The sequence below is a fragment of the Dietzia sp. NPDC055343 genome, from assembly GCF_053645265.1.
The window spans coordinates 56,612-111,641 of the sequence record NZ_JBSHMJ010000009.1; the positions used below are offsets into that span (position 1 = coordinate 56,612).

A 55,030-nucleotide genomic window follows, 5' to 3' on the forward strand; every position below is an offset into this window, starting at 1 on the left:
CAGCGCGCGGTCACGGTGTCGACGGTCGGCGTGGTTCCGGCCATCCACCGGCTCGCCGAGGAAGGCCTGCAGGTCACCCTCGCCGTGTCGCTGCATACTCCGGACGACGAGCTGCGCGACACGCTGGTGCCGGTCAACAACCGGTGGCCGGTCTCGGAGGTCATGGACGCCGCCCGCCACTACGCGGATGCGACCGGTCGTCGCGTATCGATCGAGTACGCGCTGATCCGTGACGTGAACGACCAGACATGGCGGGGCGAGATGCTCGGCCGTCTCCTCGCGCAGCGCCTGGGCGCGATGGCGCACGTGAACCTCATTCCCCTGAACCCGACCCCGGGGAGTGAGTGGGACGCCAGCCCCAGGCATCAGCAGGATGCGTTCGTCGAGGCGGTTCGTGCAGCGGGCGTGTCCTGCACCGTCCGTGACACACGGGGGCAGGAGATCGCGGCCGCCTGCGGCCAGCTCGCCGCAGAGGAGTGACACGCCGCCGCCTCAGCGACCAGAACAAGGGCCGCCCCGCTTCGAGCGGGGCGGCCCTCGTCAGCCGGGTGTGGTTCCGGAATCAGTTGGTGCCGGAGGCGGCGATGGCGCCGGTGGCCACACCGCCGGCCACGGCGTAGTGGTCCGAGGGGACCGAGAAGACCTTGTGCGACTTGGCGTAGGTGTCCTTCTTGGGGCGCAGCGAGAGGATCATCCAGATCAGCAGGAACGCGGCGATCGCGACCAGCCAGATGTTCTCGACGTTGCCGATGTGGTTGCCGAAGAGCATGCCGAGCAGGAACAGGACGAAGAAGCCTCCCACCGCCCAGCCGACCTTCGCGCTGTGCTTGTGCCAGCCCCACTCGACCGACGGCTCGTCGAGCGAGCTGACCCCGTCCACGACGACCTCTGCACTGGTGTGTCCGTCCGCGCTCATGCTCCCCGGTTCTCCTCACGGCTCGCTGGCAGCCCCGCGGGCCGCCGACATCGGACCCAGTTTGTCACACCGGGTCGGGCGGCCGACGGGTAACCCGCCCGTGTCGCCCCACACACCTGGTGCCGCGATGCGGCACCAGGCACCGATGATGTGGACAATGGCAGGGTGACCACGCGTGTTCTCGTCCTCGGCAGTACCGGATCGATCGGTACCCAGGCCCTCGAGGTGACCTCTGAGTCCGGCCCCGACCGCTTCCTGGTGGTGGGTCTTGCCGCGGGCGGTGGCCGCGTGGACCTGCTCTCCGACCAGATCCGCAGTACCGGGGCCGAGGCCGTCGCGGTGTCGGATCCGATCGCCGCGGAGAAGGTCCGGGCACAGTTCCCCGAGGTCAGGGTGCTCGACGGCCCGGAGGCCGCCACAAGGCTCGTCCGTGAGGTCGAGGCCGATGTCGTCCTCAACGGGATCGACGGGTCGATCGGTCTCGGGCCGACCCTCGCCGCACTGGACACCGGCGCCCGGCTGGCGCTCGCGAACAAGGAGTCGCTCGTCGCCGGCGGGGCGCTCGTGACGGGCAGGGCCGCGCCCGGGCAGCTCGTCCCGGTCGATTCGGAGCACTCGGCGATGGCCCAGTGCCTACGTGCCGGCACATCCGACGAGGTGGCTTCGCTCGTGCTCACCGCATCGGGTGGCCCGTTCCGTGGCCGGAGTCGTGCGGAACTAGCGGACGTGACAGCGGCGCAGGCCCTCCGGCACCCCACCTGGGAGATGGGCCGGATGATCACGCTGAACTCAGCGACCCTGGTCAACAAGTCCCTCGAACTGATCGAGGCGCACCTGCTGTTCGGGGTGCCGTATGACCGGATCGACGTGACGGTCCATCCCCAGTCGGTGGTGCATTCGGCGGTGACCTTCGTCGACGGCGCGACAGTGGCCAAAGCATCGCCGCCGTCGATGAAATTGCCTATCGCGTTGGCGTTGGGCTGGCCGACGCGGATCGCGGGGGTGTCGACGCCCCTGGACTTCTCGCGGTCGCACACCTGGACGTTCGAGCCCGTCGACGAGGTGACGTTCCCGGCGATCTCCGTGGCGCGTGCCGCAGGGGCGGCGGGCGGGTTGCGCACGGCTGTCTTCAACGCCGCCAACGAGGAGGCCGCGCCGGCCTTCCTCGACGGGCGTATCCGTTTCACCGAGATCGTCGACGTGGTCGCAGCGACGGTCGAGGCGGCGGACGAGTGGTCCGCCGACCCCCGGGATCTGGACGATGTCGTGGCTGCTGAATCGTGGGCGCGCCGTCACGCGGCCGCGCTCGTGACCGGGCTGGAGGGCTGAGTCGTGTTGGTCGTGGGGATCATCCTGTTCGCCTTCGGGATCATGTTGTCGATCGTGCTGCACGAGTTCGGCCATATGAAGGTCGCGCAGTGGTCGGGGATGAAGGTCCGCAGGTTCTTCGTCGGTTTCGGCCCGACCGTCTGGTCGACCAACCGTGGTGGGATCGAGTACGGGCTCAAGGCCGTCCCGCTCGGCGGGTTCTGCGACATCGCGGGAATGACGGCGTACGACGAGTTGTCTCCCGAGGACGAGCCCCGGGCGATGTGGCGGCAGGCGTGGTGGAAGCGCGTGGCGGTGTTGTTGGCCGGGCCGGCCATGAACATCCTCCTGGCGGTCGCGCTGTTCTACGGCGTGGCCCTCGGGTGGGGTCTGGTGAACCGGGATGTGCAGCCGATCCCGACCGATCGGGTGGCGGCGGTCGTGGGGGACACCTGCGCGGCCGGGCAGGCGGGGGAGCCTGCGTGTGGACCGGGGCTGGGCCCCGCCGGCGCGGCGGGGATCCTCCCCGGCGACCGGATCATCGCGGTCGACGGTGTGCCGGTATCGAGTTGGGCCGATCTGTCGGAGGAGATCGCGGGGCTACCCGGCGAGACCGTGCCGGTGGTCGTGGCCAGGGGCGGTGAGGAGACGACGACGACGGCGACGTTGACCTCGTCCACCGTCGACGGGCAGGAGCGCGGTGCGCTCGGTGTGCGGCTCTCGGATGAGGGGATCCCGCAGGAGATCCTGGACGATCCCGCCTATCAGACGGTCAACACCTATGACGTGTGGAGCGCGGTCCCGGCGACGATCGCGTTCACCGGGGACATGGTCGACGCGACCGTGCAGGGGCTCATCTCGTTCCCGTCCAAGATCCCGGCTGTGGCGGCGTCGATCTTCGGGGCCGAGCGGGCCGAGGATTCGCCGGTCTCGGTCGTCGGCGCGAGCCATATCGGCGGGCAGGCGGCCGAGCAGGGCGCGTGGTGGCTGTTCGTGCTGTTCCTGGCCGGGCTCAACCTGTTCCTCGGCGCCTTCAACCTGGTCCCGCTCACCCCGTTCGACGGCGGCCACGTCGCGGTCGTGTTCTACGAGAAGATCCGGGATGCCCTGCGCCGCCTCCGCGGCCTGGCCCCGGGCGGGCCGGCCGACTACGAGAAGCTGGCCCCGGTCACCATGACCGTGTTCGTGCTGTTGATCGGCGTGTCCGCGATCGTCATCACCGCTGATTTCGTCAACCCCATCCTGCTGACCGGGTGATCCCGGCGACTCCTGCTCGCACGCGGTGGCCCCGACCCGGATAATGGCGGGCGGGACTCATCAGCATCCGGCTGCCAAGCCCCTAAGGAAGGCCCTTCACGTGAACGACTCGTCCTCCATCCCCGTCGGTCTGGGAATGCCCGACGCGCCGCTGCCCGCCCTGGCGCCGCGTCGGAAGACCCGTCAGCTGTTCGTGGGACAGGTGGGTGTGGGCAGCGACCACCCGATCTCGGTCCAGTCCATGACCACCACCAAGACCCACGACGTGAACTCGACGCTCCAGCAGATCGCCGAGCTCACGGCGTCGGGCTGCGACATCGTCCGGGTGGCGTGTCCTCGGCAGGAGGACGCGGACGCGCTGGCGACCATCGCCCGCAAGTCCCCGATCCCGGTGATCGCGGATATCCACTTCCAGCCGAAGTACATCTTCGCGGCGATCGATGCCGGGTGTGCGGCCGTGCGCGTCAACCCGGGCAACATCAAGGAGTTCGACGGGCGGGTCAAGGAGGTCGCCAAGGCGGCCGGGGACGCCGGGATCCCCATCCGGATCGGCGTTAACGCCGGTTCTCTTGATCCGCGTCTGCTGGCCAAGTACGGCAAGGCCACCCCCGAGGCACTGGTCGAGTCCGCGGTCTGGGAGGCCTCACTGTTCGAGGAGCACGGGTTCGGTGACATCAAGATCTCGGTCAAGCACAACGACCCGGTGATCATGGTGGAGGCCTACCGTCAGCTCGCGGCCCGGACCGACTACCCACTGCACCTGGGCGTGACCGAGGCCGGCCCGGCGTTCCAGGGCACCATCAAGTCGTCCGTGGCGTTCGGGGCACTGCTCTCCGAGGGCATCGGCGATACCATCCGTGTCTCCCTCTCCGCACCTCCGGCCGAAGAGATCAAGGTCGGCACGCAGATTCTTCAGTCGCTCAACCTGCGACCCCGCAAGCTCGAGATCGTCTCCTGCCCGTCGTGTGGGCGCGCGCAGGTGGACGTCTACAAGCTCGCCGATGAGGTCACGGCCGGCCTCGAGGGCATGAGCGTCCCGCTGCGCGTCGCCGTGATGGGCTGCGTCGTCAACGGCCCGGGCGAGGCCCGTGAGGCGGATCTCGGCGTGGCATCCGGAAACGGCAAGGGGCAGATCTTCGTCAAGGGTGAGGTCATCAAGACCGTCCCCGAGGCGATGATCGTCGAGACGTTGATCGAGGAGGCCATGCGGATCGCCGAGGAGATGGGCGAGCCCGTCGGAGAGGCCGCGGAGGGCCAGGGCCCCCAGGTCAAGGTCACGCGATAGGCCGTGACCGACACGGTTGCCCCACCTTCCGGGGTCGGTGACTGCCGGGAGGTCGGACCCGGAGAGTCCGCCGCGGTCTCGCGCGTACTCGCCGCCGATCCCTACGTGTCTGCTCCGGCCGCCGAGAAGTTCATGCTCTCGCGCGTCGCCGGGGGAGCGGACGGTCGCTTCCTCACCCGTGGCGGGCCGGAACGATCGCTGGTGTTCGTGGGCAACTCTGTTCTCCCGATCACCGGGGCCGCCGAAGATCACGCGGCGCTCGGCCGCGCCGTGGTCGACATGGGTTTCGGACCGATGTCGGTACACGGCCGTCGGGACCAGGTCGCGCTCCTGTGGCCGTCGCTGCGATGTGGCTGGGGCCCCGCCCGAGAGCACCGGACGGCGCAGTTCCTGATGAGGCTGGGGTCACCGGTCGATCCGGCCCTGGTCCTGGACGGGATCCGACCCGCCACGTTGCAGGAGTTCGACCCGGTACTCGCGGCCGCCGCGGACATGTATCGGGAGGAGTTGCTGGCCGACCCGTTCGCCGTGGGCGCCGGCGCTCCTTTCCGGCGGCGCGTGGCGCGGTCAGTGGCGCGCGGCAGAACCTGGGTCGGTGTCGACCGGGGCCGGGTGTACTTCAAGGCCGACGTCGCCGCGGTCTCCCCGCGCGTGGCGCAGATCCAGGGAGTGTGGGTCGAGCCGGCGCTCCGGGCAACAGGGCTCGGCGCCGGTGGCACGGCCGCCGTCTGTAGCGCCCTCCAGTCCCGCGGGCTGACCCCGTCGCTGGTGGTCAACGGCTCCAACGCGCCCGCGCGAGCGGCGTACCGTCGGGTCGGGATGGTCGACGTGGTCGACTACGCGACGATCCTCCTGTGAGGGGTGGGCCGCACGATCCGGGCCTTCGGCGGTCCCGGGGTGTTGTGGGACAATCGAGTCGAACCGTCAACCCGTCGACGCCGAGTGGTCTTCGAGCAGTGATCACGCAGCCCCGGATGTCGACATCGAAAGGTGCCACCGCCGATGACCGCGCCCGAGACCGATCGCGCCACTCCGGAACACGACGCGGGGGCAGCTGCCGGTGACCCGCGATTCCGGTCGGATGCCGCAGCGGACCGGGTGATGCGGCGCCTGCTGCGCGTCGACGGACTCGATTCGTCCGCCAGCACGGGCGCCCACCGTGCGTTCCGGACGTCGGTGCTCGTCTCCGCCGTGAGGTGTCTGATCACCTACCTGTTGATCCCGATCCTCGTCCCGCTGCTCAGCCTCTCCGGTTGGGTCGCGGCGCCGATCGGGATCGTGTTGTGCGTGATCGCGGTCGTCAACGGCGTCGTGAGTGTGCGCCGCTTCTGGATGGCGGACCACCCTCGCCGCTGGGTGTACACGGGCTTCATGGCCGTCGTGTTCGTCATCCTCGGGGTGGCGATGGTCTCCGAGCTCCACCGGATGGGGGTGATGTGATGGAGTCGCACGAGAACCCGGACACCGAGGTCGAGCCCCGGAGCGGGCAGCAGCCGGCGGGTAGCTCGCGGGGCGAGGTGATCTCGATGGTCCTGTTCGGACTGATGGTGATCATCGCCTCGGTGTGCTTCGTGATCTGGTGACCCCACTCGCGTCCGGCCGTGTCCGTCCGGTCACGACCGGATGCCGCTGGTTCCGGGTCTCGTCGCAGGAGGGCGTGCGGCCGGGTCCCGGGAACGCGCCTATCCTTGGGGCATGACCGCCTCGACCCGTCCGCCCCTCGTCCCCGGCACGCCGACCCCGATTCGCACCGTGCCCGAGTCCATCCCGCGCCCGGAGTACGCGTGGCGAGACCGGGTCGACGAGGCGAACGGCGAGGCGTGGGTGCAGCCGCCCGAGGTGATCGAGGCCATGCGGGTGGCCAGCAGGCTCGCCGCGGACGCGCTGGTGCTCGCCGGCGAGGCCGTCGCCCCCGGGACCACCACCGACGAGGTCGATCGCGTGGTGCACGAGTTCCTGTGCGACAACGGTGCCTACCCGTCGACTCTCGGTTACAAGGCGTTCCCCAAGTCGTCCTGCGTCTCGCTCAACGAGGTGATCTGTCACGGTATCCCGGACAGCACGGTCATCGAGGACGGCGACATCGTGAACGTCGACGTCACCGCCTTCATCCACGGCGTGCACGGCGACACCAACGCCACGTTCTTCGCCGGTGAGCCCCGCGAGGAGATCCGACTCCTCGTGGAGCGGACCCGCGAGGCGATGAACCGGGGGATCAAGGCCATCCGGCCGGGCCGTGAGGTCAACGTGATCGGTCGCGTCATCGAGTCGTACGCCCGGCGATTCGATTACACGGTCGTGCGGGAGTTCACCGGCCACGGGGTCGGCCCCACCTTCCATAACGGTCTCGTCGTTCTCCACTACGACGACCCGAGTCGGACCGAGGTCCTCGAGCCGGGGATGACATTGACCGTGGAGCCGATGATCTCGCTCGGTGGTCCGGGCTTCGACGTCTGGGACGATGACTGGACCGTGACGACCGCGGACAAGGCCTGGACCGCGCAGTTCGAGCACACCGTCGTGGTGACCGAGGACGGGTACGAGATCCTGACGCTGCCCTCCGCACGCTGAGGTCCCGCTCGTCGCACGGCCCTCGAGGAGGCCCGAAATTCGATTTGGACGTATGTCCCACTAAGTCCTCCCGCCAGTGGACAACAGGGTGCATACTGTCCACCATGATCGACACCCCCAGCGGACCCGTGGACCAGATCGACCTCCTCGTCCTGGGAGCCGGCTTCGGCGGCATCGCGATGGCTGACAGGCTGCTCGGCGACGGCCGTGGCCGGGACTTCCTCGTGCTGGAAAGGGCCGAGGAGGTCGGCGGAACCTGGCGCGACAACACGTACCCCGGCTGTGCCTGCGACGTGCCCACGGCCTTGTACTCGTTGTCCCGCCACGCCCATCCGGGCTGGTCGCACTCATTCGGGCGGCAGCCGGAGATCTTCGCGTACCTGAAGTCCGTGGCGGACCGGATCGGACTGCGGGACCGCCTCGTGACCTCGTGTGAGGTGGAATCGGCGAAATGGGATGCCGAGAGTTCCCAGTGGGTCGTAGACACGAGCAGGGGGCGGATCCGTGCACGCCATCTCATCGCGGCCACCGGAGCGCTCTCCGCACCCTCCGTTCCGAATCTCCCCGGGCTCGAGGACTTCGAGGGAGAGGTCTTCCACTCCGCGCAGTGGCGCCATGACCTCCCGCTCGAGGGCAAACGAGTGGCGGTGGTGGGCACGGGGGCATCCGCGGTCCAGTTCGTCCCGGAGATCGCACCGACCACCAGACACCTGACCGTGTTCCAACGGACGCCGGGCTGGGTCCTCCCGCGGCTCGACCGGAGCATCTCCGAGTCCCGGCGGCGGTGGTATTCGCGGATCCCGCTGCTGCAGCGGATCGTGCGTGGGCGCATCTACCTCGGGCGCGAGTTGTACGTGGTCGTCTTCACCCGTGCGCAGTTCCTCCTCCGGTTCTACGAGATGTTCGCGCGCTTCTACCTGTTCCTCCATGTGCGGGACCGGAAGATGCGTAAGGCACTCACCCCGGACTTCTCGATCGGATGCAAGCGGATCCTGCTGACCAGCAGGTGGCTGCCCGCCCTGACCCGGCCGGATGTCACGCTCGTACCCGACGCGGCGTCTGCGGTCACGCCGACCGGGCTGGTATCCGGCGACGGAACCGAGATCCCCGCCGACGTGATCATCTTCGGCACCGGTTTCCAGCCGTCCGAGCCGCCCATCTCGCGGGTCGTCACCGGCTCGGACGGTCGTACTCTGGCCGAGCACTGGGGCGGCAGTCCGCGCGCACACAACGGTGTCACGGTCGCCGGCTTCCCGAATCTGTTCCTGATGTACGGGCCCAACACGAACCTCGGGCACTCGTCGATCGTGTACATGCTCGAGTCCCAGGCCGAGCACATCGGCACGCTGCTCGACCTGTCGGACCGGGCGCGCCACAAGACCATCGAGGTCCGCGGAGACGTGCAGTCCGAGTACGCCGACCGTATGGACCGGGAGCTCGCCAAGACCGTGTGGAACGAGGGGGGCTGCTCCAGCTGGTACTTCGACTCCAGCGGACGCAACTCACTGCAGTGGCCGAGCTTCACGTTCCGCTATCGCGAGCAGTTGAGGAACCTCGACCCGTCCGACTTCGTCGTGGGCTGACCCGGGCCGCGGCGGCGTTGGCCGCGGGCAATGGCGAGGGCCGGCACACCAGACGGCGTGCCGGCCCTTCGGGCTGCGTCAGAAGCCGCGGTCGGGGAAGTCGAGGCCGAGGAGCGCGTTCTCGACGACCTCGGCCATCGCGGGGTGGATCCAGTACTGGCGGCGGGCCATGTCGGGCACGGTCAGCCCGAACTCCATGCCCTGGATGAGGATCTGGATCAGGGACGGTGCGTGGGCACCCATGATGTGGGCACCCAGCAGGTGGCCGGTTGACCGATCGGCGATGAGCTTGCAGCAGCCGACCGAGTCCTCCATCGCCCAGCCGTAGGCCACGTCGCCGTAATCCTGGGTCTTGACCGTGATGTCGTGGCCGGCCGCACGCGCCTCGTCCTCGGTCATGCCGACCGACGCGATCTGCGGCCACGTGAACACGGCGTACGGGACGTTCGTGTGATGGAACGGCTGCAGGTCGTCGGGGTGATGCAGGTTGTGTCCGAGCACACGCTGCTCGTGGTTGGCGACGTGCTTGAGCTGGAACGGCGAACTCACGTCGCCCAGGGCCCACACGCCCTCGGCGGAGGTGCGACCGAACTCATCCACCTGAACGCGGTCGCCGTCCATGGCGATCCCGGCGGAGTCGAGCCCCAACAGGTCTCCGTTGGGGGTGCGGCCGGTGGCGACCAGCAGCGAGTCCGCCGCGCAGGTCGAGCCGTCCTCGAACGTGATCTCCACGCCCCTGTTGTCCTCACCGGTGGCGGTCATGGTGGTGATGTGCTGCCCGAGCCGGACGTCCCAGTGGCCGCGCGCACTCTCGGTGAACCGTTCGGCGAGCTCGCGGTCGAGGTGCTTGAGAAGTACGTCCGAGCGGCCGATGACGGTGACCTCCACTCCCAGCGACGAGAACACGTGGGCGAACTCGCACGCGATGAACCCCGAGCCCTGGATGACCATCGACCGCGGCAGCTCGGGGATCCGCATCACGTCGTCACTGGTGTGGTAGGCCACGCCCGACGCCGTGACGATCTCGGGGATCGACGGCCGCGCGCCGGCGGCGATCACGACCTCATCGGCGGTGATGATCTCGCCGGTGCCGGTGTCGATGGTGCGAGGTCCCACGAAGGTCGCGTGACCGTCGTAGACCGTGACGTTCTCGCACCGGTGTCGCCGGTAGTCCTCGCCACTCGAGGCGATGGGGTCGATACGCCGGTCGAACACCCGGGAGACCATGTCCTGCCAGCGCACCCCGTCCAACGTCGCGTCGACGCCGTAGGTCCCTGCGTGCGCGACGGAGGTCGCGGTGTCCGCCGCGTAGACGAACATCTTGGTCGGGATGCAGCCCACGTTGAGGCAGGTGCCGCCGAACGACCCCTTCTCACAGATCGCGACGGATTTGTCGGCGAAGGACTCGTCGATCAACGAGTTGCCGCTGCCCGTGCCGATCACGATGAGGTCGAAGTGGCGCGAGGGGGTCTGCGTCATGGGGGTCAGAACTCCTTGGTGGGTGAGGACAGGGTGTGGTCCAGCCAGGTCCCCAGGCGGTCGAAGACCACCTCGAGAACGTCGGGCCGGGAGAGGAAGACATCGTGCCGCGCTCCCTCGACGGGCACCTCGGTGACCTCGGCGGACACCCGGTCGGCGAAACGCTCCATCGAGCGCACGTCGAGGATGAGATCGGTGTCCACGTCGACACGCGCGCCGCGCCTGCCGACCGACGAGGCCGTGGACCGGAGCAGGAGGACCGGCAGCGGCAGGTCGAGGCCGCGCTGCAGACGCCGTTGGGCCCGTCGGACGGCGGCCAGCCATCCTGCACGTACGCCAACCCCACCCGGGGGCTTGAGCGTGACGTCGTAGTGGAAGTCCCCGTCGTGCTCCGCGTGCGTGCTCGTGACGTAGAGGTCCGAGGACGGCAGGGGGAGCCGGTAGTAGGGGCGCACCGAGGCGATCGTCCGGATGACCGGGTCGAGGATCCTTCGAGTCCGGTCCGGGACATCGAGTTGGAACCAGGGCGAGTTCAGGATCAGTCCCACGACGGGGTCGAGCCGACCGCCGTCACGCCGGCGGGCGAGCCACAGGGGAACGACCAGGCCGCCCGTGGAATGTGCGGCGACGACGACAGGGAGTCCGGGTTGTTCGGAGGCGATCACCGCGAGTGACTGATCGAGCTCGTCGTCGTATCTGTCCAGGTCGGTGATGAAATGCGGCGTCAGCCCCTCCCGCCTCGAGCGGCCGCACTTGCGCAGGTCGACACCGTAGGTGGCGATGCCCCGCGCGGCGAGGAACTCCGCCAGGTGCGTGTGGAAGAAGTAGTCCGACAACCCGTGGACCACGAGTACGACCGCGACCGGATCCGCAGGTGCCTCCTCGTGCCGGACCAGCGTGGCAGAGATCGGCCCCTCGCCGTCCGGGTCCATCCCCAGCGGCAGTTCACGACGTCGGTAGGCCGGGCCGAGAAGGTCGGGGGTCCACTCGGCGGCGGATCCGGAGCGCCCGGCGGGATCAGAAGCGGAACTGGACACGGCGACCACCCTAGTCCGGTATGGCGGGCCCCCGGACCGGTGTGCCCTGCCGGTCGGGCCGTGAGTAGTCTTGTAGCCCTCAGGTCGCGGGCTCCCGCCGGGGTCCGCGACGACTGGAAATTCGGGTCCACGACCAACGAGCGAGGGTAGCCGGTGACTGCAGACCAGGTGGCAAAGCACGGAACGACGGATGTGGCGCTCATCGGCGCCGGCACCATGAGCGCAACGCTCGGTGCCCTGCTGCGTCGACTCCAGCCGGACTGGGACATCCAGATCTACGAGCGGCTCGAGGGGCCCGCGTTGGAGTCCTCCGACGCCTGGAACAACGCCGGTACCGGACACTCCGCGCTGTGCGAGCTCAACTACTCGCCGAAGACCGCCAGCGGGGACGTCGACATCACCAAGGCCGTGAGCGTCAACGAGAAGTTCCAGGTCTCCCGGCAGTTCTGGTCGTACGCGGTGGAGAACACCCTGCTCGGTGATCCGACCGAGTGGATCCGGCCCGTGCCGCACATGAGTTTCGTGACCGGCCGGGACGGTCAGGACTACCTGCGCAAGCGCTACGACAAGCTCGCCGGGCACCCGCTGTTCCCGGGCATGGAGCACACCACCGACTTCGGCGAACTCGAGCGACTCGTCCCGCTGATGGCTCGCGGTCGTTCGCCCGAGCAGCCCTTCGCACTGAGCCATTTCGCGGGAGGCACCGACGTCAACTTCGGCGCCCTCACCCGCCAGTTGGTCAAGTACCTCACCCGAACCGGGACCGAGGTCCACTACCAGAACCAGGTCAAGGATCTGGAGCGCAACACCGACGGGACCTGGCGCCTCACCGTGGCCAACCGCCACACCGGTGACGAGCGCACGGTCGACGCGAAGTTCGTCTTCGTCGGGGCCGGCGGCGGCGCCCTGCACCTGCTGCAGAAGTCGGGCATTCCCGAGATCAAGGGGATCGGTGGCTTCCCCGTGGGCGGCCAGTGGCTGCGCTGCACCAACCCCGAACTCGTCGAGCAGCACCAGGCCAAGGTCTACAGCCAGGCCTCCGTGGGCGCACCGCCGATGTCGGTCCCGCACCTGGACACCCGTGTCATCGACGGCAAGAAGGGCCTGCTGTTCGGCCCCTTCGCCGGCTGGACCCCGAAGTTCCTCAAGATGGGCAGCTTCATGGATCTGCCGAGCAGCGTCCGAGCCGGCAACCTGCTGCCCATGGCGAACATCGGCCTCACCGAGATGGGTCTCGTCAAGTACCTCGTCACCGAGCTCGCCAAGAACCACGGCGCCCGTGTCGACACCCTGCGCGACTTCGTGCCCTCGGCCCAGGACGGCGAGTGGGAGAAGGTCGTCGCCGGACAGCGCGTCCAGGTCATCAAGCCCAAGCCCGGTGGTCGGGGCGGCACCCTGGAGTTCGGCACCGCCGTGGTCAACGCCGCGGACGGGTCGATCGCCGGCCTGCTGGGCGCGTCGCCCGGCGCCTCGACCGCCGTGGACGCGATGGTCGACGTGCTCCGTCGCTGCTTCCCGACCCGTTTCGCGGAGTGGACACATGCGCTGGAGGAGATGATCCCCTCGCTCGGTCGCGACCTGGCCGCGGATCCCACGCTGTTCACCGAACAATTCGAGCGCTCCACCCGCACGCTGAAGCTCGACCAGAAGGTCTGACACCCAGCACCGCCCGCGGGGCGCCGCCACGCCACATCCCCCGACCTGCGTCCGCGCGAGGTCGGGGGATGTCTGTCATCACGGACACGGCGGCCCAGGGCGGGGAACGCGATCAGGGGCCGATAGGATCGACCGCATGATCCGGCCCGTGAACCCGTACCCCGTCGGCCTGGAGCTGGAGGGCCGTCGAGTCGTGGTGATCGGCGGTGGATCCGTGGCCCAGAGGCGCATCCCCGTCCTGCTCGAGTCCGGGGCCGCCGTCCACCTGGTGAGTCCGGAGATCACCCCCACGCTGCAGGGACTGGTCGATGCCGGCCGCATCTGGTGGCAGTCCAGGGAGTACCGGAGCGGGGACCTCGAAGGCGCCTGGTACGTGGTCGCGGCCACCAAGGACTCGCTCGTGAACGCCCGGGTCGCCGCCGAGGCAGAGCAGCTGCGTACGTTCTGCGTCCGCTCGGACGCGGTGAGCTCCGGGACCGCGGTCACCCCGGCAGTCGTCCGTCGCGGCCAGATGCTGGTCTCGGTTCTCACCGGGGACCGGGCACGGACCGCGGAGGCGCGGGACGTGGTGGCGCGCGCCCTGAGCGAGGCGGCTGCGGAGTCGCCCGAACTCGACGAGACGCTGCGCGGGACCGTGGCGCTGGTCGGCGGCGGGCCCGGCGCGGACGACCTCATGACCATCCGCGGCCGTCGGCTGCTGGCGCAGGCCGACGTCGTGGTGGCCGACCGGCTCGCGCCCCAGCGTCCGCTCGCCGAACTCCGGCCCGACGTGGAGGTCGTCGATGCGGCGAAGATCCCCTACGGCCGTTCCATGGCGCAGGAGGCCATCAACCAGGTGCTGGTGGAGCGGGCACGCGAGGGCAAGTTCGTCGTGCGACTCAAGGGCGGCGACTCGTTTCTCTACGGCCGTGGTTATGAGGAGGCCCAGGCGTGCGCGGAGGCGGGGATCCCGTGCTCGGTGGTGCCCGGGGTCTCCAGTGCGCTGTCCGTGCCGGCGCTGGCGGGGATCCCGGTGACCAACCGGGGGATGACGCACGAGGCGACGATCGTCTCCGGGCACCTCCCGCCCGGGCACGCCGACTCGCTCGTGGACTGGCAGGCGCTCGCGCGCATGCGCGGAACGCTGGTGATACTGATGGGCGTCAAGAACACGCCGGCGATCGCCGAGGCGCTCGTGGCCGGCGGCAGGGACGCGAACACCCCGGCTGCCGTGGTCATGGACGGCAGCCTCGAAGGTCAGGCGACACACCGGTGCACTCTCGGAACGCTCACGGCGGTGCTGGCGGAGAAGGACGTCCGCCCGCCGGCCATCGTGGTGGTGGGCGAGGTGGCCGGGCTCCCGCAGGTGCTGTCCGAATCCTGAGGGGCGGACCGCAGCCGCCCGACTCGGGCGTCATGGGGCCGTGAGCGCCCGTAAGAAGGTCGGTTTCCTGTCCTTCGACGATGTCACCACGGTTGGGCGACCGTCGGGGGGCCGGCCCCACCGAGCGGCGCCGGTGTCGTCGTCGTCCTTCTTCCTCAGGGTTCCGTGACCAGGGTCAGGACGGTGTCCGAGGTCCGTTCGATCGCGTGCCCGGCACGGCGGGCGACCCGCAGCAGCGAACCGAGATCCGACAGTTCGGCGCGCGAGGTCGCGAGCGTCCGCGCCAACAGCCCCTTGTGGTGCTTGGAGAAATGCGAGACGACCTTGCGGGTGCCGTCCGGGTACTCGGTGACCACATCCACGGTCACCGCGCCGGGCACCGGGCCCAGCTGGTGGTAGCCACCGGATCGTAGGTCGAGTACGAGCTCCTCCGCCCACTCCGCGACCGCGTCGGTGAGGGCGGTGCGCCACGTCGCCCGGAGCGTCCCCAACCCGGGCAGCTGGGTGCCCGCCGACAGCCGGTAGTGGGGGATGGGGTCCGCGGCGGCCACCAGTCCGAACAGCGCCGAACCGATCCACAGGCGCGCCTCGGCGCGCGCCCGGGTGACCTTGGTGAACGAGGCCTGGTCGAGGGCGTCGTACAGCACCCCCGTATATCGGCTCAGCGCCGGAGCGGTGGGAGATGTCCACAGCTCGGCGTCCAGCGTCACCTCGCCGGCCAGGGCGTCGCTCAGACCGAGCACGCGCTGGGCCTCGCCTGGATCGTCCGTGCATACCGCGACCAGTGCATCCGCGACCGTGCGACGGGTCGCGGTCAGTGACGGCAGGGACAGTCCGGCCAGGTCCAGGGGGGCCCCGGAGCCGCCGACGGACTTGGTCTCGGAGGGCGAGAGGAGGATGCGCACCCGCCAGAGGCTACCGTCGGGCCGGGCGCGCGCCGCGGGGCGGCTACGCTTGACCACCGTGATCACGCGTCTGTCCCACCTTTTCCTGCGCACGCTCCGCGACGACCCGTCCGACGCCGAGGTGCTGAGCCACAAACTGCTGGTGCGCGCCGGCTATGTCCGCCGTGTCGCGCCCGGCGTGTACTCGTGGCTCCCGCTCGGCCTGCGCACGCTCCGCCGCATCGAACAGGTGGTGCGCGAGGAGATGAACGTCTTCGGCGCGCAGGAGATCAGCCTGCCCGCGCTGCTGCCGCGTGAGCCGTACGAGACCACCGGCCGGTGGACCGAGTACGGCCCGGCGTTGTTCCGGCTCAAGGACCGCAAGGGCAACGACATGATGCTCGGCCCCACCCACGAGGAGCTCTTCACGCTCACCGTCCAGGGCGAGTACTCCTCGTACAAGGACCTGCCCGTCACGCTGTACCAGATCCAGACCAAGTACCGCGATGAGGAGCGGCCGCGGGCGGGCATCCTCCGTGGGCGCGAGTTCGTCATGAAGGATTCGTACTCCTTCGACGTCGACGACGCCGGTCTCGAACGGTCCTACCAGTCGCACCGCGACGCGTACCAGCGCATCTTCGACCGGCTCGGCATCGAGTACGTGATCTGCGCGGCGACCTCCGGGGCCATGGGCGGCTCCGCGTCCGAGGAGTTCCTCGCCGTATCCGCCGCGGGTGAGGACACCTTCGTCCGGTCGACCGACGGCGAGTACGCGGCCAATGTCGAGGCCGTCGAGACCCCGGCGCCCGCGGCGCTTCCGTTCGACGGTCTCCCCGAGGCCGTCGTGCACCCCACGCCGGACACCCCCACGATCGAGACCCTCGTCGCGTGGGCCAACGGTGCCGACCTCGGACGGGACATCTCCGCGGCGGACACGCTCAAGAACGTCATGCTCAAGGTCCGTGAGCCGGGCAAGGACTGGGAGTTGCTCGGTGTGGGTGTCCCGGGCGACCGCGAGGTCGACATGAAACGCATCGAGGCCGCGCTCGAGCCGGCCGAGGTCGCGGTGCTCGAGGAGGCGGATTTCACCGCCAACCCGTTCCTGGTCAAGGGTTACATCGGTCCCCGGGGCCTGCTGGCGAACGAGGTCCGCTACCTCGTGGACCCGCGGGTCGCGGAGGGCACGTCGTGGATCACCGGGGCGGATGTGGCGGGAAAACACTACGTCGGACTGGTCTGCGGCCGTGACTTCACGCCCGAGGGCACGATCGAGGCGGCCGACGTCCGCGAGGGAGACCCCGCCCCCGGTGGCCACGGAACCCTGACGCTCGCCCGTGGCATCGAGATCGGCCACATCTTCCAGCTCGGCCGCAAGTACACCGATGCCTTCGGGTTCGACGTTCTCGGAGAGAACGGCAAGCCCGCCCGCGTGACGATGGGCTCCTACGGAATCGGTGTCTCTCGTCTCGTCGCGGTGCTGGCGGAGCAGTTCGCCGACGAGAAGGGTCTGGTGTGGCCCGCCGAGGCCGCTCCCGCGGACGTGCACGTGGTGATCGCGAACAAGGACGAGGCGGCGATCAGCGGCGCGGGCACCCTCGTGGAGGCGTTCGACAGGGCCGGGCTGGAGATCCTCTTCGACGACCGCAAGGCGTCGCCCGGGGTGAAGTTCAAGGACGCCGAACTGATCGGCGTGCCGTGGGTCGTCGTGGTGGGGCGCGGTTGGTCCGAGGGCACGGTGGAGCTGCGTGAGCGGGCCACCGGCGAGGTCACCCAGATCGCCGTCGACGGGGCCGCCGAGGAGATCATCCGCCTCGTCCGCGCCGAGCGCTGATCAGGTAGCTGGCGGGAACCCGGGCAGCGCCTCGAACGGCGCTCCCGGGATCAACGTCCGCCACCGGGCGAGTTGGACCGCCGCGGCGGTGAGCGCGTCCAGGCAGAACTGTCGGCGATCGGGTTCCGCGGAGGTGCCCAACTGGGCCCGCCACGCCTCGCAACAGTCCGACTCGATCCGGATCGCGAGGAGCACCGGGGCGGTGGGTGTGTCCGGCCCGGCGAGGTACCCGACCGGCGCGGGCGGGGAGTCGGGCCACAGTTCCTCCGCGGCATCGCGGCGCGCCCGGTGCGCGGCCAGTTCACGCCGGACAGCACCGTGGATCGAGCCGTCCGCTGTCGCCAGCAGGAGTCCGTAGCCGTAGACGGCGGCGTCCTCTGCCGCAAGACCGACCGGAGTCGTCACGAGAGCTCCACCTCCACTGCCGCGGTGCACGCCGCCGAGACCGACCCGGTCAGTTCGGCCCGGGCCCCGTCGGCGGCCACCGCCACGTCCGCGGCCTGCTCGGCGTCGCCGCGGAGCCGGGATCTGACCTCGGCGACGGGCGGGCAGGACGTGGCGGCCCCGGGAGGGGGCGTGGTGGTCGCCGTACCCGACGCCGCGGGGTCGTCGACGAGTTCCCCCAGACGCTCGGCGTGGATCCGACGGACCTCGGCGAGACGCCGGAGGGCGCCAGCGTACTCGCCGTGGGACGCGTCCGCCGCGGCGAACTCGCGTGCGTCGCGCTCGGCGGCGCGAATGAGCTCGAGGATCGGGTCGGGACTGTCGTCGCCGGTCGGGACCGCGCACCCGGTGGCCACCGCCAGACCCACGACGCCGGAGGACACGGCCAGGAATCGGCGCCGCGAGAGCGCCACGGGGGAGGAGCTGAGCACCCCGACATCCTGCCAGGGGCGGGGGATCAAGGGCGGAGGCGGTACAGTGATTCGGCCCGTCCGTGATCCGGACCGGCCCTCGAAAGCCGCACACCAGGAGCACAGTGATCGTCCCCGAGCCCGACAGGGCCCACATTCGTAAGGCGGTCTCGGACCGCGGACTCGACCTCGAGGAACTCCGAGAGGACGAACGCGCTGAAACCTGGCGTGTGACCGTCGTCGTGGACGGCGATGGGGGCGTATCGCTGGACACTCTCGCCGCATTGTCGACCGAGCTGGATCCGCTCGCGGAGCAGTGGGGTGGAGCCGAGCGGCCGGTGACCCTGGAGGTGACGAGCCGGGGCGTCGACGCGCCCCTCGTCGAGCGCCGCCATTGGCGTCGCGCGCACGGTCGCCAGGTCGACATCGAGTACACCGACGGCGCGACGGGGCCGGCCCGCGGCCGGGTCGGCGAGATGGACGAGACCGCCGGCAGCGTGCGCATCGTGTCGAAGTCTGGTCGAGGGATCAACGTCGGCTCGGTAGCGTTGGACGACGTGGCCAGCGCCGTGATCAGGGTCGAGTTCCGGCCCGCCCCCCAGGACGAGATCGACCTGCTGCAGGAACCGGGCCAGACCGGGAGCGGTGCGCGAGAAGGAGAAGATCGGTGAATATCGACATGGCGGCACTGAACATGCTGTCGCAGGAACGTGAGATCCCCCTGGACGAGCTCGTCTCGACGCTGGAGAACGCTCTTCTCACCGCTTACAAGCGGACCGATGACGCCCACCGTGTCGCGCGGATCGTGCTGGATCGCAAGGCCGGAACCGTGGCCGTGATGGCCGCTGAGGTCGACGACGAGGGCAACCGCATCGGTGAATTCGACGCGACCCCGTCGGATTTCGGGCGGGTGGCCGCGGCGACGGCCCGCCAGATCATCCTGCAGCGCCTGCGCGAAGCCGAGACGGAGAAGATCTACGGCGACCTCGTGGCCCGCGAGGGCGAGGTCGTCAGCGGCGTCATCCAGTCTGATTCCCGCGCCAACGCCAAGGGGATCATCGTCGTGCACATCGGCCCGGAGAACGGGGGGACCGAAGGGACCATCGCGCCGGCGGAGCAGGTTCCGGGGGAGACCTACGAACACGGCGACCGGATCAAGTGCCACGTGGTGGGAGTTCACAAGGGCCCCCACGGGGCGTCGGTATCGCTGTCGCGCACCCACCCGGACCTGGTCCGTGGGCTCTTCGCCCTCGAGGTGCCGGAGATCGGTGATTCCTCCGTGCGGATCGCCGCGGTGGCCCGCGAGGCGGGCCACCGCACCAAGATCGCGGTGGAGACGACCGTGTCCGGACTCAACGCGAAGGGTGCGTGCATCGGGCCCAACGGCGCCCGGGTGCGGGCGGTCATGGCGGAGTTGGGCGGCGAGAAGATCGACATCGTCGACTACGACGACGACCCCACCGTTTTCGTCGGTAACGCCCTCTCCCCGGCCAAGGTGATCTCCGTGACGGTCGCGGACGAGGCCACTCGCGCCGCACGGGTGGTCGTTCCCGACTATCAGCTCTCGCTCGCGATCGGCAAGGAGGGGCAGAACGCCCGCCTCGCTCATCGCCTCACCCAGTGGCGCATCGATATCCACAGCGACGCCGAGTGAGCGCACGCCGTGGGCCCGCTCCCACGCGGTCGGGCGCGCCGTTAGTGTCGACACCCCGTTATCTGTAGACTGATCAGTTGTCACAGTGACTTCACGTCCACCTGCCCCGTACGGGCGAGGCGGCGAGAAACCGAGGCGGCCGGATGCGGGTACGTAAGGACCAGCGCGAAGGCCCTGCCGAGGTAGCGGGACCCACAAGGACCTGCGTCGGCTGCCGTGGCCGGGATTCGGACTCCCGGCTCCTGCGGATCGTTCACGATCCGCGATCGGCTGCACTCTCGCCCGATCCGCGCCGCAGGGCGTCGGGACGAGGAGCCTGGGTGCATCGCGACGAGCGGTGCATCAGGACAGCACTCGACCGCAAGGCCTTCATCAGGTCGCTGCGAGTCGCCGGGAACGTGTCCCAGGATGCGATCTCGGGGGTGCTCGAGGCGGTACGTCTCGAGCACGACACCACCTGCCGGCCGAACGGCCCGGTAGGGGGAGCACAAGAAAAGGAACGGATCAGACACGATGAGCACACCGTGAAGCTCCAGCGATGAACGTCCATCGAATGTAGACCGAGGTCGCGCGGCCAGCCCTGCCGTGAAGACCTCGCAGTGAGGAGAGCAGTGGCAGGCAAGCCCCGGGTACACGAACTGGCAAAAGAGTTCGGTATCACCAGTAAAGAACTTCTGACGAAACTCCGCGATCAGGGGGAGTTCGTCAAGTCGGCGTCATCGACGCTCGAGGCACCGGTGGTCCGGCGTCTTCGTGAGTCGCTCGCGCCGGCGGGTGGCAACGACGCCGCCCCGTCCGCCAAATCCGGCACGACCTCCGCGCCCAAGCCCGGCGCGGCGGGGAAGCCCGGCCCCCGTCCGGGCGCCGATCCGCGCACCGCCGCGCCCTCGCCGGCGTCGGCCGCCAAGCCCGCTGCTCCCGCCGCGGGTCCGAAGCCCGGTGCCGCACGGCCCACCCCGGCCCAGGCCGGGAAGCCGGCTGATGCGGCGTCGAAGCCAGGCACCTCCGCGCCCAAGCCCGGCGCTGCTCGGCCCACCCCGGCCGCGCCCGAGGCCCCGGCGGCATCGGCACGTCCGGCTCCCGGACCGCGTCCGGCCGGACCGAAGCCGGGTCCCAAGACCCCGCGCGTCGGCAACAACCCGTTTTCGAGCGGCACCACCCCGGCGCCGCGGCCCCAGGGCGGACCCCGCCCAGGACCCGGCCAGTCCGGCCCGCGTCCCGGTCCGGGGCAGGCCGGCCCCCGCCCGGGTGGCTCCCGTCCCGCACCGGGCCAGGGTGGACCCCGTCCGCCGCAGCGTCCGGGCGCACCGGGCCAGGGTGGTCCCCGCCCGTCTCCCGGCAACATGCCGCCGCGTCCCAACCCGGGTCAGATGCCCGGCCAGGTCGCGCGTCCCGCCGGCGGCCGTGGTCGCCCGGGCGGTCCGGGCGGCCGTCCCGGCGGCGGCGGTTTCCGCCCCGGCGGTGGAGGCGGCGCCCCTGCTGCAGGTGGCGGCGGTTTCCGCGGTCGTCCGGGTGGCGGCGGCCGTGGCCGCGGCGGTGCCGCGGGCGCGTTCGGCCGTCCCGGCGGCGCCCCCCGGCGTGGTCGCAAGTCGAAGCGGCAGAAGCGTCAGGAATACGATTCGATGCGGGCACCGGAGGTCGGCGGCGTCCGGCTCCCGGACGGTCGCGGGCAGGTCCTGCGGCTGGCCCAGGGTGCGTCGCTGAGCGACTTCGCCGACAAGATCGACGTCAACCCGTCACAGTTGGTCCAGGCGCTGTTCAACCTCGGCGAGATGGTCACGGCCACGCAGTCGGTCACCCCGGAGACGCTTCAACTCCTCGGTGAGGAGATGGGCTTCAAGGTCCAGGTCGTCAGCCCTGAGGACGAGGACCGTGAGCTCCTCGAGTCGTTCGACCTGTCCTTCGGTGAGGACGAGGGCGGCGAGGACGATCTCGAGCGTCGTCCCCCGGTCGTCACCGTCATGGGTCACGTCGACCACGGTAAGACCCGGCTGCTCGACAGCATCCGGTCCGCGAAGGTCGGCGAGGCCGAGGCCGGTGGCATCACCCAGCACATCGGTGCCTACCAGGTCACGTCCGAGGTGGACGGTGTCGACCGCACGCTCACCTTCATCGATACCCCGGGTCACGAGGCGTTCACCGCCATGCGTGCCCGCGGTGCCAAGTCGACGGACATCGCGGTCATCGTGGTCGCGGCGGACGACGGCGTGATGCCGCAGACGGTCGAGGCGATCAACCACGCGCAGGCGGCTGAGGTGCCGATCGTGGTGGCGGTCAACAAGATCGACAAGGAAAGCGCCCAGCCCGACAAGATCCGCGGTCAGATGACCGAGTACGGACTCGTGCCGGAGGAGTACGGCGGCGACACCATGTTCGTCGACATCTCCGCCAAGCAGGGCCTGAACATCGACTCGTTGCTCGAGGCGATCGTCCTGACCGCGGATGCGTCTCTGGACCTGCGGGCGAACCCGGATATGGACGCGCAGGGTGTCGCCATCGAGGCGCACCTGGACCGCGGTCGCGGCCCTGTCGCCACGGTGCTGATCCAGCGCGGTACCCTCCGCGTCGGCGACTCGATCGTCGCCGGTGACGCCTACGGCCGCGTCCGTCGGATGGTCGACGAGCACGGCGACGACGTCACCGAGGCGACCCCGTCGCGTCCGGTGCAGGTCATCGGTCTCACCAGTGTCTGTGGCGCCGGCGACACCCTGATGGTTGTCGAGGAGGACCGCACCGCACGGCAGATCGCCGACCGTCGTAACGCGCGCAAGCGCAATGCGCTGGCCGCACGCAGCCGTCGCCGGATCAGCCTCGAGGATCTGGATTCGCATCTCAAGGAGACGAGCCAGCTCAACCTCATCATCAAGGGCGACAACTCCGGTACCGTCGAGGCCCTCGAAGAGGCCCTCATGGCTATCGAGATCGACGACGAGGTGCAGCTGCGGGTGATCGACCGCGGTGTCGGTGCCGTCACCGAGACCAACGTCAACCTGGCGGCCGCGTCCGACGCGGTGATCATCGGGTTCAACGTCCGCGCGGAGGGCAAGGCCACCGAGATGGCCAACCGCGAGGGCGTCGACATCCGGTACTACTCGATCATCTACCAGGCGATCGACGAGATCGAGGCTGCGCTCAAGGGCATGCTCAAGCCGATCTACGAAGAGAAGCAGCTCGGACAGGCGGAGATCCGCGAGATGTTCCGCTCCTCGAAGGTGGGCAACATCGCCGGTTGTATGGTGCTCGACGGCATCATGCGGCGTAACGCGAAGGCCCGGCTCATCCGCGACGGCAACGTCGTCCAGGAAGAGATGACCATCACGTCGCTCCGGCGCGAGAAGGATGACGCCACCGAGGTCCGCGAGGGCTTCGAGTGCGGTCTGACGGTGTCGTACTCCGACATCAAGATCGGCGACATCATCGAGACGTACGAGCTCGTGGAGAAGCCGCGCGACTGACGTCGCCGGTCACGACCGTGGGGGCAGGTTCCGTGGAGAACGGGCCTGCCCCCACGGCATGCTGTTGGAGAATGGTCGCGCCTGGTGCGACCAGACCATGTTCAGGAGGAGCGCCATGACCGGAAAAGGACGCGCCGGACGGCTCGGCAAGCGGATCGGGGAGATCGTCGCCACGGCGATCGACAACGAGATCAAGGACCCGCGTCTGGAGTTCGTGACCATCACCGATTCCCGCATCACCCCCGACCTCCGGGTGGCGACGCTGTACTACACCGTCCGCGGTGAGACGCTCGACGAGGAGCCGGACCTCGCGGCCGCGGAAGACGCCCTGGCCACGGCGCGGGGTCGGCTGAGGACGATGGTCGGCAAGCAGACCGGGGTGAAGTTCACCCCGGAGCTGACTTTCGTGCTGGACTCCGTGCCCGATGCGGCTCGCCACATGGAGGAGCTGCTCGCCAGGGCCCGCGCAAGCGACGAGGAGGTCCGGAGGGCGGCGGAGGGCGCCCGCCCGGCGGGGGAGGAGGACCCGTACCGGCGGCCCGAGGAGGCGCAGGCGGAGGACGACGACCGGTGACGATCCCGGTCGACGCCCGGGCGGCGGCGGAGGTGCTGATGCGGCACCGGCAGGTGACCGTGCTCTGTCACCTCCGTCCCGACGCGGATGCGCTCGGCAGTTCCGCCGGCCTGGCGCGCGCACTCCGCGCCGCCGGCGCGGCGGTGTACCACTCGTTCGACCCCGGCCGGGTTCCGGAGGCTCTCGCGGTGATCCCCGGGACCGAGTTCGTGATCCCGTTGGACGAGGTCCCCGCGCATGACGGGCTGGTGGTGACGCTCGACTGCGCGAGCGCTGACCGTGTCGGACGCTGGGATCATCTCGCCGAGGCCGCCTCGGAGGTCCTCGTCGTGGACCACCATCGGTCGAACCCCGGCTTCGGCAGCCACATGCTGTTGGATCCCGAAGCAGCCTCGACGGCCACACTCGTCCTCGACGTGTTGCGGGCCGGCGGGTATCCACTCGACCCGGTGGCCGCGACGAGCCTGTACGCCGGGTTGGTCACCGACACCGGCTCCTTCCGCTGGGGTGGGCCCGGCGCCCACGCCACCGCGAGTGAGCTTCTCGCGGCCGGGGCGGAGTCGTCCAAGCTGAGCTTCGCACTCCTCGACGCGCATTCTTTCTCGTGGCTGCCGGTTCTGGGTGCACTCCTCGAGACGGTCACTCTCGACGTGTCCGCCGTGGGCGGACGAGGAGCGGTCTGGCTCGCCGTACCTCACCGGGTCATCGCGACCTCTGACGAGGATGACGTCGAATCACTGGTCTCCCATCTGCGTGGGGTCAAGGAGGCGTGTGTGGCGGTGCTGCTCAAGGAGTACCGGCCGCAGGAGTGGGCGGTGTCGCTTCGTTCCCGCGACGGCGGCCCGGGCCGGGGCGTCGTCGACGTCTCGACGGTGGCCGCGGCCCTCGGCGGCGGCGGCCATCCGGCCGCGGCCGGATGCACGATGAGTGGTGACCTCGAGAGCATCTCGAAGAGGCTCCGTGAGCTCCTCGGCTGACCGTTCGACCGCGGACTCCTCTCGCGCGACCGTCGGGGTGGGGGAACTCGGCCGGAGGCTGTGGTCGATCGCGTTGCCCGTCCTGCCGGTGCTCGCCGCAGAGCCGGTCTACCTCCTGGTCGACGGGATCGTGGTGGGACGCCAGGGCCCGCAGGATCTCGCAGCGCTCGGGGTCGGCGCGCTCGTCCTGCTGGTGCTCGGAACCCAGATGAACTTCCTGTCCTACGGGACCACCGCGCGCGCGGCCCGGCTGCACGGCGCGGGCCGACGCTCCGATGCGGTGGCGGAGGGCGTCCAGGCCACGTGGATCGCTCTGGCGGTGGGCGCCGTCGTCGTGGCCGCGGTCCTGGCACTGATGGGCCCGCTGACGGCTGTGCTCGCCTCCGACGCGGAGGTCGCCGCACGAGCGTCGGAGTGGTTGCGGGTGGCGGTGTGGGGGATCCCGCTCATACTCATCGCCTCGGCGGGCCACGGTTGGATGCGCGGTGTGCAGCGGCTACGGACACCGCTCGTGCTGGTGGCACTGGGCATCGGTATCTCGACCATTGGCTGTGTGGTGTTCGTTCCCGGTCTCGGGCCGTTCCCGGAGTTCGGGTTGATCGCGAGTGCCTGGGCCAACCTCGCGGGTCAGTTCGTCATGGCCGGCGGCTTCGTCGTGGCGCTCGTCGTGGAGCACTCCGGTTCCCTTCGGCCGCGCCGCGCGGTGATCGTGAGCCAGCTGCGGATGGGCGTCGATCTGGTGATCCGGACCGCGTCCTTCCAGATCACGTTCGCCGTCGCGACGACCGCTGCGGCGGCCGCGGGCGTGTCCTCGCTCGGCGCCCACCATCTCGCCCAGCAACTGTGGGCGCTGTACGCGCTCGTGTTGGACTCCGTGGCGATCTCCGCGCAGTCCCTGGTGGGTGCGGCGCTCGGGGCGGGACTCGCCGCGCACGGCCGTGCGTTGGCCCGCGCGGTGGTGCTGTGGTCGCTGGGGCTGGGCGTGGTCCTGGCGCTGGCGACCGTGCTGCTGCGCGACCAGATCGCGGCCGTCCTGACCGGCGGTCCGGACGTGGCCGGACGCCTGGTGGTGGCCCTGATAGGGATGTCGGTGGTGGTGGTCCCGGCGGCGGTCGTGTTCGGCCTCGACGGCGTCCTCCTGGGCGCCGGGGACGCCGCGTATCTGCGGACCACGACCGTGATCGCGGCGCTGTGCGGATTCCTTCCGGTGCTGCTGGCCACCCGCCACTTCGGCTGGGGCCTCGTCGGCATCTGGTGGGGGATGGGGGTGTTCGTGATGATGCGCTTGATCGCCGTGGCGATCCGGGTACGCGGGGACCGCTGGATGGTGCTCGGCTCCGCCACTCCGGGCGGCTCGTCCGGGCGGGAGGCGGTGCGATGAGCGTCGGTCCGAGCCTGCGGGCGGTGGCCGACCTGCACGTCGGGCACCGTGGCAATGCCGGGGTGCTGGACGACATCCGGCCGCACCACCCCGGGGACTGGCTCATCGTGGCGGGGGATGTCGCGGAGAAGACCGGGGATATCCTCGACGCACTCGGGCAGCTTGCCAGCCGGTTCGACAGGGTGCTCTGGGTGCCGGGTAACCACGAGCTGTGGATCGGTCGGGACGACGAGGGCACCAGTTCCACCACGAAGTACGACCGGCTGGTCGAGGAGTGCCGGGCGATCGGTGTGGTGACCCCGGAAGACCCGTACCCGCTGTGGGCGGGCCCGGGCGGACCGGCGTGGGTGGTGCCGATGTTCCTGCTGTACGACTATTCGTGGACCCCGGTCCCGGGGCAACCCACCGCGGCAGCCCTGGCGGGTGCCCGCGAGAGGCGCGTGGTGGCCTCGGATGAGTTCCTCATCGACCCGAGCCCGTTCCCGGACGCGCCGTCGTGGTGCCGTGACCGTCTGGTCAGCACCACCACGCGCCTGGCCCGGCTCGACCCCGCGTATCCCACGGTGTTGATCAACCACTGGCCACTGCTGCGTGATCCCACACGTGTCCTCCGGCACCCGGACTTCGCCCTGTGGTGCGGCACCGAGCAGACGGCGGACTGGCACCGCCGCTACCGGGCCGCCGCGTGCGTCTACGGCCACCTGCACATCCCGCGCACGACCATCCACGACGAGGTCCGCTTCGAGGAGGTCTCGCTGGGCTATCCGCGCGAGTGGAAGGGCCGCGGCAGGCCCGAGCCGTTGACGCGTCAGATCCTGCCGCCGCCGGCCGCCCCTCAGGTCCGTTGGGTCCGAGGGGAGTCGGGGATGCCGCGTATCGCCCGGCCGGGGGAGCCCGGCCCGTACCTGGAGGACGCGCCGTGATCCGCGAGATCCTGCCGCCGGACGTGGTGTCGGTGACCGACGCCGAGCTGGGCCTGGATGAATCGGCCGTGGTGGCGGCGATGTACCCCGTCGAGGCGGAGCAGATCAGTAACGCGGTCGCGTCCCGCCGCGCGGACTTCGCCTGGGCGCGGGCGTGCGCCCGCGAGGCCATGACCCGTCTGGGAGCGCCGGTCGGGCCGATCGTGCGGGGCGGGAAGGGGATGCCGGTGTGGCCGCCGGGCGTGGTGGGCACGCTCACCCACACCGACGGTCTGCGCGCGGCCGCGCTCGGGTCCGCGGGACGTGTGAGGTCGCTGGGGGTCGATGTGGAGCCGCACGAACCGCTCGCCGCGGGGGTGCTCGACGCGGTCTCGCTGCCGGAGGAGGCGGCGTGGGTGCGCGCGGTCGGCGTCGAGCTGCCGTCGGTGCACTGGGACACGCTCCTGTTCACGGCGAAGGAGGCCACGTATAAGGCGTGGTTCCCGCTCACCCGCCGTTGGCTGGGCTTCGCCGACGCGCACGTCACCCTGGCGCCGGACCCGCCCCGCGGCGGGGCTCACGCCGGAGCCAACGACCGCGCCGACGACCGCGACAGCGCCGACAACAAGCACGACAACGACGACGACAACAGCAGCCACACCGTGTTCGCCGGCGCCCTGCGTTCCCGGATACTCGTCGACCCCCGGGCGATCGACGGGGGGCCGGACCTGGTCGAGTTCCACGGCCGCTGGGTGGTCCGTGACGGCTATGTGGCCTCGGCGATCGTGCTCCGGCCCGCCGGTCTCGATAGCGTGGGCCCGTGAGCCCGCGCAGACCAGACTCCCGCCCCGCACCCGAGCCCGGACTCGTGGTGGTCGACAAACCTGCCGGGATGAGCAGCCACGATGTGGTCAGCCGTCTGCGCCGATTCTTCGGCACCCGCAAGGTCGGTCACGCCGGGACCCTCGACCCGATGGCGACCGGCGTCCTCGTGGTGGGCATCGAGCGCGCGACCAAGATCCTGGGTCAGCTCGCGCTGGAGACCAAGTCGTATGAGGCGACGATCCGCCTCGGGCAGACCACCACCACCGACGACGCCGAGGGGGAGACCACCGGCACCACCGACGCCTCCGGTGTCACGGATGAGGCGATCGACGCCGGTATCGCGGCCCTGACGGGTGAGATCGACCAGGTTCCCTCCGCCGTGAGCGCGATCAAGGTCGGCGGACGGCGGGCCTACGACATCGCGCGCTCGGGGGAGGAGGTCGAGCTCAGGTCCCGCCGCGTGACCGTCTCGGGATTCGACGTCCTCGAACGGGTGCGTGGTGGGGAGGTGATCGACCTCGTCGTCGTCGTCGACTGTTCCACCGGTACCTATATCCGGGCGCTCGCCCGTGACCTCGGTGCGGCCCTCGGCGTCGGCGGACACCTCATCGCACTACGGCGCACCCGCGTCGGGCCGTTCGGACTCGACGTGGCCCGCTCCCTGGAGCAACTCGAGGAGGACCCGGCACTGTCCCTCGACCTCGACGCCGCGGCGCTGGCCGCGTTCCCCCGCCGCGACATCGACGCGGAGCAGGCCGAAGGGCTACGGCACGGACGGTGGCTCGACGCGCGGGGCGACACCGGCGTCGTCGCCGCGGTCGGTCCCGACGGGCGCGTCGCGGCACTCGTGGCCGAGTCCGGCAGGCGTGCCTCCCCCGTGGTGGTCATGCGACCGGCCGGGCTGTGACCGGCGGGCGTAAGGTGGTCGCCGTGCAATTGTGGCGGACGTTCGACGAGATCGTGATCCCCGACGGCGGCTCCTCCGTCGCCCTGGGCGTGTTCGACGGACTCCACCGTGGCCATCGCGGCCTGGTGGATCGTGCCGTCGACCTCGGGCGGGACCTCGGGGCCGCCCCCGTGCTCGTGACCTTCGACCCGCACCCGGTCGAGGTGGTCCGACCCGGGACGCACCCACTGGTGCTCACCCCGCTCCGCAGGCGCGCGGAGTTGGCCGGCCAGTTCGGCGTCGAGGCGGTGTTCGCGCTGCCGTTCGACGAGGAGATGGCCTCGTGGGAGCCCGCGGCGTTCGTGGACAACGTCCTGGTCGACGGCCTCGACTGCCGCGCCGTCGTGGTGGGACGCAACTTCACCTTCGGCCGACGCGCGGTCGGGACCCCCGAGACCATGCGCGAGCTGTGTGCCGAGCGGGGGATCGAATGCGAGGTGATCGACCTGCTCGAGGACGGCGGTGAGACGGTGTCCTCGAGCCGGGTGCGCAAGCTGCTCGCCGGATCGGATGTGGCGGCCGCCGCCGAGATCCTCGGGCGCCCGCACCGGGTCTCCGGGCCCGTCGTGCACGGCGCCGGTCGAGGGGGACGGGACCTCGGTTACCCCACCGCGAACCTCGAACTGCCCGAATACACTGCCGTCCCCGTCGACGGCGTCTACGCGGGCTGGTTCACCGTCCTCGATGACGCGCCGGTCGACGGCTCGATCGTGCCCGGGCGCCGGTACCCCGCGGCGATCTCGGTCGGGACCAACCCCACGTTCGGCGACACCACCCGCAGCGTCGAGGCCTTCGTCCTCGACGAGTCCGCGGACCTCTACGGCAGGCTCGCCGCCGTCGACTTCGTCGACCACGTCCGCGACATGGAGAAGTTCTCCTCCGTCGACGAACTGCTGGTCGCCATGGGCCGCGATGTGGCACGGACCCGGGATATCCTCGGCGCCTGAGCACGGATTGGGGACACGCCCCGCCGGCTGGTAACGTCTCCCGTCGGCCCTCCTGCGGTCCGCGGCGGCGGGGCCTGACATCATCTGCGGACTGGAACAACCAGGAGTCATCATGGCGCTGAGCACCGAAGAGAAGAAGGCCGTACTGGCCGAGTACGGGATCCACGAGACCGACACCGGCTCGCCCGAGGCCCAGGTCGCGCTTCTCACCACGCGAATCACGCAGCTCACCGAGCACCTCAAGACCCATAAGCACGACCACCACTCGCGTCGTGGCCTGCTGCTGCTGGTCGGCCGTCGTCGTCGTCTGCTCAAGTACGTCGCCAAGGTCGACATCAACCGCTACCGCGCGCTGATCGAGCGCCTCGGCCTCCGTCGCTGAGTATTCTCGGTCGCAAGACTTTTCCGATCCCCGTCCTGACTTCAGGGCGGGGATCGTCTTTTCCGCAGGGCGCATCGGGGGCGGCGCGCCCGTGCGTCCCGGTGCCCCGGCCTGTTTTCCCTGATAGCCTGGCACCCGGCCGGTGCGCACGTACCGGGGTGGTCGACAGGTCCGATTGACGGTCCTCGGTAGTGGCTGCCGGAACCTTAAGACGCCCGATGAGATGAGGCGCCGGATCCGGCCGCTTCGATCGAAGACCGAAGTCGTACCGGGACCCCCTGACGTGCCGCCCGGTGGCCCGCGGTGACACACCTGCGCCGCGCGCCCCATTCACCAGACACACGACAGGATTTTCTATGTCACAGATTACGGCCGTTGAGGTCGAAGACGGGGTCTTCGAGTCCGTCGCCACCATCGACAACGGTGACTTCGGTCGCCGCGAGCTCCGGTTCGAGACCGGTCGGCTCGCGCAGCAGGCCGCCGGCTCGGTCGTCGCGTACCTCGACGACGACACGATGCTGCTGTCCGCCACCACGGCGGGCAAGCACCCGAAGGAGCACTTCGACTTCTTCCCGCTCACGGTTGACGTCGAGGAGCGGATGTACGCGGCGGGCCGCATCCCCGGCTCCTTCTTCCGGCGCGAGGGTCGTCCCAGCACGGACGCCATCCTCACCTGCCGCCTCATCGACCGGCCGCTGCGCCCGACGTTCGCCGACGGCGTCCGCAACGAGGTCCAGGTCGTCGTGACCGTACTCAGCCTCGATCCCGAGGACCTCTACGACGTGGTGGCCATCAACGCCGCGTCCGCCTCGACGCAGCTGTCCGGACTGCCCTTCTCGGGCCCGGTGGGCGGCGTGCGAATCGCGCTCATCCCCACCGCCGCCGACCCGGCCGGCCAGTGGGTCGCCTTCCCGACCGTCGAGCAGCTCTCCGACGCGGTCTTCGACATGGTCGTCGCCGGCCGTGTCGTCGGTTCAGGGGACACCGCCGACGTCGCGATCATGATGGTCGAGGCAGAGGCCACCGAGAACGTGCTGGAGAAGGTCGCCGGTGGCGCCCAGGCACCGACAGAGGACGTCGTGGCCCGGGGCCTCGAGGCCGCCAAGCCGTTCATCGCCGAGCTGTGCGCCGCCCAGCAGGCGCTGGCCACCGCCTCGCCCAGCGCCCCGCGCGAGTTCCCGCTGTTCCCGCCGTACCAGGACGACGCCTACGCGGCGGTCGCCGAGGTCGCCGAGACCAAGCTCGGTGAGATCATGCAGATCGCCGACAAGCAGGAGCGCGACGACGCGACCGACGCACTCAAGGCGACCGTTCTCGAGCAGCTCACCGAGCGCTTCGCCGACCGTCTCGGCGAGGTGGGGGCGGCCTTCAAGTCGCTCACCAAGTCGATCGTGCGCAAGCGCATCCTGACCGATCACTTCCGTATCGACGGCCGTGGCATCCGGGACATCCGCGCCCTGTCCGCCGAGGTCGAGATCATCCCGCGCGCGCACGGCTCGGCCCTGTTCGAGCGTGGCGAGACCCAGATCATGGGCGTCACCACTCTCGACATGGTCAAGATGGCGCAGCAGATCGACTCGCTCGGTCCGGAGACCAGCAAGCGCTACATGCACCACTACAACTTCCCGCCGTACTCCACCGGTGAGACCGGCCGCGTGGGCTCGCCCAAGCGCCGCGAGATCGGCCACGGCGCGCTCGCCGAGCGTGCCCTTGTGCCGGTGCTGCCCAGCGTCGAGGAGTTCCCGTACGCCATCCGTCAGGTGTCCGAGGCGCTCAGCTCCAACGGCTCCACCTCGATGGGCTCCGTCTGTGCCTCGACCCTGTCGCTGCTCAACGCCGGTGTGCCCCTCAAGGCGCCGGTCGCGGGCATCGCGATGGGCCTGGTCTCCGACGAGATAGAGAACGCGGCCGGGGAGTCGGAACGTCGTTACGTCGCCCTCACCGACATCCTCGGGGCAGAGGACGCGTTCGGCGACATGGACTTCAAGGTCGCCGGGACCGGCATGTTCGTCACCGCTCTTCAGCTCGACACCAAGCTCGACGGCATCCCGTCCGAGGTCCTCGCCGGTGCGCTCACGCAGGCCCGTGAGGCCCGCCTGACGATCCTCGACGTGATGGCCGAGGCCATCGACGAGCCGGACGAGCTGAGCCCGTTCGCTCCGCGCATCATCTCCATCAAGGTCCCCGTCGACAAGATCGGTGAGGTCATCGGGCCCAAGGGCAAGATGATCAACTCGATCACGGAGGAGACCGGCGCCAACGTCTCGATCGAGGATGACGGCACGGTGTACATCGCCGCGACCGACGGAGACTCCGCACAGGCCGCGATCGACAAGATCAACGCCATCGCCAACCCTCAGCTGCCCAAGGTCGGCGAGCGCTTCCTGGGCACTGTCGTCAAGACGGCGCCGTTCGGCGCGTTCCTGTCCCTGCTGCCCGGTCGTGACGGGCTGGTCCACATCTCCAAGCTGGGCCAGGGCAAGCGGATCGCCAAGGTCGAGGACGTGGTGAACGTCGGCGACAAGATGCAGGTCGAGATCGCGGACATCGACAACCGCGGGAAGATCAGCCTCATCCCCGTGTCAGACGATGCGGAGCAGGCCGCGGACTCCGCGAGCGACGACTGATCACCGGCCGGGCCGCGCCACGCGACCCGGCACCCACGAGGCACGCACCCCGGGTCCGGGGTGCGTGCCTTGTTCGTCAGCGAAAAAGGGGGTCGATGACGTGCAGACCGCGATTCGTGTGGACCGGTCACTACCCGGCATCCGTGTCGTGACGGAACATCTGCCCTGGTGCCACAGCGCCGCCGTCGGGATCTGGATCGGCTCCGGTTCGGCGGAGGAGCGGCCCGAGGAGCACGGCGCTGCCCATTTCCTGGAACACGTCCTTTTCAAGCGCACCGCCACCGCCTCCGGGCGAGAGCTGTCCGAACGCATCGACCTCCTGGGCGGAGACCTCAACGCCTTCACCGGCCGAGAGCACACCTGCTATCACGTCCACGTGCCCGCGGACGGGCTGGCCGACGCGGTCGACGTCCTGACCGATGTGGTCGCCAATGGTCTGTGCCACCCCGAGGACGTGGAAGTCGAACGCGACGTGGTGCTCGACGAGCTCGCCGGTCGTGCGGACGATCCCGAGGACCTCGCATGTGAACTCTCCGCCACCGCGGTGCTGGGTGAGGATCCGCTCGCCCGGGCGATCATCGGGACCGAGGAGTCGGTGGCGGCCCTCGACGCCGCCACGTTGAGCGCGTTCCACCGCCGGATCCTGCGGTCCGGGAACGTGGTGGTCGCCGCCGCCGGGCGGGTCGATCACGAGGCTCTGATGCAGTGGATCGCCGACGGACCGTTGCCGACTGCTGTCGGACGAGACGAGAGCGCGGTCGACGCGGCGAGCGGCGCCTCGGCGGTCGACTGCGCACAGACAGTGAACGGTATGGCCGCCCAGGCGAGTGCTCCCGACCACGGGTGGGCGACGGAGCCCGTGGTGACGGGGCAGGACGAGGAGTCCGAGCAGGTTCTGTTCGCCCTCACCCGACGCACCCCTGCTCGAGACCATCGTGACCGTGCGGCGGCACAGATCGCCGCCGCGGTTCTGGGCGGCGGACTCAGCTCGCGACTCTTCCAGCGGATCAGGGAGGACCTCGGACTGGCGTACTCCGTGTACGCCTCGATGGACCAGTTCCGCCGTACGGGTCTGGTGTCCGTGGTGGCCGGCTGTGCGGCCGGCCGTGCGGACGAACTGGGCGACGAGATCGGCCGGGTGGTCGCGGGCATGGCCGCGAACCCTCCGACCGGTGGCGAGGTTGACCGCGCCGTCGGCCATCTCACCGGCTCGATACGCCTCGGGCTCGACGATCCGTTGTCCCGGATGGTCCGGATCGGTCGACACCTCCTGGACCGGGACACGGTGGTCCCCGTATCCGAGTCCATGGGCAGGTTGCTCGCGGTGACCCGCGAGGACGTCGTGGGCTATTGGAACGGCGAGTCGTCGCCGTGGTGTCTGGCGGCGGTCGGGCCCGGCATGCCCCACAGCGGCGCGGCTGGGCTGATCGCGGGCCTCTGCCGATAGTCTGGGAAGAAGTCCTGACGACCGACGAAGGAGACGATGACGGTGACGAAGGTCGGAGTGCTCGGCGCACGCGGCAAGGTGGGCACGGCGATCTGCGATGCCGTACGCGAGGCCGAGGACATGGAACTCGTGGCAGAGGTCGACCAGGGTGACGCCCTGCGATCACTGGTCGACTCCGGCGCCGAGGTCGTGGTGGATTTCACCCACCCGGACGTGGTGATGGACAACCTCGAGTTCTGCATCGCCAACGGCATCCACGCCGTCGTCGGAACCACCGGGTTCACCGAGGAGCGACTCGAGGCACTGCGTAGCCGGCTCGAGTCCAGCCCCGGAACCGGTGTCCTGGTGGCGCCGAACTTCGCGATCGGCGCGATCCTCATGATGCGGTTCGCCGTCCAGGCCGCCAGGTACTTCCCGTCGGCCGAGATCGTCGAGCTTCACCACCCGAACAAGGCGGACGCCCCGTCCGGGACCGCTCAGCGGACCGCGGCCATGATGGGGGCCGCACGCACCGCGGCAGGCCTGGGCGCGTCGCCCGACGCCACCTCCACCGGACTCGACGGGGCACGGGGCGCGGATGTCGACGGCGTGCGGGTCCACTCGGTCCGGGTGACCGGACTGGTCGCCCACCAGGAGGTGCTGCTCGGAACCCAGGGCGAGACGCTGACGATCCGTCATGACTCCCTGGACCGGACGTCATTCGCCCCGGGCGTGCTGCTCGGAGTCCGCTCGATCGCCAGCGCGCCGGGGTTGACCGTGGGCCTCGACACTTTCATGGACCTGTAGGTCGACCGTCGTGGACAGGTTCGTCAAGCCCTTGGTCATGTTCGTCGCGGCAGCAGGTCTGCTGGTGGCCTTTGGCTACCTGATCTTCCTCGGCTGGTCGATGATCGCGACATCGGAGCATCTCGCGATGCAGGGCCTCGGCGTGGGGATCATCCTGCTCACCGCGGTCGGCGCGTGGGCGACCTGGGCCATCCTGCGCAACGGCTTCCAGTTGCAGCGGATCTCGGCAGCGGCGGCTGCCGAGGGGATAGAACTCGACGTCTCGGATCTGGATCACCGCCCGTCGGGGCGGCTCCGGCACGAAGCGGCGGACGCGCTGTTCGACCAGGTCAGCGCGGAGTACCAGGCCTCCCCCGAGGACTGGCGTACGAACTACCGGCTGGCCCGTGCCTATGACCATGCCGGTGATCGCCTCCGCGCCCGCGAGGTGATGCGGGTCGCCATGGATCTGCTGGAGGCCGAGCGGGCGGCGCAGGGGAGCAGGCCATGAGCTCCGTCCTAGTGGTCCACCACGCGCCCTCACCGCGGCTGCGCCGGATCGTGGAAGCCATTGAAACCGGCATGGCCCACCCCGAGCTCGAGGACATCGCCGTGGAGTCCGTCCCCGCGCTCGCGGCGACGGACGATCACGTCCTGCGGGCCGACGGTTACGTATTTCTCACTCCGGCCAACTTCGGGTACATGTCGGGCGCGCTCAAGCACTTCTTCGATCGCACGTACTACACCTGCGAGGGGGCGGTGAGCGGACGCCCGTACGCGCTCTGCGTCCACGGGGACAACGACACCGCCGGCGCGGTGACCTCAGTCGAGAAGATCACGACCGGGTGGGCACTGCAGGCGGTCGCCCCGGCCACGCAGCTCATCGGTGAGCTCGGGCGGGACGACCTCGACACGGTGGCCGAGGTCGCGGCCACCGTTGCCGCGCATCTACTCGGTTGAGCGTCAGCACAGCCCGTCAGCAAAAGGAGTCCCATCATGTCCGAGCTCGTCCGGCGGCAGGTCCGCATGGTCGCGCACACCCAGTTCACCGTTCCCGAGGATCTCGGGTGGGAGACTGACGCCGAGGGCGGCTCGGCGCTGGCGGAGTTCGCCGGCCGGGCCTGCTACCAGAGCTGGGACAAGCCGAATCCCCGGACCGCGACCAACGCGGGCTACCTCCGGCACATTCTCGAAGTGGGACACCTCTCGGTCTTCGAACATGCCAACGTCACCTTCTACATCACCGGCATCTCGCGTTCGTGCACCCATGAGCTGATCCGTCACCGTCACTTCTCCTACAGTCAGTTGTCCCAGCGCTTCGTCCCGGAGCATGACTCGAAGGTCGTCCCGCCGCCCGCCATCGCCGAGGACCCCGAGTTGGTCGAGATCTTCAGGCGGGCGACCGACGCTTCCCGTGAGGCGTACGCGGAGATGCTGGCCAAGTTGGAGGAACGCTTCGCGGACGTCCCGAACCCGATGCTCCGACACAAGCAGGCCCGGCAGGCGGCCAGATCGGTGCTGCCTAACGCGACCGAGACCCGCATCGTCGTGACCGGGAACTACCGGTCGTGGCGGCATTTCATCGGGATGCGGGCGACCGAACACGCGGATACCGAGATCCGTGGTCTGGCAATCGACGTCCTTCGCCAACTCCGGGATGTGGCGCCCGCGGTGTTCTCCGATTTCGAGATCGCGACGCTCGACGATGGTTCGGAAATCGCCGTCAGCCCCTACGTGCTCGAAGGATGAGGAGGACCGCGGTCCCGATCGAGCACCCGAACGCCGGGTCTGAATCGGGATCCGTGTGGTTCTGCGGGTACCCTGGGACACCATGACACACGTGACCGCAGGGGGAGCAGAGTCGGCCGGTACCGGCCGGCCCCCCACCGAATCAGCGCGACCCGCGCCCTTCGGGACGGTCCTCACGGCGATGGTCACGCCTTTCGGGAGCGACGGGCATGTCGACCTGAAGGCCGTCGCCGGTGTCGCGAGACATCTCGTGGACTCAGGATGCGACGGACTCGTCGTGTCCGGCACCACGGGGGAGTCGCCCACCACCACTGATGCCGAGAAGACAGCGGTCCTCGAGACCGTCCTGGCTGAAGTGGGAGACCGGGCGACGATCGTTGCGGGGGTGGGCACCTACGACACCGCCCACTCCGTTCACGCGGCCCGCCAGGCCGCGGCCTCGGGTGCGCACGGACTGCTCGTGGTGACGCCCTACTATTCCAAGCCGACTCAGGCCGGCCTGGACGTTCACTTCCGCACGATCGCGGATGCCACCGACCGGCCGGTGATGCTCTACGACATCCCGCCACGGTCGGTGGTCCCCATCCAGGCGGACACCCTCATCGGGCTGTCCGGCCATCCGAATATCGTGGCGGTCAAGGACGCGAAGGGCGATTTCCACGACGCGGCGACCGTGATGTCGCACTGCGACCTCGTCTACTACTCGGGAGACGATCAACTCAACCTCCCGTGGCTGGCCGTGGGGGCCACCGGATTCGTCAGTGTGATCGGTCACGTGGCCGCGTCACGACTCGCGGAGATCCGCAGGGCCTACCTCGCCGGAGACATCGAGACGGCCCGTCGCATCAACCTCGGACTCCTCCCGCTCTTCGACGCCCAGCGGGCGCTCGGAGGCGTGTCGATGTCCAAAGCAGGACTAGAACTTCTCGGGATCCCGGCCGGTGTGCCGCGACTCCCGCAGTTACCACCAACCGATGAGCAGCGCGACGCCCTGGCGGCGCTGCTCCGCAGAGCAGGAGTCACCACATGACAGAAAGTTCCTCACAGAACCGCGGTCGCGGTCGTTCGCGTCGCGCAGCCGGCCGTCCCACGGGTGCCCCGGCACCGGTGACCGCCGTGCAGTTCACCGAGCCGACCCATGCCGCCTCCGAGGAGCGTCCGTCCCAGCAGCACTCCGCTGAGGGCAAGGCGCCCCGGGACGAGTCGCAGCAGCACACTAACCAGCAGGACGCGGGTGGACAGCCCCGCGGCGGCCGTGACACGTCCGGCCAGGATGCGGACGGGGGGTCGAAGTCCGGTTCGCGCGGTCGTCGCGGCTCGTCGTCCGACAACCGTGGCTCGTCCGGTCGGGACGACAAGAGTTCCGGCGGACAGGACAACGGCGGGCAGCGGTCGGGCGGTCAGAACAGTGGCGGGCAGAACGGCGGCGGTAAGAACTCCGGAGGGCAGAACGGCGGCGGTAAGAGCTCCGGCGGTCAGAACGGCGGACGCAACCGGGGCGGCCGTGGTCGCGGCCGCGGACGCGGTGATTCGTCGACCGCCGACTTCGGCGGCGTCAAGACCATGCAGGGCGCGGACATGACCGTCCGGCTGCCCAGCCCGCCGAAGGCGCGCAAGGGGGCGATGCGACTCGTCGCCCTCGGCGGCATCTCCGAGATCGGGCGCAACATGACCGTCTTCGAGTACAACTCGAAGCTGCTCATCGTCGACTGCGGAGTACTGTTCCCGAGTTCGACGGAGCCGGGCGTCGACCTGATCCTCCCGGACTTCGACCACATCGAGGACCGACTGGACCAGGTCGAGGCACTCGTGCTGACCCATGGCCACGAGGATCACATCGGCGCGATCCCGTTCCTGCTCAAGCTGCGTCCGGACATCCCGGTCGTGGGCTCCAAGTTCACCCTCGCGCTCGTCGCGGCCAAGTGCCGGGAGCACCGCATCAAGCCGGTGTTCCATGAGGTCGACGAGTCGAGCATCTCGTCGTTCGGCGCCTTCGAGGTGCGGTACTTCGACGTCAACCATTCGATCCCGGAATGCCTCGGCGTCGTCATCAAGGCCGGCGGCAACTCGGTGATGATGACGGGCGACATCAAGCTCGACCAGCTGCCGACCGACAAGCGGCCGACCGACCTGCCCAAGATGTCGCGCTTCGGTGACGAGGGTATCGACCTGCTGCTGGTGGACTCGACCAACGCCACCACTCCGGGCATCAGCCCGTCCGAGGCGGGCGTGCGACCCGCCCTGGAGCGTCTGATCGCGGATGCGCGCAAGCTCGTCGTCGTCGCGTGCTTCGCCTCGAACGTCTACCGGGTGCAGTCGGCCGTCGACGCCGCCGCGGCGGCCGGCCGCAAGGTCGCGCTCAACGGTCGGTCGATGCTCCGGAACATGGAGATCGCGCTCGAGATGGGGCTGCTCACCGACCCTGCGCGGGTCATCGTGGACATGGACTCCGCGGGCAAGCTCCCGCCGGAGAAGCTCGTCGTGGTGACCACCGGTACCCAGGGCGAGTCGATGGCCGGTCTGTCGCGAATGGCCCGCCGTGAGCACCGTCAGGTCAACCTGGGTGAGGGCGACACGGTGCTGTTCTCGTCGTCGCTGGTTCCCGGCAACGAGGAGGCCGTGTTCGGGGTGATGAACAGCCTGTCGCAGATGGGCGTCGAGGTCATCACCGGTCGCGAGGCGAACATCCATGTGTCCGGACACGGATACTCCGGCGAGCTCCTGTTCATCTACAACGCCGTGCGACCCAGGAACGCCATGCCGGTCCACGGCGAATGGCGCCACCTGCGGGCCAACAAGGCGCTGGCGGTCGCCACCGGCGTGCCCGAGAACAACGTGGTCCTGGCCCAGAACGGTGTGGTAGTCGACCTGATCGACGGTCAGGCCGCAGTGGTCGGGCAGGTGCCCGTCGGCAACCTCTACGTCGACGGTCTCTCGACCGGTGACGTCGGTGACACGGTGCTCGCCGATCGTACGGCGCTGGCTGAGGACGGATTCATCGTCGCCACCGTGGTCGTCGATCCGCGCACGGGCCGTCCGGTGAGCAAGCCGCAGATCATCGGCAAGGGCTTCACCGATGAGCCCGGTGCGCTGGCGCCCGTGGTGGAGTTGGTCGAGAACGCGCTGTGGGACCTCGCCGGCGAAGGCGAGACCGATCCGTACCGCCTGGCGCAGGCGGTCCGCCGCACCGTGGGCCGGTGGGTCTCCGACAAGTGGCGTCGTAAGCCCATGATCGTCCCCACGGTCATCACCTCCGCGGTCGCCGAGAGCTGATCCGGTGGGGGTGGATCGCCGGTCTCTCGCCCGTCGGGAACGTGTCGCGCTGGTGGAGACCATGCGCGACACGGGCCCGGATGTGCCCACCCTGTGTGAAGGATGGACGGCCAGGGATCTGGCGGCACACCTCGTCGTGCGTGAGGCCCGACCGGACGCGGCGGCGGGGCTGATGTTACCGGCACTGTCTGCGCGGCTCGAGACGCTTCGTCTCCGCGAGTCGGAGCGCCCGTGGGAGGAGCTGCTCGACTCGATCGCGTCCGGTCCACCGTGGTATTCGCCACTGCGTCTGGCCGACAGTCTGGCCAACACCGCGGAGTACCTGGTCCACCACGAGGACGTGCGTCGGGCCGGGGAAGGCTGGTCGAAGCGCGAATTCGACAGCCGTGACCTCGCGCGGGTGTGGACGCTCGCCACGATTGTGACCCGCAGCAGGCTGAGGAAGGTTCCCGCGCGGATCGACCTGAGCGTCCCCCGGGGCCCATCATCCCCGCACCCCGGGGTTGACGCTGAGGCGGCGAGCGCTGCGGCTCCGGTGTCGACAGGGGCGGCGCTGGCGCCCCTGGTGACCGTCGTGGCCGAGCCCGTCGAGTTGCTCCTGTGGACATTCGGACGAGAGCGCGTGGACGTCGAGATATCCGGTGCTCAGCGCGGTATCGACGCACTCGAGGCGGTCGGACGGAGCGTGTAGGTCGCCGTCGGGATACACCCGCACCGTGTGGCTGCTGTTACCAGTGTTGCTTGAGACGTTAGAGTGACCCCCATGGCATCCACTTCGAGCACGCGATCCACCCGTGCGCCCGGCGGCCGACGTCCCGCGTCGAAATCCGCCGCGCAGCGTTCGGCGACGTCCACCACCCCGAAGTCCCGGGGCGGCAGTGCGCGGCGTGGTGCGGTGGTCTCGACGCCGAAGTCCGGGACCCGGACCACGAACCGTGGGAACGGGCGCGGTGGCGCGCGGGCCTCGTCCGCCGCTCCCGAACGGACCTCCGGCGCATTCGGAGCGGTCGGCCGTGGCCTCCGTGGGAGTTGGGCGGCCCTGGCGAAGGGCGTAGGGCACGGGGTCCGTGGCCTGGGCGGGGGTTCCGACGACGACGACAAGGCGGCGCCTCCCCACAGGCGCGACGGTCTCGGAATGGTCCTGATCGGCGTGGCGATCATCTTCGCCGGCGCGGTGTGGTTCGGTGCTGCGGGGCCGATCGGGCAGTGGATCGATACGGGTATCCGCACGGTGGTGGGTACCCCGGGCGCCCTTCTTCCGCTGCTGATCGGCGGCTGGGGCGTGCTCATCATGGCGCGCGAGCCTCGTTCCGACGTCCACTCCAGGTGGCTGGTCGGGACGATCGTGTCCGCGCTCGGCGTGCTGGGGCTCTGGCACCTCGCCGCGGGGTCGCCGAGCGATCCGGGGGGCGTGCGGTCCGGTGGGGGAGTGCTCGGTCGGATCGTCGGGGGCGGCATCGAGGCCGGTCTGTCGGTGTTCGTGGCCGTTCCGCTCCTCGTGTTGATCGTGGCTTTCGGTGTCCTCGTCATGGTGGGGCGCCCCGCCCGGGAGATACCGGGCATGGTCCGCGGCTTCTTCGGCTGGGACGGCAGCGGCGACATCGTGGACGAGTACTACGACGACGCCTGGGAGGACGAGGCCACGACCGCCTACCCGATCGCGGAGACCGTCGGCTCGGCGGACGAGGAGTCGGAACGCCCCGCTCCCCGCCGCTCGTCCCGGCGTCGTGTGGCTACGTGGACAGACACCCCCACCACGGGAGAAACCGTCGAGATGCCGCCGGCCGCCGGTGGGCGCGGACCGGCGGCCTCGGCCGAGCCGTCCGCGGACGTCGGGAGCCGGGCATCCGCGCCCGCTGCCCCCCGTCGTGGTGCGGAGGTCGCTGCTGCAGCCCGCGACGTCGAGTCGGATCCTGAATCGACGACGGTGCCATCCGCCGTGGCGCCCGCGGGTGCGGACGGTGCACGGGTCGGCCGGACGGCCCGGGCGACGTCGGCGCGTGGGGAGGCCGCACAGGCCAGGGGTGAGCAGGCCGGGAGCGGCTCGGCGGTTCCGCAGACCAACTCTCCTTCGACGCACACCGCCTCGGAGGCGGAGGGCGAGCGTCTGGACTCCCAGACCCAACTTCTCAGCGGCATCGACTACTCGCTGCCGCCGCTGAACCTGCTCACGGCCGGGGATCCGCCCAAGGCACGCAGCGAATCCAATGATCAGATGATCGAGGCGATCCAGGGCGTCCTGGAGCAGTTCAAGATCGACGCCGCGGTCACCGGGTTCACCCGGGGGCCCACGGTCACGCGCTACGAGGTCGAACTCGGCCCGGGCGTGAAGGTCGAGAAGATCACCGCTCTCCACCGGAACATCGCGTATGCGGTCGCGACGGACAACGTCCGTCTGTTGGCGCCGATCCCCGGCAAGTCCGCCGTCGGTATCGAGGTCCCGAACCTCGACCGCGAGCTCGTGCGTCTGGCCGACGTGCTCACCGACCCCGGCACCGCGACCAAGCACAACCCGACTCTGATCGGGCTGGGCAAGGACATCGAGGGCGATTTTGTCACGGCCGACCTGGCCAAGATGCCGCACCTTCTGGTCGCGGGTTCCACCGGCTCGGGTAAGTCCAGCTTCGTGAACTCCATGTTGGTGTCGCTGCTCGCCCGCGCGACGCCGGACGAGGTGCGGCTCATCCTCATCGACCCGAAGATGGTCGAGCTGACGCCGTACGAGGGGATCCCGCACCTGATCACCCCCATCATCACGCAGCCCAAGAAGGCCGCCGCCGCGCTGGCCTGGCTGGTCGAGGAGATGGAGCAGCGTTATCAGGACATGAAGTCCACGCGCGTGCGCCACATCAGCGACTTCAACGACCGGGTCAGGTCCGGGGAGATCACCACGCCGCCCGGGAGCCAGCGGGAGTATCGCCCGTACCCGTACATCGTGGCCGTCGTCGACGAGCTCGCGGATCTCATGATGACGGCACCGCGGGACGTCGAGGACGCGATCGTGCGCATCACCCAGAAGGCCCGCGCGGCCGGCATCCATCTGGTCCTCGCCACCCAGCGACCGTCCGTCGACGTGGTGACCGGTCTGATCAAGACCAACGTGCCGTCCCGTCTCGCGTTCGCCACCTCCTCGCTGACCGACTCGCGGGTGATCCTCGACCAGCCCGGCGCCGAGAAGCTCGTGGGTATGGGCGACGGGCTCTTCATCCCGATGGGCGCCTCACGCCCCGTCCGGATGCAGGGCGCGTTCATCACCGACGAGGAGATCCAGGAGGTCGTCGACTACGCCAAGAACCAGGCGGAGCCCGAGTACGACACGTCCGTCACCGAGTCGAAGGACGACGGCAAGAAGGACATCGACGCGGATATCGGCGACGATCTGGACGACCTGCTGGCAGCGGTCGAGCTCGTGGTCTCCAGCCAGTTCGGCTCCACCTCGATGCTGCAGCGCAAGCTGCGCGTCGGGTTCGCCAAGGCCGGCCGGCTCATGGACCTGATGGAGTCCCGCGACATCGTGGGGCCGTCCGAGGGATCCAAGGCCCGCGAGGTCCTGGTCCGGCCCGAAGAGCTGGCATCCGTTCTGTGGATGATCAAGGGCGGCACCCCGCCGGAGGAGCATGCGGTCGACCCGGCGGGGGAGCCCTCCGCGATCGGCGATCCCGTGGAGTCGCCCGTCGGCTGACCGTCCCGGCCGTTGCCGTCCGGGGCGGGCCCTCAGGCCAGCGCACCGAACACGGGCATCCATTCCCGGACGGTGATCTCCGGGACCACGCCCCGGACGCAGTGCGGGTCCTGAGCGATCAGTGCGCGTGCGGCCTCGTCGTCGTCGGCCTCGACCAGGAGCAACGCACCGGAGCCGTCCACGAACGGACCCACGGTACGGATCGAGCCCGCCTCGACCCGGGCCGCCAGCCATTCGCGGTGCGCGGGCTTGTTCGCCTCCCGCTCGTCGGTCTGTGCGGCCTCGTAGCGGTAGGTGACGGCGAAGAGCGGCATGTGGGGTCTCCCTCTGGTGTGGGTGGGCTGGCTGTGCCGTCAAGGGTAGGCGGGCGGCTCTGGCTAAGGTGAAGAGGTGACTACCTCCACGACTGGCGAAGGCAGCCCCACCGCCGAGGTCCCCGTTCTCAACATCGCGAACCTCCTCACGGTGCTGCGGATCATCCTGGTCCCGGTCTTCCTCGTCGTGTTCTTCGTGGCGGGCGCCCAGGACGCCTGGTGGCGGATCGGTGCGTTCTGCGTGTTCGCCGTCGCGATGTTGACCGACTACGCAGACGGTTACCTCGCGCGCAGACTCGGACTCATCACCGATTTCGGCAAGATCGCCGACCCGATCGCGGACAAGGCACTCATGGCCGCGGCAATGATCTCGCTCTCGCTCGTCCACGATCTGTTCTGGTGGGTCACCGTCGTCATCCTGGTGCGCGAAGTCGGGATCACGCTCTGGCGCTTCTTCGGCGTCGACCACGTGGTGGCGGCGAGCAGGGGCGGCAAGCTCAAGACCGTCACGCAGACACTCGGCGTCGGGCTGCTCATCCTGCCGCTGCCCTACTGGGTGTGGCCACTGGAGTGGCTCATCGTCGGCGTGGCGGTGGTGCTGACCGTCTACACCGGGATCGACTACGTGGTCAAGGCCCGGCAGGCCGCGGCGCGGGGTCGATGAGCGAGCCCGGGGCGGTCGAGGGGCCGGGGAATGCGTCGGTGGAGGAGGCACTCGTCGCGACGCTGAAGGCCCGGGGATGGACCCTCGCCACTGCCGAGTCGCTGACAGCCGGCCTCGTGGCGGCCACGATCGCGAACGTGCCCGGGGCCAGTGCGGTGTTGCGGGGCGGGCTCGTCGTCTACGCCACCGACCTCAAGCATGTCCTGGCCGACGTGCCGCAGAACGTCCTGGACCTGCACGGAGCGGTGTCCGCGGAGACCGCGCGGGCGCTGGCCACGGGCGCGGCGGCCCGCTGCCGGGCGGACGTCGGACTCGCGCTGACCGGGGTGGCGGGCCCCGACGAGCAGGAGGGTCTTCCGGTCGGCACTGTGTACGTGGGGCTGTGCGTCCCAGGTCGTGCGGCATGGTCGGTGCGGTTGGCGCTCGCCGGTGATCGACGGCGGATCCGCGACCAGGCGTGCGACGCGGCGATGTCGCTGGTCACCGAGGTGGCGGCCGGGGCCCGCCCGGCCGGCGGCAACGGAGGGCGGGATCGATGAACGGACGTCCTGCGACGGGGATCGGGAAAGTGGGAACGAATCCGGAAGGTGACGCGTTGTACCCGGTGATGCCGAACATCCAGATGACCACACTGCCCCGCCCCGACCAGCCGAGCGCCCCGCCGTTGTTGCGCGAGACCCTCGGGACGGTTCTGCGTGGCCTGCGCGGGGAGTCAGGTCGGACCCTGCGGGATGTAGCCGACGCGGCGAGGGTCAGCCCCGGATATCTCTCCGAGATCGAGCGGGGGCGCAAGGAGGCCTCCAGCGAATTGCTTGCGTCGATCTCCGGAGCGCTGGAGGTGTCGCTCGGCGAGATCCTCATCCGCGCGGCGCTGGAGGTCTCGCCACCGGGCACGTTCACCGAGCCCGTGCTCGCAGCTTGATTCCCTTTCCGGGACAACTCCAGGTGGTCCACCCATGACGGCGTTCGGTACCGTAGAACAGACCCGTCGTCCGAATCGGCAGAAGGACTAAACGCAGCGATGGCCAATCCGTTTTCCAAGGCATGGCGCTACCTCATGGCGTTGTTCGATTCGAAGATCGACGAACACGCCGATCCGAAGGTGCAGATCCAGCAGGCCATCGCCGACGCGCAGCGTCAGCACCAGCAGCTCTCACAGCAGGCCGCGGCCGTCATCGGTAACCAGCGCCAGCTCGAGATGAAACTGAACCGGCAACTCGCGGACATCGAGAAGCTCCAGGGGTCTACCCGTCAGGCGCTGCAGATGTCGGACCAGGCCCGTCAGAACGGTGACGTGCAGAAGGCCACCGAGTACGAGAACGCCGCCGAGGCGTTCGCGGCTCAGCTCGTCACCGCGGAACAGAACGTGGAGGACCTCAAGGGTCTGCACGATCAGTCTCTTCAGGCCGCCGGTCAGGCGAAGAAGGCCGTCGAGCAGAACGCCATGGTGCTCCAGCAGAAGGTCGCAGAGCGCACCAAGCTCCTCAGCCAGCTCGAGCAGGCCAAGATGCAGGAGCAGGTCAGTGCCTCCCTGCAGTCGATGTCGGAGCTGTCGTCCGGTGGTAACACCCCGAACCTCGATCAGGTCCGCGACAAGATCGAGAAGCGTTACGCCAACGCACTCGGCTCCGCGGAGCTCGCCCAGAACTCGGTCCAGGGCCGGATGATGGAGATCGAGCAGGCGTCCACGCAGATGGCGGGCCACAGTCGGCTCGAGCAGATCCGGGCGTCGATGCAGGCGGAGGGCGGCCAGCTCGGCCAGGGCAGCGGCTCCTCCGGTCAGCTCGGACAGGGCCAAGCGCAGCCGGCCACACCGCCCCAGCAGCAGGCGCAGACCGAACAGCAGTGATCTGGAGGCACACGGGCCGTCGGCGGGTTCGCCGGCGGCCCGTTGTCGTCCGAACAGGGAGGTGCAGCGGGTGACACTGACCGAGTTCAACGCCAGAACGGTGGAGGCCTTCGGTGAACTCCGCGCGGACCACCTCGTGCGGACGCACCATCTGGCCGCGTGCGGTGGCCGTACCGCCCATGAGGCGATCGATGGAGGACAATCGGTCAAGCAGGTCTGGCTCGCGCTCTGTGACGAGTTCGACGTCCCCGAACAGTTGCGCTAGCGCCATATGTACGGCGTGTCGTTCGACGTCGAACAGACGTTCCCCTACACTGGAACACGGATGACGGCGGGCCCCCGCTGTCCACAGGGCGTCACCAGTCCACAGGAGACGGTCGCCGGGCCTCGTATGGCGCTTCGTGTCGTACCCGGCCCGTAACGTCCGCGAGTGAAACCACACAGACCGATCGGCGAGGCGCCGGGGGTCGAGCACGAACGGAGCAGACACATGGCAGCTAAGGCCAAGACGGGCACGGGCAAGCCCGGCGCCGCACAGAATCGTGAGCAGGCACTCGAACTGGCCCTGGCCCAGATCGACAAGGCCTACGGCAAGGGCTCCGTCATGCGGTTGGGAGACGACAATCGGCCGCCGGTCCAGGTCATCCCCTCCGGCGCACTGTCGCTGGACGTGGCGCTCGGGGTCGGCGGATTCCCCCGTGGCCGTGTCGTGGAGATCTACGGTCCGGAGTCCTCGGGTAAGACCACCGTGGCCCTCCACGCTGTCGCCAACGCCCAGGCCGCCGGTGGTATCGCGGCGTTCATCGATGCGGAACACGCACTCGATCCGGAGTACGCACGCAAGCTCGGCGTGGATACGGACAACCTCATCGTCTCTCAGCCGGATACCGGCGAGCAGGCGCTCGAGATCGCGGACATGCTCGTCAAGTCCGGAGCCATCGACATCCTGGTGATCGACTCCGTTGCGGCGCTCGTGCCGCGCGCGGAGATCGAGGGCGAGATGGGCGACAGTCACGTCGGACTCCAGGCCCGCCTCATGAGTCAGGCCCTGCGAAAGATGACGGGCGCCCTGCACAACACCGGGACCACCGCGGTGTTCATCAACCAGCTTCGCGAGAAGATCGGCGTGATGTTCGGCTCGCCCGAGACCACCACCGGTGGTAAGGCGCTCAAGTTCTACGCCTCGGTGCGGCTGGACGTGCGTCGCATCGAGACGCTGAAGGACGGGGCGGACGCGGTCGGTAACCGCACCAAGGTCAAGGTCGTCAAGAACAAGGTTGCGCCGCCCTTCAAGATCGCCGAGTTCGACATCGTCTACGGCGAGGGCATCAGCCGCGAGGGCTCGCTCATCGACATGGGCGTGGAGAACGGCTTCATCAAGAAGTCCGGTTCCTGGTTCACCTACGGTCAGGACCAGCTGGGGCAGGGTAAGGAGAATGCCCGCCGCTACCTCAAGGAGAACCCGGCCGTCCGGGACGAGATCGAGCGCAAGATCCTGGACAAGCTCAACATCGGAGCTGGGGCCGAGATCGCGGAGATCGAGGCGGAGTCCGACGAGGACGCCCCGATCGACGTGGTGCCCGTCGAGTTCTGATGCCGATGGATCGGACGCGCCCGGAAGGGCAGCGCGCGACCGGTCAGCGCCCGGAGCTCGATGCGGATGAGCTCCGGGCGGCAATAGCGGCGGTCGAAGCCCGTCCGTCGGGATCGTCGGACCTGCCTCCGCTCGCTCCGGAGGCGCACGAGGCGGCAACGGCGGCACTGCGGTTACTCCGCTACCGGCCACGTAGTGAGCATGAGCTACGTGGGCGTCTGGCCGAGAAGGAACACCCGGCAGAGGCGATCGACGAGGCGATCGACCGCATCCGGGTGTGGGGCTTGATCGACGACGGGGAGTTCGCTGCGGAATGGGTGCGGGGTCGTCGGCGGCGGCGGGGTCGAGCCCGCGGCGCCCTGGAACGCGAGCTCCGGGACAAGGGCGTCGCGGAGGCCCACATCGCCGACGCGGTGGCCGATATAGACGATTCCGATGAACGTCTGCAGGCCACGGAACTCGTGCGCGCTCGTTTGTCGAGACGCCCTGCCGGCGCGGCCAGCGGAGCGGCTCGCGCCGGGGAACGGCGTCGACTCGTGTCGTTCCTCGCCCGGCGGGGCTATCCCACGGGGCTGGCCATGGCCGTGGTGGATGCCGAGTTGGCGGCCCACGCTTCGTCCTGAGTACCCTGGCCTGCGTGGATTCTCTCGTGACCGACCTGCAGCAGGCGCCCGGGGACGCCCCGGTGGACGGCGCCGATCAGCGGACCTACCAGGTGCGCACCTTCGGATGCCAGATGAACGTCCATGACTCCGAACGGATGTCCGGGGTCCTGGAAGAGGCGGGCTATATCCCCTTCGAGGGGGAGGCCGACCCGGTGACCGGCGCCCTTCCGGACCTCGTGGTCTTCAACACCTGCGCGGTGCGTGAGAACGCCGACAACCGACTCTACGGAACGCTGGGGCATCTGCGCCCGTGGAAGGACGCCAACCCGCGCCTGCAGATCGCCGTCGGCGGGTGTCTGGCGCAGAAGGACAAGGACGTCGTCGTCTCGCGGGCGCCCTGGGTGGACGTGGTGTTCGGCACCCACAACCTCGGCCACCTGGCGACCATGCTCGAGCGTTCGAGGCACAACGAGCGCGCCGAGGTCGAGATCGCTGATTCCCTTCAGCACTTTCCCTCGACGCTGCCCGCGACCCGTGATTCGGCCTATGCGGGCTGGGTGTCGGTATCCGTCGGCTGCAACAACACGTGCACGTTCTGCATCGTTCCCTCGCTACGTGGCAAAGAGGTCGACCGCCGGCCGGGCGAGGTCCTCGCCGAGGTCCAGGCCCTCGCCGACGAGGGGGTCATCGAGGTGACCCTCCTCGGCCAGAACGTCAACGCCTACGGCAGGTCGTTCCACGACCCGGACGAGCCCTCGGACAAGGGCGCATTCGCGAAGTTGCTCCGCGCCGCCGGTCGGGTCGAGGGGATCGAACGGATCCGTTTCACCTCCCCGCACCCTGCCGAGTTCACAGACGATGTGATCGAGGCGATGGCATCCACTCCTACTGTGTGCCCGCAGCTGCACATGCCCCTGCAGTCCGGTTCCGACCGCGTACTGCGCGCGATGCGACGGTCGTACCGCTCGGAGAAGTTCCTGGGCATCCTGGACCGGGTCCGCGTCGCGATGCCGGACGCCGCCATCACCACCGATATCATCGTGGGCTTCCCCGGGGAGACCGAGGAGGACTTCCAGGCGACACTCGACGTGGTCGAGAAGGCGCGATTCTCCAGCGCGTTCACCTTCCAGTATTCTCCGCGCCCGGGGACCCCGGCCGCCACCATGGAGGACCAGATCCCCAAGGCCGTCGTCCAGGAGCGGTACGAGCGACTCATCGAGCTCCAGGAGCGGATCACGCTGGAGGAGAACCAGGCCCGCGTCGGCCGCGTGGTGGAGGTTCTCGTCACCGCCGACGAGGGACGCAAGGATGCCGCCACCGCGCGGATGACGGGGCGAGCGCGCGACGGCATACTCGTGCACTTCGCGCCGACCGGCGACAACGCGGATCGCGTCCGCCCGGGTGACGTGATCACCACGCGGATCACGGCTGCTGCCCCACACCACCTGCTCGCCGACGACGGCGTGCTCAGCTACCGCGCCACCCGCGCCGGCGACCGGCACGAAGCGGGGGAGAAGCCCGAGACCCCGCCGATCGGCGTCGGCCTCGGACTGCCCACATTGCGTCGAGACGTCGCGGTCGACGACGTCCTTGAGAAGGGATGCCCCACGTGAGTAACGCGGACCGCCCCGATCCCATCGCCGGGATCATGGAAGTAACCCGAAACGCGGAATCAGAGATGCGCCGCAAGGACCGTGTGCTCGGCCGGACGCTCGTCATCGGCCGGGCCTACCTCGCGTCCACGGTGCTCATCGTCATCCTCGCCGCGATGCTTCTCCTGCCGCACAGTGACGGGGTCCGCGGTATCGATGTGCTGTTCTTCACCGACGCGGCCGCCGATCAGTCGACCTCGCTGCCCTCGCACATCTTCGTGCTGTTGTACTCCGTGGGCACGATCGGGTTCGGCGCACTCATGATCCTCACCCAGAAGTGGTGGGCGGCCGGGGTCGCATGGAGCGCCACCTGCGTGTCAGCGGTCTACGGGATCCTGGCGATCTGGCTCCGACAGTCCGGACGCGGGCCCGACCCCGATTTCCAGGGGTTCGGAGGCCCGGGTATCGGAATGTACCTGAGTGAGATCCTGCTGTTCCTGCTCATCGGAACTCTCGCCGGCGTGCTCTGGACGCGCACCCCTGAGCAGCGCCAGCTGGAAGAGAACGCGCGAAGCGGGGACGGTCTCTGATCTGACCTGCTCAGACATGACGAAAAGGGGGCGGGGTGCCAGGCACCCCGCCCCCTTTCGTCATCGGCCGGCGCGTATCGCTGACCCGGTCAGCGCGTATCGACGGCGTTCTCCGCGGCCTCCGCCCACTCCCGCCACTGGGCGGCCTGGGAGCGTGCGTTGTTGGCGTCCTTGCTCTTGCCCGCGGCTTCGGCCTTCTCCGCCTGGTCCTCGAAGTCGCGGACCCGGTCCCAGAACTGCCCCGCGCGGGCCTTGGCCTCCGGATCGGTGCGACGCCACTCGGTGTCGGCGGCCTCCGAAACCGACTTCTCGATCGCCCGGATCCGGTTCTCGAGCGGACCCATCCGATCTCGGGGAACCTTCCCGATCTCCTCCCAACGCGACTGCAGTTCGCGCAGGGTCGAGCGGGCGGCGGCCAGGTCGGTGCCGGGCTTGATCCGACCCTCGTACTCCTTGAGGAGAGCCTCCTTGGCCTCGGCATTCACCTCGAACTCCGCGTCGCGTTCCGCGGCGGCGGCGTGCCGGGCGTCGAAGAAGGTGTCCTGCGCGGCCTTGAAGCGCTTCCACAGGGCATCGTCCGCTTCACGCGGTGCCCGGCCGGCCGCCTTCCATTCGTCCATGAGCCGCCGGTACGAGGTGGCGGTGTCGTTCCACTCGGTGGAGCCGGACATGGCCTCGGCTCGTTCGACCAGTTCTTCCTTGACCCGTTTGACCGATGCCCTGTTGCGATCGAGTTCGGCGAAGTGGGAACCGCGGCGACGGTTGAATGCCTCGCGCGCCTTGGAGAACCGCTTCCACAGTGCGTCGTCGGTCTTCCGGTCGATCCCACGGATCGTCTTCCATTCGTCCAGGATCTCCCGGAGCCGGTCGCCGGCCGCCTTCCACTGGGTCGACGACGCGCCGATCTCCTCGGCCTCGGACGCCAGTTCCTCCTTGCGGGCGATCGCCGCGGAGCGCTGCTCGTCCTTGCGCTGACGGGCCCGGGCCTCGACCTCACCCGAACGTTCGACCACGGCGGCCACCCGCACCGCGAGTGAGTCCAGGTCGCCCACCGCGGCGGCGGTGGGGATCTGTTCGGCCAGGGCCTCAGCGGACGCGCGAGTCTTCCGGGCGTCCTGGGGATGCGTGTCCAGGCGGGTCTCGAGGAGGGAGACCTCGGCGGCGAGATCATCGAAACGAAGCCCGAAGTGGGCCAGCCCTTCGGCCGGAACTCCCGCCTGCCACGAGCCGACCTGACGTTCACCGTCAGCGGTCCTGACGAACACCGCGCCCGATTCATCGACCCGACCCCATTCAGCGGGGTCGGAGGCACGGGTGGCCTTGGCTTCCGCTGCCGGGGCCGGGCTCGGCGTGGCCTTCCGGGCCATCGCGGCGGGGGAAGGGGCTCCCGGGCGCGGCCCGGGTCGGGGCCCGGGCCCGGGGGTCGGCGACGTCCCTCCGGACTCCTGACCGCTCGCGGCGGTGGGTGACTGGTCGCTCATGTGGTCCTCGTTTCCTTCTGCCGCGTAACACGGCACCGTCGCCGGGCTGACATCCCGGTCATCGCCTCGCCGTCCCGCTACCGGGCCGGCATCCTCCTAGTGTGTACCAACGCAGCCACGTTCGTCGGCTGTATCTGTACGTGGCGCCGGATAGTCGGCCGAGTCCGCCGGAGAGGCGGGCCGCGGGGGCGCCCGGCCACACGCCCCGTGTGGCATCGGAAGACCTTCGCCGCGGGAACAGTAGGGTTCCCTGATGTGAGCAGTCCCGTCGTCCTGATCCCCGGTGCACCGGTGCTGGTGCCCGAGCTGTCCGGCGCAGCAGCCGCGGAGAGCACCCGCGAGGTCGAGTTGCTGTGCGAACAGCTCCGGCGGGCGTCCTGCTCAGCGTCACGCGTCGTGGTGGTGGGCACCGACCCGCAGCGCAGGACCCTGCAGGACGTCAGCTCGTCCCTGCGTCGGTGGGGTGCCGACGTTCGAGTCGGGCGTCCGGACGCCCCGTCCGCCCCACGGGGGAGCGTGCCCGATGCGGCACTGATCGCGTGGTGGATGCTCGACCGGGCGGGCTCCGGGCTACCGCGGACGTTCGAGGCGGTGGATGAGCAGGGTCGGATCGCGAACTCGACACCGGTGAAGGTGTCCGACGGCTACGATCTCGTCGTCGTCGTCGCGGATGGCCCCGCCTCGTTGACCCCGCGCGCGCCCGTTCCGGAGGACCAGCGCGGGGTGGCTCTCGACGCCGCACTCACCGCGTGGCTGCGCGACGGGGGTGTCCTCCCGGACCCCGGGCCGGCCGCGGCGGCCGAGGTGGGGTGGTGGAGCCGCCCGTCCTGGTTGGCCCTCGCCGGGCTCATCGGGGACCGCACCGCGGTCGACACGGTCTCGTGGGCACCGTTCGGCGTCGGCTATCACGCCGCGCGGTGGGAACCGATCCCGCCCCGTGCGACGTCCGCCGCCGGCTCGTCCGCCACGGGATGCGCGGCCTACGACGGGGGCCCGCAGTGACCGACACGACCCCGATCGCGGTGGTGGGTGCCACCGGCACCGGAAAATCGGAGATCGCCCTGGGGCTGGCCGAGACCCTCGGCGGTGAGGTCATCAACTGCGACGCCATGCAGCAGTACCGCGGTATGGACATCGGCACTGCCAAGCTCCCCCCGGACAAGCGCCGGGGGATCCCGCACCACCGCCTCGACGTCCTCGACGTGACCGAGACCGCCAGCGTCGCCGATTTCCGCGATGAGGCCGAGCGGGAGATCTCCGAGATCCGCGGGCGGGGGAACGTGCCGATCCTGTGCGGTGGGTCGATGATGTACCTGCAGGCGCTGATCGACGGCTGGTCCATCCCCGACACCGACCCGCGGGTGCGGGCGCGGTACGAGCGCCGGCTCGAGGAGATCGGGGTGGCCGCGCTGCACGCAGAACTGTCCCGTATCGACCCCGAGGCGGCCCGCACCATCCTGCCGACCGACCCGCGCCGCACCGTCCGGGCGATGGAGGTCGTCGAGATCACCGGGCGCCCGTTCTCCGCCTCCCGCCCGACCATCGGCGCGCCCCGGTGGGGGACCCGGATCCTCGGATTGCGGTGCGGGTTGCCCGAGTTGGACGAGCGACTGGCAGCGCGCACGGCCGCGATGTTCGCCGACGGACTGGTCGACGAGGTGCGGGGGCTGGTCGGCGTGGGCCTGCGGGGCGGCGTCACCGCACGTCGCGCGATCGGCTACGCGCAGGTTCTCGACGAGATGGACGACGACCTGGGCATCGACGAAGCCGGGGTCGCCCGCGCGGAGGAGCGCACGTTCATCGGCACGCGCCGCTACGTCCGGCGACAGCGCTCGTGGTTTGGCCGTGACCACCGGATCCACTGGATCGACACCGACACCCTTGGCGGGCAGGCGCGCCCCGGCGGACCGTTGCGCGCCGCCCTGGAGACTCTCGAGGAGGCCCGACGATGAGCGAGCCCGGTGCGGGCAGGTCCCGCGTCCAGTCCGTGGATCGCACCTTCGCGTTGCTGGACGCCCTCGCACTGCGCGGGGGGCGCGCGTCCCTCGGCGACCTGGTCGCCGACACCGGCCTGGCCGCCGCGACCGTCCACCGCCTGTGCGGCACGCTCGCCGAGAGTGGACACCTGCGCCGTGACGCGCGGCGCGACTACCTGTTGGGCCCCCGCCTTCAGCGGGTCGGCGACGCCGCCCGGCGCGCGACCCTGGAATGGGCCGAGCCGGTTCTGCGGGCAATCGTGGCAGGGACCGGCGAGACCGCGAACATGGCCGTCCGCGAGGGGGACGGTGTGGTGTATCTCGCCCAGGTGCCCTCCCCGCACTCGATGCGGATGTTCACCGAGGTGGGGCGCAGGGTGGAGGTCCACTGCACCGCCGTGGGGAAGGCGCTGGTGGCGGGCGACGACGACGACGAGGTCCGCGCGATGCTCGGTCGGGCCGGTATGCGTCGCTACACCTCGACGACGATCGTCCGCCCCGACGCGCTGATCGCCGAGCTCGACCGGATCCGTCGCTCGGGTTTCGCGACCGACGAATCCGAGCAGGAGGAGGGGGTGCGCTGCGTGGCGATAGCCGTGGGGGAGGGCGCCGCCTCGTTCGCGGTGTCCGCATCCGGCCCCGAGGCGCGGTTCACCTCCGATCGCAGGGACGCCGCTGTGGGGATCCTGCGTGCGGCGGTGGCCGGGCTGAACACGTGACCTGACGACGAGAGCCGGCAGTCCACCCGGGTGGAC

At 69.7% G+C, this 55,030-nt stretch carries 54 protein-coding genes (1 of these 54 only partly in view); 46 read left to right on the forward strand and 8 right to left on the reverse strand.

Features of this window, described 5'->3' with window-relative positions:
- Positions 1–480 carry the final stretch of a 23S rRNA (adenine(2503)-C(2))-methyltransferase RlmN gene (gene rlmN, locus ACWIE7_RS06520; RefSeq protein WP_452099035.1) on the forward strand. 630 nt of this gene lie to the left of the window's left edge, so only the last 480 of its 1,110 coding nucleotides appear in the window; its start codon lies beyond the left edge, outside the window; the stop codon is at positions 478–480.
- Between the two features lie 82 nt (positions 481–562).
- Here the strand turns inward: rlmN and ACWIE7_RS06525 are convergent, their stop codons facing one another.
- The gene (locus tag ACWIE7_RS06525; RefSeq protein ID WP_454058327.1) at positions 563–916 is read right to left on the reverse strand and encodes a DUF2631 domain-containing protein; all 354 of its coding nucleotides are present in this window, start codon (positions 914–916) and stop codon (positions 563–565) included.
- A gap of 165 nt (positions 917–1,081) precedes the next feature.
- Between ACWIE7_RS06525 and dxr the strand changes: the two genes are divergently transcribed.
- The 8 genes from dxr to ACWIE7_RS06565 all read left to right on the forward strand — a co-directional run bounded on the left by dxr (position 1,082) and on the right by ACWIE7_RS06565 (position 8,920).
- On the forward strand, positions 1,082–2,245 hold the full coding sequence (gene dxr, locus ACWIE7_RS06530) for a 1-deoxy-D-xylulose-5-phosphate reductoisomerase (RefSeq protein WP_452099033.1): 1,164 nt from the start codon (positions 1,082–1,084) through the stop codon (positions 2,243–2,245).
- A 3-nt stretch (positions 2,246–2,248) separates the two neighbouring features.
- Complete coding sequence (locus tag ACWIE7_RS06535; RefSeq protein WP_452099032.1) at positions 2,249–3,481, forward strand: M50 family metallopeptidase; 1,233 nt, start codon at positions 2,249–2,251, stop codon at positions 3,479–3,481.
- A gap of 136 nt (positions 3,482–3,617) precedes the next feature.
- Complete coding sequence (gene ispG / locus ACWIE7_RS06540) at positions 3,618–4,766, forward strand: flavodoxin-dependent (E)-4-hydroxy-3-methylbut-2-enyl-diphosphate synthase (RefSeq protein ID WP_454058354.1); 1,149 nt, start codon at positions 3,618–3,620, stop codon at positions 4,764–4,766.
- A gap of 3 nt (positions 4,767–4,769) precedes the next feature.
- Positions 4,770–5,624 carry a GNAT family N-acetyltransferase gene (locus ACWIE7_RS06545; protein WP_454068831.1) on the forward strand — a complete coding sequence of 285 codons (855 nt, stop codon included), beginning with the start codon at positions 4,770–4,772 and terminating at the stop codon, positions 5,622–5,624.
- A 144-nt stretch (positions 5,625–5,768) separates the two neighbouring features.
- Positions 5,769–6,206: a hypothetical protein gene (locus tag ACWIE7_RS06550; RefSeq protein WP_454068832.1), complete on the forward strand. Its 438-nt coding sequence runs from the start codon at positions 5,769–5,771 to the stop codon at positions 6,204–6,206.
- Entirely contained in the window at positions 6,206–6,349 is a 144-nt protein-coding gene (locus ACWIE7_RS06555; protein WP_452099029.1) for a hypothetical protein, read from the forward strand. The genes ACWIE7_RS06550 and ACWIE7_RS06555 overlap by 1 nt, the downstream gene beginning before the upstream one ends.
- A gap of 112 nt (positions 6,350–6,461) precedes the next feature.
- Positions 6,462–7,337, forward strand: a complete 876-nt coding sequence (gene map / locus ACWIE7_RS06560; protein WP_452099028.1) for a type I methionyl aminopeptidase — start codon at positions 6,462–6,464, stop codon at positions 7,335–7,337.
- A 104-nt stretch (positions 7,338–7,441) separates the two neighbouring features.
- Positions 7,442–8,920 carry a flavin-containing monooxygenase gene (locus tag ACWIE7_RS06565; protein WP_454068833.1) on the forward strand — a complete coding sequence of 493 codons (1,479 nt, stop codon included), beginning with the start codon at positions 7,442–7,444 and terminating at the stop codon, positions 8,918–8,920.
- Between the two features lie 78 nt (positions 8,921–8,998).
- Here ACWIE7_RS06565 and mtr read toward each other — a convergent pair whose 3' ends face one another.
- A complete protein-coding gene (mtr, locus tag ACWIE7_RS06570) occupies positions 8,999–10,399 on the reverse strand; it encodes a mycothione reductase (protein ID WP_454068834.1) in 1,401 nt (466 codons plus the stop codon).
- 5 nt (positions 10,400–10,404) lie between these two features.
- Complete coding sequence (locus ACWIE7_RS06575; RefSeq protein ID WP_454068835.1) at positions 10,405–11,436, reverse strand: alpha/beta hydrolase; 1,032 nt, start codon at positions 11,434–11,436, stop codon at positions 10,405–10,407.
- A gap of 216 nt (positions 11,437–11,652) precedes the next feature.
- On the opposite strand from ACWIE7_RS06575, the gene mqo reads away from it, so the two are divergent.
- Positions 11,653–13,092, forward strand: coding sequence for a malate dehydrogenase (quinone) (gene mqo / locus ACWIE7_RS06580; protein ID WP_454068845.1), 1,440 nt, complete (start codon positions 11,653–11,655; stop codon positions 13,090–13,092).
- A gap of 136 nt (positions 13,093–13,228) precedes the next feature.
- On the forward strand, positions 13,229–14,455 hold the full coding sequence (cobA, locus tag ACWIE7_RS06585) for a uroporphyrinogen-III C-methyltransferase (RefSeq protein ID WP_452099024.1): 1,227 nt from the start codon (positions 13,229–13,231) through the stop codon (positions 14,453–14,455).
- Positions 14,456–14,610: 155 nt separating this feature from the next.
- On the opposite strand, the gene ACWIE7_RS06590 is transcribed toward cobA, so the two are convergent.
- Positions 14,611–15,360, reverse strand: a complete 750-nt coding sequence (locus tag ACWIE7_RS06590; RefSeq protein WP_452099023.1) for a YaaA family protein — start codon at positions 15,358–15,360, stop codon at positions 14,611–14,613.
- Between the two features lie 58 nt (positions 15,361–15,418).
- On the opposite strand from ACWIE7_RS06590, the gene ACWIE7_RS06595 reads away from it, so the two are divergent.
- Entirely contained in the window at positions 15,419–17,170 is a 1,752-nt protein-coding gene (locus ACWIE7_RS06595; RefSeq protein ID WP_452099022.1) for a proline--tRNA ligase, read from the forward strand.
- Here ACWIE7_RS06595 and ACWIE7_RS06600 read toward each other — a convergent pair whose 3' ends face one another.
- Both ACWIE7_RS06600 and ACWIE7_RS06605 read right to left on the reverse strand, forming a co-directional pair.
- Entirely contained in the window at positions 17,171–17,575 is a 405-nt protein-coding gene (locus ACWIE7_RS06600; RefSeq protein ID WP_452099021.1) for a DUF4439 domain-containing protein, read from the reverse strand. It abuts the gene before it with no gap.
- Positions 17,572–18,045: a hypothetical protein gene (locus ACWIE7_RS06605; RefSeq protein WP_452099020.1), complete on the reverse strand. Its 474-nt coding sequence runs from the start codon at positions 18,043–18,045 to the stop codon at positions 17,572–17,574. Before ACWIE7_RS06605 ends, ACWIE7_RS06600 begins: the two co-directional genes overlap by 4 nt.
- Positions 18,046–18,149: 104 nt before the next feature.
- Between ACWIE7_RS06605 and ACWIE7_RS06610 the strand changes: the two genes are divergently transcribed.
- The 22 genes from ACWIE7_RS06610 to ACWIE7_RS06715 all read left to right on the forward strand — a co-directional run bounded on the left by ACWIE7_RS06610 (position 18,150) and on the right by ACWIE7_RS06715 (position 43,610).
- Positions 18,150–18,695 (forward strand): ribosome maturation factor RimP, encoded by a 546-nt coding sequence (locus tag ACWIE7_RS06610; RefSeq protein WP_452099019.1) that lies wholly within the window; start codon positions 18,150–18,152, stop codon positions 18,693–18,695.
- Complete coding sequence (gene nusA, locus ACWIE7_RS06615) at positions 18,692–19,678, forward strand: transcription termination factor NusA (RefSeq protein WP_454058334.1); 987 nt, start codon at positions 18,692–18,694, stop codon at positions 19,676–19,678. The genes ACWIE7_RS06610 and nusA overlap by 4 nt, the downstream gene beginning before the upstream one ends.
- Before the next feature lie 143 nt (positions 19,679–19,821).
- A complete protein-coding gene (locus ACWIE7_RS06620; protein ID WP_454068836.1) occupies positions 19,822–20,220 on the forward strand; it encodes a YlxR family protein in 399 nt (132 codons plus the stop codon).
- Between the two features lie 69 nt (positions 20,221–20,289).
- Positions 20,290–23,133 (forward strand): translation initiation factor IF-2, encoded by a 2,844-nt coding sequence (gene infB, locus ACWIE7_RS06625; RefSeq protein ID WP_230928790.1) that lies wholly within the window; start codon positions 20,290–20,292, stop codon positions 23,131–23,133.
- Positions 23,134–23,248: 115 nt separating this feature from the next.
- Positions 23,249–23,707 (forward strand): 30S ribosome-binding factor RbfA, encoded by a 459-nt coding sequence (gene rbfA, locus ACWIE7_RS06630; RefSeq protein ID WP_230928791.1) that lies wholly within the window; start codon positions 23,249–23,251, stop codon positions 23,705–23,707.
- A complete protein-coding gene (locus tag ACWIE7_RS06635) occupies positions 23,704–24,684 on the forward strand; it encodes a DHH family phosphoesterase (RefSeq protein WP_452099016.1) in 981 nt (326 codons plus the stop codon). The genes rbfA and ACWIE7_RS06635 overlap by 4 nt, the downstream gene beginning before the upstream one ends.
- Positions 24,668–26,065 carry an MATE family efflux transporter gene (locus tag ACWIE7_RS06640; RefSeq protein ID WP_454068837.1) on the forward strand — a complete coding sequence of 466 codons (1,398 nt, stop codon included), beginning with the start codon at positions 24,668–24,670 and terminating at the stop codon, positions 26,063–26,065. The genes ACWIE7_RS06635 and ACWIE7_RS06640 overlap by 17 nt, the downstream gene beginning before the upstream one ends.
- The gene (locus ACWIE7_RS06645) at positions 26,062–26,988 is read left to right on the forward strand and encodes a metallophosphoesterase family protein (protein ID WP_454058338.1); all 927 of its coding nucleotides are present in this window, start codon (positions 26,062–26,064) and stop codon (positions 26,986–26,988) included. Before ACWIE7_RS06640 ends, ACWIE7_RS06645 begins: the two co-directional genes overlap by 4 nt.
- Positions 26,985–27,791: a 4'-phosphopantetheinyl transferase family protein gene (locus ACWIE7_RS06650; protein ID WP_454058339.1), complete on the forward strand. Its 807-nt coding sequence runs from the start codon at positions 26,985–26,987 to the stop codon at positions 27,789–27,791. Before ACWIE7_RS06645 ends, ACWIE7_RS06650 begins: the two co-directional genes overlap by 4 nt.
- On the forward strand, positions 27,788–28,699 hold the full coding sequence (gene truB / locus ACWIE7_RS06655) for a tRNA pseudouridine(55) synthase TruB (RefSeq protein ID WP_454068838.1): 912 nt from the start codon (positions 27,788–27,790) through the stop codon (positions 28,697–28,699). Before ACWIE7_RS06650 ends, truB begins: the two co-directional genes overlap by 4 nt.
- Positions 28,700–28,722: 23 nt before the next feature.
- The gene (locus tag ACWIE7_RS06660) at positions 28,723–29,685 is read left to right on the forward strand and encodes a bifunctional riboflavin kinase/FAD synthetase (RefSeq protein WP_454058341.1); all 963 of its coding nucleotides are present in this window, start codon (positions 28,723–28,725) and stop codon (positions 29,683–29,685) included.
- A gap of 112 nt (positions 29,686–29,797) precedes the next feature.
- A complete protein-coding gene (rpsO, locus tag ACWIE7_RS06665; protein WP_230928798.1) occupies positions 29,798–30,067 on the forward strand; it encodes a 30S ribosomal protein S15 in 270 nt (89 codons plus the stop codon).
- A gap of 356 nt (positions 30,068–30,423) precedes the next feature.
- Entirely contained in the window at positions 30,424–32,694 is a 2,271-nt protein-coding gene (locus ACWIE7_RS06670; RefSeq protein WP_454058342.1) for a polyribonucleotide nucleotidyltransferase, read from the forward strand.
- Between the two features lie 100 nt (positions 32,695–32,794).
- Complete coding sequence (locus tag ACWIE7_RS06675; RefSeq protein ID WP_454058343.1) at positions 32,795–34,141, forward strand: M16 family metallopeptidase; 1,347 nt, start codon at positions 32,795–32,797, stop codon at positions 34,139–34,141.
- Between the two features lie 36 nt (positions 34,142–34,177).
- A complete protein-coding gene (gene dapB, locus ACWIE7_RS06680; protein WP_452099008.1) occupies positions 34,178–34,927 on the forward strand; it encodes a 4-hydroxy-tetrahydrodipicolinate reductase in 750 nt (249 codons plus the stop codon).
- 37 nt (positions 34,928–34,964) lie between these two features.
- Positions 34,965–35,417 carry a hypothetical protein gene (locus ACWIE7_RS06685; RefSeq protein ID WP_452099073.1) on the forward strand — a complete coding sequence of 151 codons (453 nt, stop codon included), beginning with the start codon at positions 34,965–34,967 and terminating at the stop codon, positions 35,415–35,417.
- The gene (locus ACWIE7_RS06690; protein WP_230928803.1) at positions 35,414–35,866 is read left to right on the forward strand and encodes a flavodoxin family protein; all 453 of its coding nucleotides are present in this window, start codon (positions 35,414–35,416) and stop codon (positions 35,864–35,866) included. Before ACWIE7_RS06685 ends, ACWIE7_RS06690 begins: the two co-directional genes overlap by 4 nt.
- Positions 35,867–35,902: 36 nt before the next feature.
- Positions 35,903–36,655, forward strand: coding sequence for an FAD-dependent thymidylate synthase (gene thyX, locus ACWIE7_RS06695; protein WP_452099007.1), 753 nt, complete (start codon positions 35,903–35,905; stop codon positions 36,653–36,655).
- A gap of 82 nt (positions 36,656–36,737) precedes the next feature.
- Positions 36,738–37,685 carry a 4-hydroxy-tetrahydrodipicolinate synthase gene (gene dapA / locus ACWIE7_RS06700; RefSeq protein ID WP_452099006.1) on the forward strand — a complete coding sequence of 316 codons (948 nt, stop codon included), beginning with the start codon at positions 36,738–36,740 and terminating at the stop codon, positions 37,683–37,685.
- On the forward strand, positions 37,682–39,928 hold the full coding sequence (locus tag ACWIE7_RS06705) for a ribonuclease J (protein ID WP_454058346.1): 2,247 nt from the start codon (positions 37,682–37,684) through the stop codon (positions 39,926–39,928). The genes dapA and ACWIE7_RS06705 overlap by 4 nt, the downstream gene beginning before the upstream one ends.
- Positions 39,929–39,989: 61 nt before the next feature.
- A complete protein-coding gene (locus ACWIE7_RS06710) occupies positions 39,990–40,619 on the forward strand; it encodes a TIGR03085 family metal-binding protein (protein WP_454068839.1) in 630 nt (209 codons plus the stop codon).
- 72 nt (positions 40,620–40,691) lie between these two features.
- Entirely contained in the window at positions 40,692–43,610 is a 2,919-nt protein-coding gene (locus tag ACWIE7_RS06715) for a DNA translocase FtsK (RefSeq protein WP_454068840.1), read from the forward strand.
- A 32-nt stretch (positions 43,611–43,642) separates the two neighbouring features.
- On the opposite strand, the gene ACWIE7_RS06720 is transcribed toward ACWIE7_RS06715, so the two are convergent.
- A complete protein-coding gene (locus tag ACWIE7_RS06720; RefSeq protein WP_452099002.1) occupies positions 43,643–43,924 on the reverse strand; it encodes a YciI family protein in 282 nt (93 codons plus the stop codon).
- Positions 43,925–44,000: 76 nt separating this feature from the next.
- On the opposite strand from ACWIE7_RS06720, the gene pgsA reads away from it, so the two are divergent.
- The 9 genes from pgsA to ACWIE7_RS06765 all read left to right on the forward strand — a co-directional run bounded on the left by pgsA (position 44,001) and on the right by ACWIE7_RS06765 (position 50,818).
- Positions 44,001–44,588 carry a CDP-diacylglycerol--glycerol-3-phosphate 3-phosphatidyltransferase gene (gene pgsA / locus ACWIE7_RS06725; RefSeq protein ID WP_452099001.1) on the forward strand — a complete coding sequence of 196 codons (588 nt, stop codon included), beginning with the start codon at positions 44,001–44,003 and terminating at the stop codon, positions 44,586–44,588.
- Positions 44,585–45,127 carry a CinA family protein gene (locus ACWIE7_RS06730; protein ID WP_454068841.1) on the forward strand — a complete coding sequence of 181 codons (543 nt, stop codon included), beginning with the start codon at positions 44,585–44,587 and terminating at the stop codon, positions 45,125–45,127. The genes pgsA and ACWIE7_RS06730 overlap by 4 nt, the downstream gene beginning before the upstream one ends.
- 68 nt (positions 45,128–45,195) lie before the next feature.
- Positions 45,196–45,510, forward strand: a complete 315-nt coding sequence (locus tag ACWIE7_RS06735) for a helix-turn-helix domain-containing protein (RefSeq protein WP_230929072.1) — start codon at positions 45,196–45,198, stop codon at positions 45,508–45,510.
- 99 nt (positions 45,511–45,609) lie between these two features.
- Positions 45,610–46,437: a PspA/IM30 family protein gene (locus ACWIE7_RS06740; RefSeq protein WP_452098999.1), complete on the forward strand. Its 828-nt coding sequence runs from the start codon at positions 45,610–45,612 to the stop codon at positions 46,435–46,437.
- 70 nt (positions 46,438–46,507) lie between these two features.
- The gene (locus ACWIE7_RS06745; RefSeq protein WP_452098998.1) at positions 46,508–46,702 is read left to right on the forward strand and encodes a DUF3046 domain-containing protein; all 195 of its coding nucleotides are present in this window, start codon (positions 46,508–46,510) and stop codon (positions 46,700–46,702) included.
- A 225-nt stretch (positions 46,703–46,927) separates the two neighbouring features.
- Positions 46,928–48,031: a recombinase RecA gene (gene recA / locus ACWIE7_RS06750; RefSeq protein ID WP_452098997.1), complete on the forward strand. Its 1,104-nt coding sequence runs from the start codon at positions 46,928–46,930 to the stop codon at positions 48,029–48,031.
- Between the two features lie 5 nt (positions 48,032–48,036).
- Positions 48,037–48,654 carry a regulatory protein RecX gene (locus tag ACWIE7_RS06755; protein ID WP_454058349.1) on the forward strand — a complete coding sequence of 206 codons (618 nt, stop codon included), beginning with the start codon at positions 48,037–48,039 and terminating at the stop codon, positions 48,652–48,654.
- Positions 48,655–48,680: 26 nt separating this feature from the next.
- Positions 48,681–50,249, forward strand: coding sequence for a tRNA (N6-isopentenyl adenosine(37)-C2)-methylthiotransferase MiaB (gene miaB, locus ACWIE7_RS06760; protein WP_454068846.1), 1,569 nt, complete (start codon positions 48,681–48,683; stop codon positions 50,247–50,249).
- Positions 50,237–50,818 carry an Rv2732c family membrane protein gene (locus tag ACWIE7_RS06765; protein ID WP_454068842.1) on the forward strand — a complete coding sequence of 194 codons (582 nt, stop codon included), beginning with the start codon at positions 50,237–50,239 and terminating at the stop codon, positions 50,816–50,818. Before miaB ends, ACWIE7_RS06765 begins: the two co-directional genes overlap by 13 nt.
- 89 nt (positions 50,819–50,907) lie before the next feature.
- Here ACWIE7_RS06765 and ACWIE7_RS06770 read toward each other — a convergent pair whose 3' ends face one another.
- The gene (locus ACWIE7_RS06770; RefSeq protein ID WP_454068843.1) at positions 50,908–52,299 is read right to left on the reverse strand and encodes a DUF349 domain-containing protein; all 1,392 of its coding nucleotides are present in this window, start codon (positions 52,297–52,299) and stop codon (positions 50,908–50,910) included.
- Positions 52,300–52,554: 255 nt separating this feature from the next.
- Here ACWIE7_RS06770 and ACWIE7_RS06775 point away from each other — a divergent pair, with 255 nt between their 5' ends.
- The 3 genes from ACWIE7_RS06775 to ACWIE7_RS06785 are packed head-to-tail and all read left to right on the forward strand — an operon-like array spanning position 52,555 to position 54,994.
- Positions 52,555–53,301, forward strand: a complete 747-nt coding sequence (locus ACWIE7_RS06775) for a hypothetical protein (RefSeq protein WP_454068844.1) — start codon at positions 52,555–52,557, stop codon at positions 53,299–53,301.
- Complete coding sequence (gene miaA, locus ACWIE7_RS06780) at positions 53,271–54,251, forward strand: tRNA (adenosine(37)-N6)-dimethylallyltransferase MiaA (protein WP_454058356.1); 981 nt, start codon at positions 53,271–53,273, stop codon at positions 54,249–54,251. The genes ACWIE7_RS06775 and miaA overlap by 31 nt, the downstream gene beginning before the upstream one ends.
- Positions 54,248–54,994 (forward strand): IclR family transcriptional regulator, encoded by a 747-nt coding sequence (locus ACWIE7_RS06785; protein ID WP_452098992.1) that lies wholly within the window; start codon positions 54,248–54,250, stop codon positions 54,992–54,994. The genes miaA and ACWIE7_RS06785 overlap by 4 nt, the downstream gene beginning before the upstream one ends.
- Positions 54,995–55,030 lie beyond the last annotated feature (36 nt).

Coding starts and splice junctions, on each gene's coding strand:
- mtr (WP_454068834.1), bottom strand. CDS start 10,399: ATGACGCAGACCCCCTCGCGCCACTTCGACCTCATCGTGATCGGCACG.
- ACWIE7_RS06670 (WP_454058342.1), top strand. CDS start 30,424: ATGTCACAGATTACGGCCGTTGAGGTCGAAGACGGGGTCTTCGAGTCC.
- ACWIE7_RS06720 (WP_452099002.1), bottom strand. CDS start 43,924: ATGCCGCTCTTCGCCGTCACCTACCGCTACGAGGCCGCACAGACCGAC.
- cobA (WP_452099024.1), top strand. CDS start 13,229: ATGATCCGGCCCGTGAACCCGTACCCCGTCGGCCTGGAGCTGGAGGGC.
- ACWIE7_RS06645 (WP_454058338.1), top strand. CDS start 26,062: ATGAGCGTCGGTCCGAGCCTGCGGGCGGTGGCCGACCTGCACGTCGGG.
- ACWIE7_RS06565 (WP_454068833.1), top strand. CDS start 7,442: ATGATCGACACCCCCAGCGGACCCGTGGACCAGATCGACCTCCTCGTC.
- ACWIE7_RS06555 (WP_452099029.1), top strand. CDS start 6,206: ATGGAGTCGCACGAGAACCCGGACACCGAGGTCGAGCCCCGGAGCGGG.
- ACWIE7_RS06740 (WP_452098999.1), top strand. CDS start 45,610: ATGGCCAATCCGTTTTCCAAGGCATGGCGCTACCTCATGGCGTTGTTC.
- mqo (WP_454068845.1), top strand. CDS start 11,653: ATGAGCGCAACGCTCGGTGCCCTGCTGCGTCGACTCCAGCCGGACTGG.
- thyX (WP_452099007.1), top strand. CDS start 35,903: ATGTCCGAGCTCGTCCGGCGGCAGGTCCGCATGGTCGCGCACACCCAG.
- ACWIE7_RS06550 (WP_454068832.1), top strand. CDS start 5,769: ATGACCGCGCCCGAGACCGATCGCGCCACTCCGGAACACGACGCGGGG.
- miaA (WP_454058356.1), top strand. CDS start 53,271: ATGCGCGGCCTACGACGGGGGCCCGCAGTGACCGACACGACCCCGATC.
- ACWIE7_RS06710 (WP_454068839.1), top strand. CDS start 39,990: ATGCGCGACACGGGCCCGGATGTGCCCACCCTGTGTGAAGGATGGACG.
- ACWIE7_RS06525 (WP_454058327.1), bottom strand. CDS start 916: ATGAGCGCGGACGGACACACCAGTGCAGAGGTCGTCGTGGACGGGGTC.
- ACWIE7_RS06690 (WP_230928803.1), top strand. CDS start 35,414: ATGAGCTCCGTCCTAGTGGTCCACCACGCGCCCTCACCGCGGCTGCGC.
- rpsO (WP_230928798.1), top strand. CDS start 29,798: ATGGCGCTGAGCACCGAAGAGAAGAAGGCCGTACTGGCCGAGTACGGG.
- ispG (WP_454058354.1), top strand. CDS start 3,618: ATGCCCGACGCGCCGCTGCCCGCCCTGGCGCCGCGTCGGAAGACCCGT.
- ACWIE7_RS06715 (WP_454068840.1), top strand. CDS start 40,692: ATGGCATCCACTTCGAGCACGCGATCCACCCGTGCGCCCGGCGGCCGA.
- recA (WP_452098997.1), top strand. CDS start 46,928: ATGGCAGCTAAGGCCAAGACGGGCACGGGCAAGCCCGGCGCCGCACAG.
- ACWIE7_RS06765 (WP_454068842.1), top strand. CDS start 50,237: ATGCCCCACGTGAGTAACGCGGACCGCCCCGATCCCATCGCCGGGATC.
- ACWIE7_RS06730 (WP_454068841.1), top strand. CDS start 44,585: ATGAGCGAGCCCGGGGCGGTCGAGGGGCCGGGGAATGCGTCGGTGGAG.
- rbfA (WP_230928791.1), top strand. CDS start 23,249: ATGACCGGAAAAGGACGCGCCGGACGGCTCGGCAAGCGGATCGGGGAG.
- ACWIE7_RS06685 (WP_452099073.1), top strand. CDS start 34,965: ATGTTCGTCGCGGCAGCAGGTCTGCTGGTGGCCTTTGGCTACCTGATC.
- ACWIE7_RS06705 (WP_454058346.1), top strand. CDS start 37,682: ATGACAGAAAGTTCCTCACAGAACCGCGGTCGCGGTCGTTCGCGTCGC.
- ACWIE7_RS06620 (WP_454068836.1), top strand. CDS start 19,822: ATGCGGGTACGTAAGGACCAGCGCGAAGGCCCTGCCGAGGTAGCGGGA.
- ACWIE7_RS06770 (WP_454068843.1), bottom strand. CDS start 52,299: ATGAGCGACCAGTCACCCACCGCCGCGAGCGGTCAGGAGTCCGGAGGG.
- dapA (WP_452099006.1), top strand. CDS start 36,738: ATGACACACGTGACCGCAGGGGGAGCAGAGTCGGCCGGTACCGGCCGG.
- dapB (WP_452099008.1), top strand. CDS start 34,178: ATGACGGTGACGAAGGTCGGAGTGCTCGGCGCACGCGGCAAGGTGGGC.
- map (WP_452099028.1), top strand. CDS start 6,462: ATGACCGCCTCGACCCGTCCGCCCCTCGTCCCCGGCACGCCGACCCCG.
- ACWIE7_RS06735 (WP_230929072.1), top strand. CDS start 45,196: ATGCCGAACATCCAGATGACCACACTGCCCCGCCCCGACCAGCCGAGC.
- ACWIE7_RS06785 (WP_452098992.1), top strand. CDS start 54,248: ATGAGCGAGCCCGGTGCGGGCAGGTCCCGCGTCCAGTCCGTGGATCGC.
- ACWIE7_RS06755 (WP_454058349.1), top strand. CDS start 48,037: ATGGATCGGACGCGCCCGGAAGGGCAGCGCGCGACCGGTCAGCGCCCG.